The sequence below is a fragment of the Ventosimonas gracilis genome (assembly GCF_001580025.1).
GTDB classification, from domain to species: Bacteria; Pseudomonadota; Gammaproteobacteria; order Pseudomonadales; family Pseudomonadaceae; genus Ventosimonas; species Ventosimonas gracilis.
Window position 1 is genome coordinate 1 of sequence record NZ_LSZO01000217.1, and the last position, 57,671, is coordinate 57,671.

52 protein-coding genes (1 of these 52 running past the window's edge) are annotated in these 57,671 nt (G+C 55.2%); 25 read left to right on the plus strand and 27 right to left on the minus strand.

Annotation, left to right across the window (positions count from 1 at the left end; all coding sequences use genetic code 11):
* Positions 1-41: 41 nt before the first annotated feature.
* On the minus strand, positions 42-497 hold the full coding sequence (locus AXE65_RS12370) for a lysozyme inhibitor LprI family protein (RefSeq protein WP_068393037.1): 456 nt from the start codon (positions 495-497) through the stop codon (positions 42-44).
* Positions 498-783: 286 nt separating this feature from the next.
* On the opposite strand from AXE65_RS12370, the gene dsbD reads away from it, so the two are divergent.
* The 6 genes from dsbD to gltB all read left to right on the plus strand — a co-directional run bounded on the left by dsbD (position 784) and on the right by gltB (position 11,018).
* Positions 784-2,505 (plus strand): protein-disulfide reductase DsbD, encoded by a 1,722-nt coding sequence (dsbD, locus tag AXE65_RS12375; RefSeq protein WP_079214169.1) that lies wholly within the window; start codon positions 784-786, stop codon positions 2,503-2,505.
* Positions 2,506-2,617: 112 nt separating this feature from the next.
* Positions 2,618-3,097, plus strand: coding sequence for a type II 3-dehydroquinate dehydratase (aroQ, locus tag AXE65_RS12380; RefSeq protein ID WP_068393040.1), 480 nt, complete (start codon positions 2,618-2,620; stop codon positions 3,095-3,097).
* Positions 3,097-3,552 carry an acetyl-CoA carboxylase biotin carboxyl carrier protein gene (gene accB / locus AXE65_RS12385; protein ID WP_068393043.1) on the plus strand — a complete coding sequence of 152 codons (456 nt, stop codon included), beginning with the start codon at positions 3,097-3,099 and terminating at the stop codon, positions 3,550-3,552. Before aroQ ends, accB begins: the two co-directional genes overlap by 1 nt.
* A 13-nt stretch (positions 3,553-3,565) precedes the next feature.
* Positions 3,566-4,918 (plus strand): acetyl-CoA carboxylase biotin carboxylase subunit, encoded by a 1,353-nt coding sequence (accC, locus tag AXE65_RS12390; protein WP_068393046.1) that lies wholly within the window; start codon positions 3,566-3,568, stop codon positions 4,916-4,918.
* A 422-nt stretch (positions 4,919-5,340) separates the two neighbouring features.
* Positions 5,341-6,537, plus strand: a complete 1,197-nt coding sequence (locus tag AXE65_RS12395; RefSeq protein ID WP_068393049.1) for an ammonium transporter — start codon at positions 5,341-5,343, stop codon at positions 6,535-6,537.
* 17 nt (positions 6,538-6,554) lie between these two features.
* Entirely contained in the window at positions 6,555-11,018 is a 4,464-nt protein-coding gene (gene gltB / locus AXE65_RS12400) for a glutamate synthase large subunit (protein WP_068393052.1), read from the plus strand.
* A 23-nt stretch (positions 11,019-11,041) separates the two neighbouring features.
* Here the strand turns inward: gltB and AXE65_RS12405 are convergent, their stop codons facing one another.
* From AXE65_RS12405 to pilG, 8 genes are all read right to left on the minus strand, one after another.
* A complete protein-coding gene (locus AXE65_RS12405) occupies positions 11,042-11,503 on the minus strand; it encodes a chemotaxis protein CheW (protein WP_068393055.1) in 462 nt (153 codons plus the stop codon).
* A complete protein-coding gene (locus AXE65_RS12410) occupies positions 11,500-12,471 on the minus strand; it encodes a chemotaxis protein CheB (protein WP_068393058.1) in 972 nt (323 codons plus the stop codon). Before AXE65_RS12410 ends, AXE65_RS12405 begins: the two co-directional genes overlap by 4 nt.
* Positions 12,464-19,237: an Hpt domain-containing protein gene (locus tag AXE65_RS12415; protein WP_079214170.1), complete on the minus strand. Its 6,774-nt coding sequence runs from the start codon at positions 19,235-19,237 to the stop codon at positions 12,464-12,466. Before AXE65_RS12415 ends, AXE65_RS12410 begins: the two co-directional genes overlap by 8 nt.
* Before the next feature lie 17 nt (positions 19,238-19,254).
* Positions 19,255-20,130, minus strand: coding sequence for a CheR family methyltransferase (locus AXE65_RS12420; RefSeq protein WP_068393064.1), 876 nt, complete (start codon positions 20,128-20,130; stop codon positions 19,255-19,257).
* Between the two features lie 23 nt (positions 20,131-20,153).
* Complete coding sequence (locus AXE65_RS12425; RefSeq protein WP_068393067.1) at positions 20,154-22,196, minus strand: methyl-accepting chemotaxis protein; 2,043 nt, start codon at positions 22,194-22,196, stop codon at positions 20,154-20,156.
* A 116-nt stretch (positions 22,197-22,312) separates the two neighbouring features.
* Positions 22,313-22,858 carry a chemotaxis protein CheW gene (locus AXE65_RS12430; RefSeq protein WP_068393070.1) on the minus strand — a complete coding sequence of 182 codons (546 nt, stop codon included), beginning with the start codon at positions 22,856-22,858 and terminating at the stop codon, positions 22,313-22,315.
* A gap of 69 nt (positions 22,859-22,927) precedes the next feature.
* Positions 22,928-23,293: a twitching motility response regulator PilH gene (gene pilH / locus AXE65_RS12435; protein WP_068393074.1), complete on the minus strand. Its 366-nt coding sequence runs from the start codon at positions 23,291-23,293 to the stop codon at positions 22,928-22,930.
* Positions 23,294-23,350: 57 nt separating this feature from the next.
* Positions 23,351-23,755, minus strand: coding sequence for a twitching motility response regulator PilG (gene pilG / locus AXE65_RS12440; RefSeq protein ID WP_068393077.1), 405 nt, complete (start codon positions 23,753-23,755; stop codon positions 23,351-23,353).
* A 284-nt stretch (positions 23,756-24,039) separates the two neighbouring features.
* On the opposite strand from pilG, the gene gshB reads away from it, so the two are divergent.
* Entirely contained in the window at positions 24,040-25,008 is a 969-nt protein-coding gene (gene gshB, locus AXE65_RS12445; RefSeq protein WP_068393079.1) for a glutathione synthase, read from the plus strand.
* A 79-nt stretch (positions 25,009-25,087) separates the two neighbouring features.
* Entirely contained in the window at positions 25,088-25,966 is an 879-nt protein-coding gene (locus tag AXE65_RS12450; protein WP_068393230.1) for an energy transducer TonB, read from the plus strand.
* Between the two features lie 41 nt (positions 25,967-26,007).
* Here AXE65_RS12450 and cysB read toward each other — a convergent pair whose 3' ends face one another.
* The 7 genes from cysB to hemC form a co-directional block, all read right to left on the minus strand.
* Positions 26,008-26,979, minus strand: a complete 972-nt coding sequence (gene cysB, locus AXE65_RS12455; protein ID WP_068393082.1) for an HTH-type transcriptional regulator CysB — start codon at positions 26,977-26,979, stop codon at positions 26,008-26,010.
* A 273-nt stretch (positions 26,980-27,252) separates the two neighbouring features.
* Positions 27,253-27,948 carry a 2-C-methyl-D-erythritol 4-phosphate cytidylyltransferase gene (gene ispD, locus AXE65_RS12460; RefSeq protein WP_068393086.1) on the minus strand — a complete coding sequence of 232 codons (696 nt, stop codon included), beginning with the start codon at positions 27,946-27,948 and terminating at the stop codon, positions 27,253-27,255.
* A gap of 67 nt (positions 27,949-28,015) precedes the next feature.
* Entirely contained in the window at positions 28,016-28,312 is a 297-nt protein-coding gene (locus AXE65_RS12465; RefSeq protein WP_068393089.1) for a septum formation initiator family protein, read from the minus strand.
* 128 nt (positions 28,313-28,440) lie between these two features.
* On the minus strand, positions 28,441-29,667 hold the full coding sequence (locus tag AXE65_RS12470; RefSeq protein ID WP_068393092.1) for a heme biosynthesis HemY N-terminal domain-containing protein: 1,227 nt from the start codon (positions 29,665-29,667) through the stop codon (positions 28,441-28,443).
* Positions 29,664-30,812 (minus strand): uroporphyrinogen-III C-methyltransferase, encoded by a 1,149-nt coding sequence (locus AXE65_RS12475; protein WP_068393095.1) that lies wholly within the window; start codon positions 30,810-30,812, stop codon positions 29,664-29,666. The genes AXE65_RS12470 and AXE65_RS12475 overlap by 4 nt, the downstream gene beginning before the upstream one ends.
* Positions 30,805-31,608, minus strand: a complete 804-nt coding sequence (locus AXE65_RS12480) for a uroporphyrinogen-III synthase (RefSeq protein WP_068393098.1) — start codon at positions 31,606-31,608, stop codon at positions 30,805-30,807. The genes AXE65_RS12475 and AXE65_RS12480 overlap by 8 nt, the downstream gene beginning before the upstream one ends.
* A complete protein-coding gene (hemC, locus tag AXE65_RS12485; RefSeq protein WP_068393100.1) occupies positions 31,592-32,527 on the minus strand; it encodes a hydroxymethylbilane synthase in 936 nt (311 codons plus the stop codon). Before hemC ends, AXE65_RS12480 begins: the two co-directional genes overlap by 17 nt.
* 105 nt (positions 32,528-32,632) lie before the next feature.
* On the opposite strand from hemC, the gene AXE65_RS12490 reads away from it, so the two are divergent.
* The 7 genes from AXE65_RS12490 to murI all read left to right on the plus strand — a co-directional run bounded on the left by AXE65_RS12490 (position 32,633) and on the right by murI (position 38,281).
* Positions 32,633-32,911, plus strand: a complete 279-nt coding sequence (locus AXE65_RS12490) for a BrnT family toxin (protein WP_068393103.1) — start codon at positions 32,633-32,635, stop codon at positions 32,909-32,911.
* On the plus strand, positions 32,886-33,194 hold the full coding sequence (locus AXE65_RS12495; protein WP_068393106.1) for a BrnA antitoxin family protein: 309 nt from the start codon (positions 32,886-32,888) through the stop codon (positions 33,192-33,194). Before AXE65_RS12490 ends, AXE65_RS12495 begins: the two co-directional genes overlap by 26 nt.
* A 355-nt stretch (positions 33,195-33,549) precedes the next feature.
* Entirely contained in the window at positions 33,550-34,812 is a 1,263-nt protein-coding gene (gene hemA / locus AXE65_RS12500) for a glutamyl-tRNA reductase (protein ID WP_068393109.1), read from the plus strand.
* A complete protein-coding gene (prfA, locus tag AXE65_RS12505; RefSeq protein ID WP_068393112.1) occupies positions 34,809-35,894 on the plus strand; it encodes a peptide chain release factor 1 in 1,086 nt (361 codons plus the stop codon). Before hemA ends, prfA begins: the two co-directional genes overlap by 4 nt.
* A complete protein-coding gene (gene prmC / locus AXE65_RS12510) occupies positions 35,891-36,715 on the plus strand; it encodes a peptide chain release factor N(5)-glutamine methyltransferase (RefSeq protein WP_068393115.1) in 825 nt (274 codons plus the stop codon). The genes prfA and prmC overlap by 4 nt, the downstream gene beginning before the upstream one ends.
* Before the next feature lie 14 nt (positions 36,716-36,729).
* Complete coding sequence (locus tag AXE65_RS12515) at positions 36,730-37,488, plus strand: HesA/MoeB/ThiF family protein (RefSeq protein WP_068393118.1); 759 nt, start codon at positions 36,730-36,732, stop codon at positions 37,486-37,488.
* Positions 37,478-38,281, plus strand: a complete 804-nt coding sequence (gene murI, locus AXE65_RS12520) for a glutamate racemase (protein WP_068393121.1) — start codon at positions 37,478-37,480, stop codon at positions 38,279-38,281. Before AXE65_RS12515 ends, murI begins: the two co-directional genes overlap by 11 nt.
* Positions 38,282-38,316: 35 nt before the next feature.
* Here the strand turns inward: murI and AXE65_RS12525 are convergent, their stop codons facing one another.
* The 11 genes from AXE65_RS12525 to AXE65_RS12575 all read right to left on the minus strand — a co-directional run bounded on the left by AXE65_RS12525 (position 38,317) and on the right by AXE65_RS12575 (position 49,176).
* Positions 38,317-39,351 (minus strand): proline racemase family protein, encoded by a 1,035-nt coding sequence (locus AXE65_RS12525; protein WP_068393124.1) that lies wholly within the window; start codon positions 39,349-39,351, stop codon positions 38,317-38,319.
* Positions 39,352-39,393: 42 nt separating this feature from the next.
* Complete coding sequence (locus AXE65_RS12530; protein WP_068393127.1) at positions 39,394-40,422, minus strand: proline racemase family protein; 1,029 nt, start codon at positions 40,420-40,422, stop codon at positions 39,394-39,396.
* Positions 40,423-40,477: 55 nt separating this feature from the next.
* Entirely contained in the window at positions 40,478-41,956 is a 1,479-nt protein-coding gene (locus tag AXE65_RS12535) for an aldehyde dehydrogenase family protein (protein ID WP_068393130.1), read from the minus strand.
* Positions 41,957-41,975: 19 nt separating this feature from the next.
* On the minus strand, positions 41,976-43,226 hold the full coding sequence (locus AXE65_RS12540) for an NAD(P)/FAD-dependent oxidoreductase (protein WP_068393133.1): 1,251 nt from the start codon (positions 43,224-43,226) through the stop codon (positions 41,976-41,978).
* Positions 43,223-44,245, minus strand: a complete 1,023-nt coding sequence (locus tag AXE65_RS12545; protein ID WP_068393136.1) for a 4-hydroxyproline epimerase — start codon at positions 44,243-44,245, stop codon at positions 43,223-43,225. Before AXE65_RS12545 ends, AXE65_RS12540 begins: the two co-directional genes overlap by 4 nt.
* Before the next feature lie 68 nt (positions 44,246-44,313).
* Complete coding sequence (locus AXE65_RS12550) at positions 44,314-45,192, minus strand: dihydrodipicolinate synthase family protein (RefSeq protein ID WP_068393139.1); 879 nt, start codon at positions 45,190-45,192, stop codon at positions 44,314-44,316.
* Positions 45,193-45,212: 20 nt separating this feature from the next.
* Positions 45,213-45,881, minus strand: a complete 669-nt coding sequence (locus AXE65_RS12555; protein WP_239685101.1) for an amino acid ABC transporter permease — start codon at positions 45,879-45,881, stop codon at positions 45,213-45,215.
* 5 nt (positions 45,882-45,886) lie between these two features.
* Positions 45,887-46,561 carry an amino acid ABC transporter permease gene (locus AXE65_RS12560; protein ID WP_068393142.1) on the minus strand — a complete coding sequence of 225 codons (675 nt, stop codon included), beginning with the start codon at positions 46,559-46,561 and terminating at the stop codon, positions 45,887-45,889.
* 11 nt (positions 46,562-46,572) lie between these two features.
* On the minus strand, positions 46,573-47,271 hold the full coding sequence (locus tag AXE65_RS12565) for an amino acid ABC transporter ATP-binding protein (protein ID WP_239685102.1): 699 nt from the start codon (positions 47,269-47,271) through the stop codon (positions 46,573-46,575).
* A 195-nt stretch (positions 47,272-47,466) separates the two neighbouring features.
* The gene (locus AXE65_RS12570) at positions 47,467-48,303 is read right to left on the minus strand and encodes a transporter substrate-binding domain-containing protein (protein WP_068393145.1); all 837 of its coding nucleotides are present in this window, start codon (positions 48,301-48,303) and stop codon (positions 47,467-47,469) included.
* A 57-nt stretch (positions 48,304-48,360) separates the two neighbouring features.
* Entirely contained in the window at positions 48,361-49,176 is an 816-nt protein-coding gene (locus AXE65_RS12575; RefSeq protein ID WP_068393148.1) for a substrate-binding periplasmic protein, read from the minus strand.
* 527 nt (positions 49,177-49,703) lie between these two features.
* On the opposite strand from AXE65_RS12575, the gene mnmG reads away from it, so the two are divergent.
* From mnmG to atpA, 10 genes are all read left to right on the plus strand, one after another.
* Complete coding sequence (gene mnmG / locus AXE65_RS12580) at positions 49,704-51,572, plus strand: tRNA uridine-5-carboxymethylaminomethyl(34) synthesis enzyme MnmG (protein ID WP_068393239.1); 1,869 nt, start codon at positions 49,704-49,706, stop codon at positions 51,570-51,572.
* 16 nt (positions 51,573-51,588) lie between these two features.
* Positions 51,589-52,224 carry a 16S rRNA (guanine(527)-N(7))-methyltransferase RsmG gene (rsmG, locus tag AXE65_RS12585; RefSeq protein WP_068393151.1) on the plus strand — a complete coding sequence of 212 codons (636 nt, stop codon included), beginning with the start codon at positions 51,589-51,591 and terminating at the stop codon, positions 52,222-52,224.
* Between the two features lie 33 nt (positions 52,225-52,257).
* On the plus strand, positions 52,258-53,046 hold the full coding sequence (locus tag AXE65_RS12590; RefSeq protein WP_068393154.1) for a ParA family protein: 789 nt from the start codon (positions 52,258-52,260) through the stop codon (positions 53,044-53,046).
* Positions 53,047-53,055: 9 nt separating this feature from the next.
* On the plus strand, positions 53,056-53,922 hold the full coding sequence (locus tag AXE65_RS12595) for a ParB/RepB/Spo0J family partition protein (protein WP_068393157.1): 867 nt from the start codon (positions 53,056-53,058) through the stop codon (positions 53,920-53,922).
* Positions 53,923-54,062: 140 nt separating this feature from the next.
* Entirely contained in the window at positions 54,063-54,467 is a 405-nt protein-coding gene (locus AXE65_RS12600; RefSeq protein WP_068393159.1) for an ATP synthase subunit I, read from the plus strand.
* 37 nt (positions 54,468-54,504) lie between these two features.
* Entirely contained in the window at positions 54,505-55,374 is an 870-nt protein-coding gene (gene atpB, locus AXE65_RS12605; protein WP_068393162.1) for a F0F1 ATP synthase subunit A, read from the plus strand.
* A 75-nt stretch (positions 55,375-55,449) separates the two neighbouring features.
* Positions 55,450-55,707: a F0F1 ATP synthase subunit C gene (gene atpE, locus AXE65_RS12610; RefSeq protein ID WP_068393165.1), complete on the plus strand. Its 258-nt coding sequence runs from the start codon at positions 55,450-55,452 to the stop codon at positions 55,705-55,707.
* Between the two features lie 48 nt (positions 55,708-55,755).
* A complete protein-coding gene (locus AXE65_RS12615) occupies positions 55,756-56,226 on the plus strand; it encodes a F0F1 ATP synthase subunit B (protein WP_068393168.1) in 471 nt (156 codons plus the stop codon).
* Positions 56,227-56,235: 9 nt separating this feature from the next.
* Positions 56,236-56,772, plus strand: coding sequence for a F0F1 ATP synthase subunit delta (locus AXE65_RS12620; RefSeq protein ID WP_068393170.1), 537 nt, complete (start codon positions 56,236-56,238; stop codon positions 56,770-56,772).
* A 38-nt stretch (positions 56,773-56,810) separates the two neighbouring features.
* Positions 56,811-57,671, plus strand: partial view of a F0F1 ATP synthase subunit alpha gene (atpA, locus tag AXE65_RS12625; protein WP_068393172.1) — the 5' portion only. 684 nt of this gene lie beyond the right edge of the window; the window shows 861 of its 1,545 coding nt (coding positions 1-861); the start codon lies at positions 56,811-56,813; the stop codon falls past the right edge of the window.

Here is a 57,671-nt window from a genome sequence, read left to right on the forward strand (position 1 = left end):
TGATTTTCGAACGTTTGAAGTACCTATTTTTACCAGTCATATCAGGAAGTTATCATGCCATAAAAACATGTTTGCTTCCTAAGACCCTTACAAAGTTCATGCTCTGAATATCCTGGACAAAGTGCATACAGCAGCATTTCAATGCGCTGCTTTATGACCCGTTGGCCGCACTCGCCGGCATAAGTGGTATCACGTGATGTTTCCGCAAAGCGGCAGGCGATTTCTTCATACTCTTCCCATTTTTTTTGTGCTTCCTGAAGATCCTGAAAAGAGGATAAAAGTTCGTCTTTATACAGGCTATCTTCTTCATCCATTTCATTGACCGCATTGTTGTGCTCAGTGATTAATGCTTGCCATACCTTGTTGAGGTGGTTTTTTAAGTTGAGATAATGTTCTTCGGCGCATTCTCGCATGGCAAAATTGACTTCTGCCTTTTTAAGGCATTGGCCATATATAACCTCTGAATCAGTGCCATATATAACATGTGAATCAGCCATTACGGCTTGCGGTATTAAAAAAACAAGAGCGAAATAAATAGAGTGTGCAGGATGTTTTTCATCTGGGTTACCTGGAGGGTGAGGAGCTACTTATGACAGGACTTCCGTCATCATGGATAAATAGAAATCTACTTTACATCATCTGTGATGATTGGCTTATGGCGATACGCCTTTGTTTGATAAGCGGCCATCATAGCCGCACGGCGGGTCGTGCAGTATCATGCACGCCTGTTTTTTAAGCCTCTTGCTGATACGAAGAAAAGTGAAATCAAACTGTATTGCCCCGATGCGCCAGCTGCTGTGGTTCTTGCTGTTGCTGCTGGCCTTGCCCGCCCATGCCGATTTATTTGAACGCAAAGTCAGCCCGCAGTTGGGCGGGACTTGGGATAACAGCCAAGACTTTCTGCCAGTGGATGAAGCATTCCGTTTGTCGCTGGTGCGCCATACGCCAGAGCAAGTCACCTTAAGACTGGTCGCCGCCGAAGGCTATTACCTGTACCGCCACCGTTTGCAGGTGCAGATCGAGCCTCAAGAACTGGCAGCGGGCAAGCTTATTCTGGCGGATGGCGAGGCCAAAACGGATGAATACTTTGGTGATGTCGAGGTCTACTACGGCGTGCTGGATTTTACCTTGCCGCTCAATAATCCGGCTGAGCGCCCGTACCGTCTGCAAGTGGGCTACCAAGGCTGCGCCGACAAGGGACTTTGCTATCCACCGCAGACGCAAAGCCTTTCAATAGGTCAGTTAGAGGCCGCCAATGCGCCGCCGGTCACAGAACAAAGCGGCTGGAACTGGTCGTCGCTTGCGCTGTTTTTTCTCGCCGGCCTGGGGCTGGCCTTGACCCCTTGTGTGCTGCCGATGCTGCCGATTGTCGCCTCGATCGTATTGCGCGGCGAAGCGCGCGGTGTTCGTGCGCTTTCGCTTTCGCTGGCCTATGTCGTGCCGATGGCGCTGTGTTTTGCCTTGCTGGGCGTGCTTACCGGACTATTTGGCGCGAGTTTAAATCTACAGGCTCGGCTGCAATCGCCTTGGGTATTAGTGCCCTTTGCCGCGTTTTTTGTCCTGTTTGCGCTGGCCATGTTCGGCCTGTTTGAACTGCGCCTGCCGCAAGCCATCCTTGCTCCACTGCAACGACTGGCCGGGCGCAGGCAAGGCGGCTCGCTGCTCGGTGCGGCATGGCTTGGATTATTTTCCGCGCTCTTGGTCTCGCCTTGTGTGTCCGCGCCACTTGCCGGGGCACTGCTCTATATCAGTGCCAGCGGCGACGGCTTGGGCGGTGGATTAAAACTCTTTGCGCTGGGTCTTGGTATGGGCGTGCCTTTGTTGCTGCTCGCCGCTGGCGGTGGCGCGCTGCTGCCCAAATCCGGAAACTGGCTGCTGCTGGTACGGCAATTATTTGGCGTGCTACTGCTGGCCGTTGCGCTCTGGCTGTTGGAGCGCGTATTACCCGGCTCGCTCGCCCTGCTGCTCTGGGCATTGCTTGCGGCAGGCTGCGCGTTTTTTCTGCTGCGCCGCTGGCATGCGCAGGCCAAATGGTTTGCTCGCCCCGCCGCGTTATTGTTGATCAGTTACAGCGCCCTTGCGCTGATGGGTGCAGGGCGCGGCGGTGCAGACCCGCTTAAACCTTGGGCGGGGGCAGCTGAAACCGGCCAGTGGCAGACGTTTACCCACGCGCAGGATCTGGAACAGGCGCTTGCCGAAGCGCGCCGCGCCGGTCAACCGGTACTGCTTGACTGGTACGCCGACTGGTGCATCAGTTGCAAAATCATTGAACGCGAAGTCTTTGCCGATAGAGCCATCCAGTTACAGCTTGCCGACTGGCGGTTGTTACGTTTTGACATCACCGAGAGCAATCCACAGCAACGCGCCACGCTAGACCACTACCGCTTGTTCGGCCCGCCCGCTATTTTATTTTTTGATGCAGACGGCCAAGAGCGGCGCGATATGCGTATTGTCGGCGAAATCAGTGCGGACGAATTTGTCCGTAAACTGGAACAAGCGCAATAATTTGTATCGAATTGCGCTTATGTGGCGGTTATCGTGCTTGCTACTGCTGGAAACTGGACAATTTAGCCGGTATCCGGCATAGTCGCGCTTTTTCTTGCGAGAAGAGCCATTGATGGCGACCATCCTGCTGCTGCACGGGCCAAATCTCAACCTGATTGGCCGTAGAGAACCGGAAATTTACGGCAAGATTACCCTTGCTTCCATTAACCAAGAGCTGCAAAGCGCAGCACAAGCGGCGGGGCATCAGTTGCTGCACCTGCAAAGCAACTCTGAGCACGAGTTGATCGAGCGTATCCACCAAGCCGGCCATGAAGGCGTGGATTTTATCCTGTTTAATCCGGCGGCGTTTACCCATACCAGCATTGCCTTGCGTGATGCGTTGCTCGCAGTCGCGATTCCCTTTATTGAGCTGCATCTGTCCAACGTGCACCAGCGCGAGGCGTTTCGCCAGCAGTCGTTTTTTTCCGATATTGCCTTGGGCGTGATTTGTGGTTTTGGCGCGGGCAGCTATCGCCTGGCGCTGGCCGCTGCATTGGAAACGCTCGCATCAAGTCATCCTGTTAATCCTCAAAATCCTGGAGTGTCTGCCTGATGGATATTCGTAAAGTCAAAAAATTGATTGAGCTGCTGGAAGAATCCGGCATTGATGAGTTGGAAATCCACGAAGGCGAAGAATCCGTGCGCATCAGTCGCCACGGCAAAGCGCCTGCGCAGACGGTTTATGCACAGTTGCCTGCTGCCGCGCCCGCGCAACCGGCCGTTGCTGCCAGTGCCGCGGCGTCTGCCACGGCAGAAGCTGCGCCGAAACTTTCCGGTACAGTGATTCGTTCGCCGATGGTCGGCACCTTCTACCGCGCGGCTTCGCCGACTTCGGCCAACTTTGCCGAAATCGGCCAGACTGTGAAAAAAGGCGACATCCTGTGCATAGTCGAAGCGATGAAGATGATGAACCATATCGAAGCCGAAGCCAGCGGCGTGATTGAGTCCATCTTGGTCGAAAACGGCCAGCCGGTGGAATACGACCAGCCCCTGTTTACCATCGCCTAAGCGGGTGCTCCCTATGTCACTGGAAAAAGTGCTGATTGCCAATCGTGGGGAAATTGCCCTGCGGATTTTGCGTGCCTGCAAGGAAATGGGTATTAAAACTGTGGCGGTTTATTCCACAGCAGACCGCGACCTGATGCACCTGTCGCTCGCCGATGAAACCGTTTGCATAGGTCCTGGGCCTGCCATGCAGTCCTATTTGTCGGTTCCGGCGATTATTGCCGCAGCGGAACTGACCGGCGCCAGCGCCATTCACCCAGGCTACGGCTTTTTGGCAGAAAACGCCGATTTTGCCGAACAGGTGGAAAACTCAGGCTTTCGCTTTGTCGGCCCGAGCGCTTCGGTGATTCGCTTGATGGGCGATAAGGTTTGTGCCAAAGACGCGATGAAAAAAGCCGGTGTGCCGACCGTGCCAGGCTCAGACGGCCCATTGCCGCACGACCCGCAAGCGGCGCTCGCCATTGCCCGCGAAGTCGGCTATCCGGTGATTATCAAGGCCGCCGGCGGTGGCGGTGGACGCGGCATGCGCGTGGTTTATGAGGAAGAGGATTTAATTAAATCCGCAGAACTGACCCGTACCGAAGCGGGCGCTGCATTCGGCAACCCGATGGTTTATCTGGAAAAATTCCTCGGCAATCCTCGTCACGTGGAAGTGCAGGTATTGTCCGACGGGCAAGGCCACGCCGTGCATCTGGGCGACCGCGACTGCTCGTTGCAACGTCGTCATCAAAAAGTCATCGAAGAAGCGCCCGCCCCGCAAATCGACGAGCAAGCACGCGCCGAAGTGCAGGCTCGCTGCGTGCAGGCGTGCATTGAAATCGGCTATCGCGGCGCGGGTACGTTCGAGTTTCTCTACGAAGACGGGCGGTTTTACTTTATCGAGATGAATACCCGCGTGCAGGTCGAGCATCCGGTCACGGAAATGGTCACCGGCGTTGATATTGTTAAAGAAATGCTCAGCATTGCCGCCGGTAACAAGCTCTCGATCAAGCAGAGCGATATTGTGATTCGCGGCCATGCGCTGGAATGCCGCATTAACGCCGAGGATCCGGACAACTTTATGCCAAGTCCGGGCAAGGTGACGCACTTTCACGCCCCCGGCGGCAACGGCGTGCGCGTGGACTCGCACCTGTACAGCGGCTACGCGGTGCCGCCCAACTACGACTCGCTGATTGGCAAGCTGATTTGTTGGGGCGCTAGCCGTGATGAAGCGCTGGTGCGCATGCGTGGCGCACTGGATGAAATCGTTATCGACGGCATTAAAAGCAACGTCCCGCTGCACCGCGACCTGGTGCGCGACAAAGGCTTTGTGCGCGGCGCGGTGAATATCCATTACCTTGAAAAAAAATTGGGGATGGATAGGCACTAGCTTTTTTCAGCCCTCTCCCCATCCCTTGCGGGCGAGGGGATGGGGAGAGGGGCTGCGGCACAATAGCGCAAGGTACTGGTTGCTGATAGACGTGCAAAACCGTTTTGCCCTATAGTCGGTCAAGCCGTCGTGTTCTGCGGCGGTGCGCTCTAGCAGTCTATTAGAGCGCTTCGTTTGGTTTTCCCCATTGCTTTAACTTAAGACAAGCCATCGTCTGCTTAGACGACCTTGATTAACTGTGCCTGTTGGCTAGCCCCAAAGGTCTGCCGATAAACCAAGCGAGAACTGCCATGTCGATAGTGAATGTTTGGATGATTTGCGCGGCTGTATCCTTACCTTTAGCGCGCTCCAACGCGCCACCGCTTTAAATCCACATCCTTGACTGCTTTGCCCTTTCCCTTTTGATTTAAGTGAGAACGGTTATGCAAGCGACTTCGATTTGGATGATGGTCAGCACCGCGCTGGTGCTGTTAGTGACGCCCGGCCTTGCGCTGTTTTACGGCGGACTGGTTAGAGTGCGTTCGGTCGTCAATATGATGCTGTTTTCCATTAGCGCGATGGGCATTGTCGTTTGCTTATGGATTTTATTCGGCTACAGCATGAGTCATCTGGCCGAAGGTGAAACCGGCTGGTTTGTCGGCAGTCCCTTAAAAGACTTTGGACTGCTTGCGACCTCGCCGGATGGCTATATCGCGCTCGCCTTTGCCGCGACCTTTGCCATGATTGTCACCGCCTTGATTTCCGGCGCGATAGCTGACCGCGTAGGCTTGGGTTCGTGGATGCTATTTGCCGCACTCTGGGCAACGCTGGTGTATTTCCCCGTAGCCGCTTGGGCTTGGGGCGGTGGTTGGATTAGCCAGCTGGGCGACTGGCTGGGTACGCCGCAAGTGATTGACTTAGCCGGTGGCACCGCCATCCATATCAATGCCGGGGCGGGCGCACTGGCGCTGGCGCTGATGGCAGGCAAACGGCGTGATTTTGCCAGCGGTGCCGCCAAACCACACAGTCTGCCGCTGGTCACCATTGGTGCGGCGCTGCTCTGGTTTGGCTGGATAGGCTTTAACGCGGGCGGCGCGACTGAGGCGAGCGTAGCCGGCCTTATCGTGCTCAATACTATTGCCGCGCCCGCTGCCGGGATTTTGGGCTGGCTGCTTATCGATACACTGCGCGGTAAAAAACCCGGCGTAGTCGCAGTCGCCTCCGGTGCTGTGGCCGGACTGGTCGCCATTACCCCGGCAGCGGCCAATCTATCGCCACTTTGGGCGCTGGCACTAGGAGCAGTGGCTGGCGGCGCTTGCGCCTTGGCGATTGACTGGAAATACCGCCTGGGCTTTGACGACTCGCTCGATGTGGTCGGCCTGCATCTGGTCGCCGGAGTGATAGGCACGCTTTGGCTTGGGTTGTTTGCCTTTAACGATGGCTTGTTCATGGGTGGCCATGCGGGATTGCTGCTGGTACAGATGCTGTCGGTATTAGGCGTGGTGGTTTATTCCTTTGTCGTTTCGCTCGCCATTGCCGCCTTGGTAAAAGCCTTAACCGGCCTTCGTGTACCGGCGCAAGTCGAAGAAGCCGGTATCGACCATCATCTGCACGGCGAACAAGCCTATGCCCTTGATTAAATAAGAGACATAACCTGATGAAAACGGCTAGCCTGTTTCACCCCGACAGCTTCAAAGACAACTGCGGTTTCGGCCTGATTGCGCATCGCCACGGTCAGGCCAGTCATGAGCTTTTACAAACCGCGATTGCCGCGCTCACCAGGATGACCCATCGCGGCGGCATCAATGCCGATGGCAAGACCGGTGATGGTTGCGGGCTGCTGATGCAGAAACCAGGCCGCTTTTTGCGCGAAATCGCCCGTAACTGTTTCAATGCCGAACTGCCCGCGCAATACGCCGTCGGCATGATTTTCTTCAACCCCGACACGGCCAAAGCCCAAATCGCGCGCGCCAATATGCAGCGCGAAATCATCAACGCCGGTTTAACCCTCATCGGCTGGCGCAAAGTCCCCATCGATACCTCAGTGCTGGGCCCGCTCGCGCTCGCCGCTCTCCCGCACATCGAGCAGGTGTTTATTGGTGGTGACGGTTTAAGTGATGAAGCCTTCGCCATCAAACTGTTCAGCGCTCGCCGCCGCTCGTCCGAGGCCAATGCCGCCGATACGGAACATTACGTCGTCAGCTTCTCGCACAAGACCTTGATTTACAAAGGGTTGATGATGCCCAAGGATTTGGCCGCGTTCTATCCCGATTTAAGCCATCCAAACCTCGAAACCGCCATTTGCGTCTTTCACCAGCGGTTTTCCACCAACACCAGCCCGCGCTGGAAGCTCGCGCAGCCGTTCCGCCTGCTCGCGCACAATGGCGAAATCAATACCATCACCGGCAACCGCAACTGGGTGCTGGCGCGGCGCGGCAAGTTCGCCAATACGCGCATTCCAGACCTCGATGAACTTGGCCCGCTGGTCAACCGCACCGGTTCCGATTCGTCCAGCCTCGATAATATGCTGGAACTGATGACCACCGGCGGCATTGAGTTGCCGCGTAGTTTGCGCATGCTTATCCCGCCCGCGTGGCAGAACGCGCAGACGATGGACGCGGATTTGCGCGCGTTCTACGAATACAACGCCATGCACATGGAGCCTTGGGACGGCCCGGCGGGCATCGTGCTGTCCGATGGCCGCCACGCCGCCTGTGTGCTCGACCGCAACGGCCTGCGTCCGGCGCGTTGGGTAACGACCAAAAACGGCTGGATAACGCTCGCCTCGGAAATCGGCCTGTGGCCGTATCAACCAGAGGACGTGCTGGAAAAAGGCCGCGTCGGTCCGGGTGAAATCCTGCTGCTCGATACCCAAACCGGCGAGCTGCTCAGTAACGCCGACATCGACCAGCGCCTGAAATCACGCCAGCCGTACCGGCAGTGGCTGCAATCGAACCGCCTGCGCATCCATGCGCAACTAAACGAGGATGAAGACGCCGACCCCGATTTGACCCGCCCCGCGCCCGAGCGCCTGAAACACGCGATGAAGCTGTTCCAATGCAGCTTTGAGGAGCGAGCGCAGGTGCTGCGCCCGCTGGCCGCGCAGGGGCAAGAAGCGGTCGGCTCGATGGGCGATGATACGCCGATGGCGGTGCTCTCGCAGCAGGTACGCTCACCCTACGACTACTTCCGCCAGCAATTCGCCCAGGTCACCAACCCGCCGATTGACCCGCTGCGTGAAGCGGTGGTGATGTCGCTGGAAATTTGCCTTGGCGGCGAGCGCAATATCTTTGCCGAAACGCCCGAACACGCGCAGCGCATCATGCTGTCCAGTCCGGTGATTTCCCCGGCCAAATGGCGCGCGCTGAATGAATTGCAGCACCCGATGTTCCAGCGCCACATCATCGATATGCACTACGCGGCGGACATCGGCCTGCAAGCCGCCATCGAACAGATGGCCGACAACGCCGTCGCCGCCGTCCGTGCCGGTCAACGCCTGCTGGTGCTCAGCGACCGCCATCTGCGCGAAGGCGCCCTGCCCGCGCCCGCCGCGCTGGTCACTGGCGCGTTGCATCAGCGCCTGGTCGCCACTGGCCTGCGCTGCGACTGCAACCTCTTGGTCGAAACCGCAACCGCACGCGACGCGCACCAGTTCGCCGTGCTGATTGGCCTTGGCGCATCCGCGGTTTACCCCTGGCTCGCCTACGCCGTCCTCGCTGACCTGTGCCAGAGCGGCGAAGTTACCGGCCAGCCGCGCGAAATATTCAAGCACTACCGCAAAGGCATTGCCAAAGGGCTGCTCAAAATCCTCTCGAAAATGGGCATTTCGACCATTGCCTCCTATCGCGGCGCACAGTTGTTCGAGGCCGTGGGACTGGCGGATGAGGTCATCAAACTCTGCTGCCCGGGCGTTGCCAGCCGCATTCAGGGCGCGAGCTTTGCCGAGCTGCACGCGAGCCAGGCGCAACTCGCGCGTGACGCGGCGAGCACACGCAAACCCATTCCCGCCGGAGGGCTGCTCAAATACGTCCACGGCGGCGAATACCACGCCTGGAATCCAGATGTGGTGCAAACCCTGCAACACGCCGTCAATCACAGCGACTACGCCGCGTTCAAAGACTACTGCGGACTGGTCGATCAGCGCCCGCCGGCCATGCTGCGCGATTTACTGAGCGTACGCCCCGCCGCCGCGCCGTTGCCATTGGATGAAGTCGAACCCGTCGAAAGTATCCTGAGCCGCTTTGACGCTGCCGGAATTTCCCTGGGCGCACTCTCCCCCGAAGCCCACGAAGCTCTGGCCGAGGCCATGAACCGCCTTGGCGCACGCTCCAATTCCGGCGAAGGCGGCGAAGACCCGGCGCGCTACGGCACAGTACGCGGCTCCAAAATCAAACAGGTCGCCACCGGCCGCTTTGGCGTGACTGCGCATTACCTGGTCAACGCTGAAGTGCTGCAAATCAAAGTCGCCCAGGGCGCAAAACCCGGCGAAGGCGGCCAGCTCCCCGGCAACAAAGTCGGCGAACTCATCGCCAGCCTGCGCCACGCCGTCCCCGGCGTGACCCTGATTTCCCCACCGCCGCACCACGACATCTATTCCATCGAAGACCTCGCGCAACTGATTTATGACTTGAAACAGGTCAACCAGGGCGCGCTGGTTTCGGTGAAACTCGTGGCCGAAGCGGGCGTAGGCACCATTGCCGCAGGCGTTGCCAAAGCCTACGCCGATCTCATCACCATTTCCGGCTACGACGGCGGCACCGGCGCATCGCCCTTGACCTCGATCAAATACGCCGGCAGCCCGTGGGAATTGGGTCTGGCCGAAACCCACCAAACCCTGCGCGGCAACGATTTGCGCGGCAAAGTGCGCGTACAAACCGACGGCGGCCTGAAAACCGGCCTTGACGTGATCAAAGCCGCGATTTTGGGCGCAGAAAGTTTCGGCTTCGGCACCGCGCCGATGATTGCCTTGGGCTGCAAATACCTGCGCATCTGTCACCTCAATAACTGCGCGACCGGCGTAGCGACTCAACACGAGGGCCTTCGCCGCGCCCATTTTGTCGGCACCGCCGAACGGGTGATGAATTTCTTTACCTTTCTTGCCCAGGATACCCGCGAACACCTCGCCCGCTTGGGCGTTGCCCGCTTGCAGGATTTAATTGGCCGCACCGACTTACTTGAACAAATCGCAGGCGAAAACCCCCGTCAAAACAAACTCGACCTCGCCCCGCTGCTCGCGTTGGATCATCCCGCACTGGCAGGCAAAGCCCAGTATTGCCAGGTTGAGCGCAACCCCCCGTTTGATCCTGGGATACTGGCCGAGAAAATGCTGGAGTTATCGCGCGAAGCGATTGCCAACCAAACCGGTGGAAAATGGCATTTGGATATTCACAATTTTGACCGCTCCATCGGCGCACGCATTTCCGGCGAAATTGCCCGCACACACGGCAGCCGCGGCCTGCCTGATGCAGCACTCGCCTTTCACTTTACCGGCAGCGCCGGACAAAGCTTTGGCGTCTGGAACGTCACCGGACTGCATCTTTATTTATCCGGCGATGCCAACGACGGCGTCGGCAAAGGCATGAGCGGCGGAAAACTTGTCCTCACTCCTCCCGCAGGCAGCGCCTTTAAAAGCCAGCACGCCGTCATCGCCGGAAACGCCTGTTTATACGGAGCCACCGGCGGCAAGCTATTTATGGCAGGCAGCGCAGGCGAACGTTTCGCCGTGCGCAACTCCGGCGCGCATGCGGTTGTCGAAGGCGTGGGCGATCACGGCTGCGAATATATGACCGGCGGCCTCGTCTGCGTCCTTGGCAAAACCGGTCACAACTTCGGCTCGGGCATGACCGGCGGCGTCGCCTATGTACTGGATTTGGACAACGACTTTTTCGACCGCGTGAATCCAGAATTAGTGGCATTAGAGCGCATCACCGGCGAAGCCATGGAAGCCTGGCGTACGCATTTGCACAGCGTGCTGGATGAGTATGTGATTGAGACCGGCAGCCAATGGGGTAAAACCATCCGCGACAATTTGCCGGAATATTTACGCAGGTTTTGGCTGGTACGGCCAAAAGCGGCGAGTTTGGAGCAGCTTTTGGCAACGACCTTGGGTAATCCGCAGTAAAAACTACGGCGGCGGGCGCTCGTTTAGAGTACGCCTGCCGCCAGCAGTTGTTGTTCCAGTGCGGGCATATTGGGGATGATGGCGGTTTTTCCGTCTGCTAAAGAAACGGCGCAAAGTTCCAGCGCGGCAAGCGGCTCGTCGTTATTGCGCGGCAACTGTTCATCCGCTTGCAGCGGGCGCGGGAAGCCTTGTAGCAGCAGGGCGCAGAATTTAATCCTTGCTCGCTCATCGGTCAGGTTAAGCACGGCAATCCTCCCGCTTGGCGGCGGCAGCGAGCGACCTGCCAGCGCCTCAAAGGACAGCAGCGGCAGGCTAAGGCCGCGCCAGTCAATGTTCCCAAGCAGCCAGCCTTGGGCGTTACCCACTGGCGCGGGTTGGTCCGGGTAGCGGATGACTTCAGCAACAGCGGCGGAAGGAAGCATTAGGGTGCGGCCAGCGAGTGGCAGCAGCAGGGCGTTTAAATGAGTAGTGTGGACTGGTTTCATAACAACTCGGCAAGCAGTGGGGCGGTTTCGCGTTGAGATTGCAGGCGCTTTGCGAGCGCCCCGGCAAGTTCTGCCGGGGTGCCGCTTTTTTGGCTGTATCCGGCACAGGCAAGGGCGGCGGGCATGGCCGGGCAAGCGCAGCTTTCGGCACTTTGTGTCCAAATCGGCACGCCTTGACGGGTCACCTCTGCGGCGGCGGCGGTGCAGTCGTTATCCATGCCGCTAAAGACAATCACGCCGCAGCGTCCGGCAAAGTGGCGGGCGAGGTTTTGCATGATTTGGCTAAACGACGGTCGCCAGACGCCCGGCCAGCCGTGCGCTTGTATTTGCAGGCAGCCGCCTTCGGCAAAGCGCAGTTCGTGGGCGCTGGGGACGATGACGACTTCGCCCGCGCACAGCTTTTGATGTTGCCGCGCCACGCCTACCCGCCAGCGGTTGTGGCGGGCAACGACTTGCGGCAGGGTGTTTTCAAACTGCGTATCGATATGCTGCGCGTAGAGCAGCGAAAGTGGGAGATCCTGTGGCAGCGCGTCGAGGAAACTTTTTACCGCGCGTGGCCCGCCGGTGCTGGCGGCAAGCAGCCAGACTTGTTCGGCAGGCACCGCGCCCGCGGTGGTCTCAGCAGGCATGGCGGCGGCTTTTAGCGCAGGCGGGGTGGCTGCGGTGAGTGCGTTGAGTTTGCGCAGCAGGCGGCGCTCCCAGGCGAGGTACTGTGGTGACTGGCGTTCAGGCACCAGGCTTTCGCTAAACAGCAGCGGCACGGCGCTTTTATCTAAAAAAGCGGGCGGGTCACTGGCTTCCAGCGCGATCAGCCAAAGGTCAGCCGGGCAGGCAAGCAGCAGGGTTTCGTTGCACTGCGAAGGGTCAAGGTTAAACAGCACCTGCCAACCGTTGCCGGTTAGCAGTTGGTGCAGCAGCAGACGGCGCGCCGCGTTGTCGGCGAGTACGACAACGCGGCCATTACGCATGTTGGCGGCGTTGGGTCAGTTGCTCGATGCGCCCTAAAAGCTGCGCATCTTGATAGGGTTTGCCCAGATAGTCGTTGACCCCAAGCGAGAGGCCGCGCTCACGGTGTTTCGTGCCAGTGCGCGAGGTAATCATGATAATCGGCAGTTCCTTGAACGCTTCGCTGTGGCGCACCAAGGAGGCGACCTCAAAGCCATCCATGCGCGGCATTTCAATATCGAGCAGCATCAGGTCGGGCTTGTGCTCTTGCAGCAGGGCAATGGCTTCCACGCCGTCTTTGGCGGTCAGCACGTTCATGCCGTTACGTTCCAGCAGGCGCGAAGTGACTTTGCGCACGGTGATGGAATCGTCCACCACCATGATCAGCAGCGGGCGGTCGCTGCTGGTGGCAGCAGGCGTGATGTTCTGCGCGATAAGTAACTGCTGCTGGCGTTTTCGCAGCAGTGTGGGCAAGTCGAGGATGACCACTACTTTACCGTCACCCAAAATGGTCGCGCCGGAAACCCCCGGAATGCTGCCAAACGGATGGCTTAAGCCTTTGACCACAATTTCACGCGCACCGGCCAAGCTATCGACCTGTACGGCCAGATAGTGTTCGGCGCTTTTTACCAAAATCACCGGCAGCGGCAAGCTGTGGCCGACCAGCTTGGGTTTTTGCCCGTTGCCCAGCAAATCGCCCACATAATACAGCGTCCAGTTTTGCCCAGCGTAGCGAATGGCGGGCGTGGGCTGCGCGTATTGGTTCGCCAGTTCATCGGCAGACAGGCGCACCACGCCTTCCACCGTAGCCAGCGGCAGTGCGTACAGGTCATCGCCGGTGCGCACCATCAGCGCACGGCTGACCGAAACGGTAAACGGCAGGCGGATGGTAAAGCGCGTGCCGCCACCTTGGCTGGAGTGGATGGAAAGCGAGCCTCCGGCACGGCGGATTTCTGCTTGCACCACGTCCATGCCAATGCCTCGGCCGGAGGTTTCGCTCACTTTCGTGGCGGTGGAAAAGCCCGCTTGCAGTACAAATTGGCGGATTTCCTGCTCGCTTAGCCGGTCATCTTCTTGCGCAAGGCCGCGCTCAATGGCTTTGCGGCGCACCTTTTCAAGGTCAATGCCGCGTCCGTCGTCTTCCAAGGTCAACAGGATGTCGCCGCCGTCACGGGTAAGCGACAGACGGATATGCCCGGCCGCGGGTTTACCGGCTTTGAGGCGCTCGGCGCTGCTTTCGATGCCGTGGTCAATGGCATTGCGCAGCATGTGCTCCAGCGGCGCGTTGAGGTGTTCCAGCAGGATGCGGTCCAGTTCGCTCTGCGCGTTATCTACGGAGAGCTCGACTTTTTTATCGAGTTCACGCGAGAGCTGGCGCACTATCCGCGAAAGCCTGGGCACGACCCGTTCAAAGCGCACCAAGCGGGTTTGCATCAGGCTTTCCTGCAATTCGCTGCTGACCCTGGCTTGTTGCAGTAGCAAGGTTTGCGCATCGCGGCTTTGCGCGGTCAAATCTTGCTTTAAGTCGAGCAAGTCGGTTGCCGACTCAAACAACGCACGCGCCAGTTGCTGTAACTGCGAGTGGCGATCCATTTCCAGCGGGTCGAAGTCTTCCCCGCTTTGTCCGGCGGCGACCTCTACGCTGCTTAAGGTTTTTGCCTGGGTTTCGATATCGAGCTGGCGCAGTTGGCGGCGCACGCGCTCAATGGTCGTTTCCATCTCATTTAGGGTGAGGGCAAAATCGCCGACCTGCTGCTCAATACGCGCACGGAAGATGGATATTTCCCCAGCCAGATTGCTAAAGCTATCGAGCTTGTTTGCGGCAATGCGCACCTGCTCTTGATTGTCCGGTGCACTGGTTTTGGCGGGCGCGGCACGGCGGCTAAAGGGCAGTACTTTGCCGAGCTGATCGCTGGGTGCGCCACTGGTGGTAGCAGGCGTACTGGTAGCGGGTGGCTCGGTGGCTTGGGTAATTTTTCCCGGCGATAAAGACGGCTGCTCGCGGCTTGGAATGGGCGTTTCGACCGGCGCTGGTAGGGCAGGCTGCGGCTCTTCCTCTTCTTGCCCGCGAAAGCGGGCAATGGCGCGGATTACATCCTCGCCGTCCGGCGGTGTTTGACGGTCTTGCAGCGCTTCTAGCATCAGCGCCAGATGGTCATGACCTTGTTGCAGCAGTTCCAGCAACTCCTGGCTTTGCAGAAGCCGCCCTTCGGCGAGGTCTTCGTAGAGAAATTCCAGCGCGTGCGCCAGATGTCCCATGCCCAAAAAACCGGTCGCGCGGGCGCTGCCTTTGAGCGTGTGCAACTGGCGTTGCAACACCGGCAGCAGCGCCTTGCCCTCTTGCGGCTGCTCCATCCAGCGCTGTAACTGGCTGGCGGCTTGGTGAAGGATTTCGCTGCCTTCTTCCAAAAAGATGTCGAGCAGTTCTTCATCCAGTGCGTCGTCTTCACTTTCGGGACGAGCACTTGTTTCGATAGCAGGCGGGGGCGTTACTTCGAAGGCAGGCTCAGGCGGCGTCTGCTCTACTGCTACGGCTTGGTCGGTAATTTGGGTAATTTTTCCCAACGATAAAGACGGCGGCTCGCTGTCTGCGATGGGCGTTTCGACCGGCGCTGGTAGGGCGGGCTGCGGCTCTTCCTCTTCTTGGCCGCGAAAGCGGGCAATGGCGCGGATTACATCCTCGCCGCCCGGCGGTGTTTGACGGTCTTGCAGCGCTTCTAGCATCAGCGCCAGATGGTCATGACCTTGTTGCAGTAGTTCCAGCAACTCCTGGCTTTGCGCAAGTCGCCCTTCGGCGAGGTCTTCGTAGAGAAATTCCAGCGCGTGCGCCAGATGCCCCATGCCTAAAAAACCGGTCGCGCGGGCGCTGCCTTTGAGCGTGTGCAGCTGGCGTTGCAATACCGGCAGCAGCGCCTTGCCCTCTTGCGGCTGCTCGATCCAGCGCTGTAACTGGCTGGCGGCTTGGTCAAGAATTTCGCTGCCTTCTTCCAAAAAAATATCGAGCAGTTCTTCATCCAGTGCGTCGTCTTCGCTTTCGGCACTGATGCTTGTTTCGATAACAGGCGGGGGCGTCACTTCGAAGGCAGGCTCAGGCGGCGTCTGCTCTACTGCTGCGACTTGGTCGATAATTTCGGCAGCAGGCGGCTCCTCACTTTGTTCGGACGAAAGTGGCAAGTCTTCTGCTGGCTCGCTTGAAAGCAGTGCTTGCAAGGCGGCGATTTGTTCGGGTTCGGCGGCCACTTCCATCAGCAGCGCGACGTTATCGAGCATGGACAGCAGCAGCTCGTGGGTTTTTTGCGTCTGCTCAAAGAAGGCGGCCCCGGCGGGCAACTCGCCCGCTGCCACGGCGCGGTACAGTGCAAGCTGTGCGCGGCATAGCGCTTCAAACGGTGGCGAGATGGTTTTGGCGGTATCGGCCAACTCGGCCCATTGCGCCAGCATGGCTTTAAGGTCGGCAGGGACGCTTTGACTGTCTTTCCACTGTTCCAGTAAAAGCCCGGCTTCAAGCAGCAAGTCCATGCCTTCGGCCAGCAGTTTGCTGCGCTGCGTATCCGGCGATGCTTCTTCGCTGCTGTCTGCCTCGCGCAGATGCAGGGCGCTCAGGCGCTGTTCTTGCAGCCGCTGTTCTTGCAATTGGGCAATATCGCGCAGCAGCTCGTCGCTGCCGGGGATTTCGCGCAGCGCAGCGGTTTGTAGTTGCAGCAGTCCTTGACGCAGCAGTGAACCGGCACGTCCGAACAGACTGGCTTCGGTCAGTTCGGCGGCCAGCCGGTTGATCTTAAGGGTTTCGGTGAATTTTTCCAGCGCGCTGGCGATTTGCGCTATCGACAGAATGCCCGCTATGTTGGCGCTGCCTTTGAGGGTATGCAGCGCACTTTGCAGGCTGTCAGGAATCGGCTGCGGCAGTTGCTGCACACAGTCTGCCACGAAATCGGCCAAGACCGCCAGATGCTGTTCGGCTTCCTGCTTGAATATTTCCAGCAGTTCAGCGTCCAACGCAGGTGGCTCGCTGCTGGTGAGTGCTTCTTCGCTCTGGATTGGGCGGGCCTTCTCGATCCGTTCGGCAGAAGGCTCTTCTGGCTCTGCGGGTGGTTCAAAGGCGGCCCAGGTGTTTTCTTCTTGCGCTGGCTCGTCCGCCGCTTTCTGCTGCGACGGTGCAAAATCGGTAAGCTGCATTTCAAGCCAAGCATCCAGTTGCTGATCTTTTGCGATTTGTTCGGGTTGTTCAATAAATACGCAAGCAGGGTCAGGGGGACTGGCTTGATCGATTGCAAGCGGCGCAAGCTGTTCGGCCGGAGCGCTGTCTATGCGGGCTTCATCAATTAGCGCCGCGGCGGGCGGCTCGTTTTTGGCAAGTTTGTGGGCGCGGATGGCAAGCCTGTCTACGTCATCACGCTGGCGCTGCGCGCTGGAGGCAAATTCATCACGCAGTTCGGGCAGCAGCTTGCTCACTTCGAGCACCAGCGACAGTACATCCTCGCTGGCCTCGCGGCTGCCGTCCAGTACGCGGTTGAGCAGATTTTCCACCGACCAGGCCAGTTCACCAATAATCAGCGCTCGCACCATGCGCCCGCTGCCTTTGAGGGTGTGGAAGGCGCGGCGGATTTCACTTTGCAGGGTGCGATCCTCTGTGGCGTTTTGCCAAGCAGGCAGCAGCTTATGCAGCGCGTCTAGGACTTCGTCTAGCTCTTCGACGAAGACTTCCAGCAGTTCTTCGTCCAGCGGTTCTTCGTCTGCTGGCGGTGGCAGCAGGGACAGCGGCACCTCTGCTGCCGGTGGATTGATCGGCGAAGTCGGTGCGGCCAGTACCTCGCCAATCGACAGCGGCGGTGGTTCGCTACTGGTTACAGGTTCGCTATCCAGGGTGAATTCGTCTGTTTCGGGCAGTGCAATAAGCGCTGGTTCGTCGCTCGCCAGGGACAGCGGCACCTCTGCTGCCGGTGGATTGATCGGCGAAGCCGGTGCGGCCAGCACCTCGCCAATCGACAGCGGCGGCGGTTCGCTACTGGTTACAGGTTCGCTATCCAGGGTTAATTCGTCTGTTTCCGGCAGTGCAATAAGCGGTGGTTCGTCGCTCGGTAGTGCCAAGGGCGCGTCGTCTGCCGCTGTCTCGCTTGCCAGCACTTGCAGGCTTTGCTCGGCGAGCGTAAGCAGCGCCTCGCCTTGCTCGGGCGGGTTAAGGCGCAACCGTTCTAGGCAATACTCGACCGCGCTAATGGCATCGGCCAGACGGTCGAGGCTTTGCCAGTCCGGCGGCATTTGTCCGTAGGCGAGCAGGCGCTGTTCTACATAGCCTTTGCAAAAGGCAAGGATTTTTCCGGCACGTTCAAAGGAGGCCAGATGCAGTGCACCGCTGACCTCGCTTAAGAGTTCCGGTACGACTTCCAACGGTTCGCGTTTCCAGTCGGCGTTGATAAATGCGATAAAAGCGTCTTTCACCTCGGCAAGGCGCGACAAGCTTTCTTGCAGCACCAGTTGCTGGCAGTGCGGCAGATTGATGGCTTCGGGCAAGGGCTGCAGGCCCCCAGCGCCATCGTGCATGACCATGCCAATCAGGCTGGACTCCACATAAAGCAAGGCACCGGCCATATCCAGCAGCAGTTCATGCGCCAAAGTTTTTTGCCCGCTGGTTAGCGCGTGCAGGGTGTCGATTTGTGTTTGGATGGTTTTTTGCGCTTGCGCAAAACCCAATAGCGATAAAGTGCTTTCGACCTGTTTAAGCGGCACCAGCAGGCTGTTCAACAAGGCGACGTTATCGCCCCGACTGCGCGCAAACAAATCCAGTTCGTCCTTAACCCACCGCAGGTCTTCGCACAGCGCCGAGACCACGGCGCGCAGGGCATCCGGGCTGGAATGGTCGAGCCCTGCGGCGTTACTGGTAAGTGTCTGCGCATCTTGTGGAGCATCGAGACCGTATTCGGCCTTAAGTGCGTCAAGACGTGGCGAACCGTTAGCGGCAGAGGCGACTTGCAGCAGCAGGGCGCTTAACAGGTCTTCGGGCGGGTTTTGGTTGATACCGGCAACGCCGCGTTCGATCAGTAGTTTCAGTTCATGGTCGAGCTTGCGCAGCAGGATGTGCAGCGTAGGTGTGGTGCTGATGACGCCGTTTTTCAGGCCTTCGGCGAGCGCACTGGCGACTTGCCACAGCGGGTAGAGCGGCGCTTGTTGGCAGAGCCGTGACAGTGCAGAAAAAACCCGCGACAGGTAATCCAGATGGGTCTGTATATCCTGCTCCTGCCCGCGCACAATGCCAGACAGGCCTTTTTGCAGCGCCAAGCGCATGCGGTGCAGTCGTCCATCGAGACCTGCGCTATCGCGTTCCAGCAAGTCGCCTGCGGGAAGGGGCGGGCGCGGCGCTGGCAGCTTTAACACAGGCGGCTTGCCATCGGTAAGCGGCGCTTGTCCACAGGCGGCGCGCAGCTGATTGCACAGCGGCAAGGTGTTTAAGGTTAAATCACTCTGTCCGCAGCTTAATTGCTCCAGCCAGAGCGGCAGTTGCAGTATGGCTTGCATCAGCACTTGCAAGGCTTCAATGCTATCGCTGATGCGGTTTTCTTCGAGCGCCAGGATCAGCGCTTCCATATCGGCGGCAAGCTGCACCAAGGCGTGCACCTCGACCATTTGCAGGCTGCCTTTGATTTGGTGCACATGCGCCAGGCAAAAGCGCAGGGTTGTGCGGTCTTTGGGCTTTTCGGCAAAGGCTTCGAGTGATTGCTGCGCCTGTTTTAGGGTTTGCCCGATTTCACCCTTGACCCATTCCAAGGCAACGTAATCTTGCTGCTGTGCCATTTGCGCCATATAAAAAGCTACTCCGCGCCGCCTGGTTGCTTACGAATAAATGCTTGCACTGCGCCCGCGCCTGCCGGAGCAAGCGCTGGGTGCTGCCAACCGGTGGCCTCGCTGGTGCCAATCAGTAAAACGCCGCCCAGACTTAAGCGCCGCGCTAACTGATCCAGGATTTCAAAACGGCGTTCGCGGCGAAAATAAATCAGCAGGTTTTGGCAGACAATCACGTCCAGATTAAAAAAGGGCTCATCGGCCAGCGCCAAGACATTAAGGCGGGTAAAGCAGACCTTGGCGGCAAGCTCTGCGTTTACCACGAAACCGCCGTGCTCGGCAGAGGGCGAAAAATAGCGCTGGCGAAACTCGCCCGGCAGATGCGCGATACGCTTGGCGCTGTAGCAAGCGGCGCGTGCTTTGGCCAGCGCACTTTCATTGATATCGCTGCCGAGTACGCCAAAGGCGGCACCTTTGCCCAGTGCTTCACTGGCGGTGATGGCGAGTGAATACGCCTCCTCGCCGCTGGCGCAACCCACGCTCCACAGCATCAGTGCGCGTTCGTCTTGCTGTGGGTGCTGTTTTAGGTAGTGGCTTAAAAAGTCAAAGCCCGCCGGGTCACGAAAAAAAGCGGTTTCTTGCACAGTAAGACCGGCGAGCAGCTTTGACCATTCAAATGCACTACCTTGTCCTTGGATAAGCCTTTGGTAATAGTGCGACGGGTCAAAAATGCCCAGCTCGCGCATGCGCTCTTCCAGCGCAAGCTGCAAAAAGCCTTGGCTTTGCGCGCTGATCACCACACCGGTTTGTTGCTCAATCAGCGCTTGCCAACGGGCAAAATCCGCCGCCGGCAGCGGTGGGTGGGCGGCGCGGGCAGTAGTGCTGCACGGCTGTTTGACTGGCATCACTCAAGTTCCGCGAGCGGTGACTACGCTGATGCCGGCAGCTTAAAGCCGGATACCGAACGACGCATTTCTGCGGCCATTTCGGCGAGGCCGCCGATGCTTTGTGCGGTGGTGGCGGTGCCGGTTGAGGTTTGCGAGGTGATGTCTTGAATCACGCGCATGGTGCTGGAAATATGCGTTGCCGAAGAAGCCTGCTGGCGGGCGGCGCTGTAGATGTCCTCAATCAAGGCGGCGAGATTTTGCGAGACCTGCTCGATTTCCTTCAGCGCAACCCCAGCGTTTTGCGCAAGATTGGCTCCTTGCACCACTTCGGTGGTGGTTTGCTCCATCGAGATCACCGCCTCGTGGGTATCGGTCTGAATGGTGTGCACCAAACCTTCAATCTGCTTGGTGGCGGCTTGCGAACGTTCAGCGAGGCGCTGCACTTCGTCGGCCACCACGGCAAAGCCGCGTCCGGCTTCACCGGCCATCGCCGCCTGAATGGCCGCGTTCAAGGCGAGGATGTTGGTTTGGTCGGCAATGTCGTCAATCAGGCTGATAATGTCGCCGATTTCCTGTGACGATTCGCCCAGGCGCTTGAGCCGTTTGGAGGTGTCTTGAATCTGCTCGCGGATGTTACCCATGCCGGTGATGGTGCTTTGCACTACTTCGCTGCCACGGCTGGCGATGGCTACCGAACGTTCGGCTACCGCTGCTGATTCGGAGGCGTTGGTCGATACCTGGTTGATGGACTGGGTCATCTGGTTAATGGCCGCCGAAACCCCGGCGATTTCTTGCGCCTGATGGTCGGAGGCTTCGGCCAGGTTGTCTGCGGTCGCTTGGGTTTCCTGTGCGGCGGAGGCGACTTCCAAACTGATTTGGTTAATCGCCGCCACCACGCCACGAAGCTGATCAATGGATTGGTTGATGGAGTCGGCAATGGTGCCGGTAAAGTCCTCGGTTACCGTGGTCATTACCGTTAAGTCCCCTTCGGAGAGCGGCTCCATTTCTTCCAGGAGGCGCCAGATGGCCGTTTGGTTGCGCTTGTCGCGCGCTTTGATTTCATCAAGGTTTTTGCGGCTGGTACGCAGCGAGACATAGCCTATCAGTACCAGCGAAAGGATGATAAGCGCAGACAATCCCGCACCCGCCCAAGTGTGAATTTGGCGGGTTTCTGCCAGTGCGGCAAAGGCGGACGAAAGCTCTGTGGTATCGTCCAGCAGTTTTTGCGAGTCGCCGTACAGGTTGTCCACTGCTTCACGGCCCTGGATTAACTCGGGCACACCGGAGATCACCTGTTCGACCGAGTCGGAGATGGTTTGAAATTCATCAACAATGCGCTGCAAGTGTTCGCGTGCTTCTGTGTCGGTGATGCGCGGGATTTCCAGTGCGCTGTCGCCATCGAGCATGCCGCGCAAAATCCTTGAGAACAGCAGCGTGTCACGGGCAAAGCGGTCAGAGGCTTGCGCGGAATCGGCTTCACCGGCCATCAAGCGGCTGACCGAAGTCAGGATTCGCTCAATCAGCAACAATTGCTGCTGCGCGGCGCTCACTTGTGCGAGCGGCGCGCGGTTGGTCAGCAGAATTTCGACCACTTCTTCGTAGTCCACCTGCAAATGCGGCAGGCTTTCCATTACATCGCTGCCGACCCGCCCCAAAAGGGTTGCGATTTTTTCACTGGCGAGGACGGTTTTGACGTGCTGTTCCAGACTGCCCCAGGTTTGTTCAACCTTGCTCATCGCCTCCTGCACGGCTTCAGGCGCAGGCGGCAGGTCATTTGGCTCATCACCCTGGTGCAGGGCGCTCCAGTGCAGGGCAAAGTTTTCGCGGGTTCTTTCCAGGTCGCCAAAACCCCATTCATTGCCGCTCATCGCTTCGTTGGCGTTGCGTGTAAAGCCTTGTGAGAGTACGCGCAACTCGCCGGTATGCGCGGCGTATTGGCTATCGTAGCCGGTTACAATATTGAGGTAGATAAAGTTGCCGAGCAGCAGCAAAACACTGAGAACCAGCACAGCAACGAGCAGGCCGATGACCTTGGCATTGCCCTTTGACCTGTGTGAAAAACCGGCGAAATTAAGTTTTTTCATTATTACTGGATCCTGTCTGGAACAATTTCGTTCAATACTTTGCATACCACTCGTCTTCCTTGTAGCGAAGGGCTACAAAAAACCCTGTGCAGTTTTTTAAGTTTCAAATTTAAATTTCAAGCAGCAACCTGCAAAAACCGGCTGTCCGCCAGCAAAGCCTGCGGGTCAAATAGCAACCAAGGCTGCGGATTGCGAAATATGCCTTCAATAAACGGGCTAATCTCGGCTTCCAGTGTGTTCAGCTCAGCCGCTTGCGACTCGAAGCTATCCAGCAAGAACTGCTGCATGCCAAACACTTCATCGACCAACAAGCCAACCAAGATTTCTCCCTGCTCGACCACCAAGACCCGGTGTTGCTTGCGTGGCGAGGAAGAAGGTTGAGCCAAAAAGCCACACAAATCGAGCACGGGCAGAAGCCTTCCGCGTAGATTAGCAACTCCATTGACCCAGCCCTTGACCCCGGGCAACGCCGTACAGGGCGGTTGATGGAGGATTTCCGTCACCTCGCCCATTGATACCACATACCGCCGCTGTCCCAAACGAAAACCAATGCCACTAAAGTGCTGCACGACTTCCTCTGGCGACGGCAGCGGTGCGGCTAATGTCAAATAGCGCTTTTCAAGCTGGCAAAGCAAGGCAAAAGGAGAGCTGTCGTCGGCCATCTTAAGGGTTCACTTATTGCTTATTTACGCTGTGTTTCGCAGCAAAAAGCACGCTACGCTTGGGCAGCGTCAATCAGGCAGTACGGTCTGCAACGCTCCCATCAGGGTTTTTTCGTCCACCGGCTTGACCAGATAGCCTTTGGCGCCTTGCTGCTGGCCCCAGCGTTTGTCGGTATCCTGGTCTTTGGTGCTGATGATAACCACCGGAATATGGCGGGTTTCATCATCGCGCGCCAGTTGGCGGGTCGCCTGAAAGCCGTTAAGTCCGGGCATCACCACGTCCATCAGTACGGCATCGGGTTTTTCCTTGCGCGCCATCGCTACGCCATCGGCACCGTTTTCCGCCTTGAGTACTTCATAGCCGTTTTTTTCCAGCAGACTGGTCAGCTTGAATACCTCGGTGGGCGAATCATCCACTATCAAGATTCGAGTCATTATTTTTCCTTACTGCTCATAAAAGACCTGGTGTCATTGAAACAATCCGCCTATCCCTTAGGCGGATTGCGCTGTGAAAGATGATGGCACGTGGGTCTTGATAGCCCCGAGCAGCTCTTCCTTACTGAATGGTTTGGTCAAGTATTGGTCTGAGCCAACAATGCGTCCGCGCGCTTTATCGAACAATCCATCCTTGGACGACAGCATGATAACCGGCGTAGATTTGAAAGTGCTGTTGTTCTTGATTAACGCGCAGGTTTGATAGCCGTCCAAGCGCGGCATCATGATGTCCACAAAAATAATGTTGGGATGGGTTTCGGCAATTTTTGCCAGTGCATCAAAGCCATCCACAGCCGTAGTGACATCACAGCCGACTTTTTTCAGCAGTGTTTCTGCGGTGCGACGAATCGTTTTCGAGTCGTCAATGACCATAACCTTTAGGCCGTCAAATGATGGTTCCATGCTCCCCTTATCCCCCATTTTTACAAGCCCAGCAATTATTGAGCGCTTTTATCCCAATCGCAAGGGGCGCACTGCCTCATCCGCTGGGTGTTGTCTTGTCGATAAAACGCTTGGCTGTGCTCGAAATGCGGGTACATCGCCCGTAAACTACAGCAAGATTTCTTGCAAGACTTCTGCCGGTCGCTTATCTGCTGTGTCTTATATCGGTATCAGCACCCATTTGGCAAGCTGTCTGCGTCAATTAACCGAAAAACTCGGCCTTTATCACAAAAAAGGAGCTTTTTATGACGGTTCGTCTTGGCATAGTGATGGATCCCATCTCGCAGATTGCCTTTAAAAAAGACAGCTCGCTTGCGCTGCTGCTCGCCGCCAAAGCCCGTGGATGGCTGCTGTATTACTTGGAAATGGCGGATTTATATCAGCAGGGTGGCGAGGTGTTTGGGCGCTGCAAGCCTTTGCATGTCTTCGAAGATGCGCAGCATTGGTTTGAGTTGGGTGACGAGCAGGACCAGCCGCTTGCGCAGCTCGATGTCATCTTGATGCGCAAAGACCCACCCTTTGATATGGAATTTGTCTACGCCAGCTACCTACTGGAGCGCGCCGAACAGGCCGGGGTGCTGGTGGTCAACCGCCCGCAAAGCCTGCGCGATTGCAACGAAAAGCTCTTTGCCACGCAATTTGCCCCTTTAATGCCGCCGACTTTGGTCAGCCGCCGCGCCGATTTGCTGCGCGAATTTGCCGCAACGCACAAGGATGTGATTTTTAAGCCGCTCGACGGTATGGGGGGCGCTTCGATTTTCCGTCACCGCCAGGGCGACCCTAATCTTTCGGTCATTTTGGAGACACTAACAGGCTTTGGCACCCGGCAAGCGATGGCGCAGGCTTACCTGCCCGCCATTAAAGACGGGGATAAACGCATTCTGCTGGTGGACGGTGAAGCGGTGCCTTGGTGTTTGGCGCGTATTCCGATGGCCGGTGAAAGCCGTGGTAATCTGGCCGCCGGTGGGCGCGGCGAGGTTAGGGCGCTGTCTGAGCGCGACCGGCAGATTGCCGGGCAAATCGGCCCGCTGTTGCGCGAAAAAGGTCTGTTGCTGGTAGGGCTGGACGTGATTGGTGAGCATTTAACCGAAATCAATGTCACCAGCCCCACTTGCTTGCGGGAAATCGATGCGGCCTGTGGTATTTCCATCGGCGCATTAGTCATGGATGCTATCGAACGCAAGCTGTCTGTTAAAAAATCGGTTAACGATTGAAGAGGAATTTTGTTTGGCCAGCAAAAAACTAAAAGCCAAAGGGCGCGAAGCAAGCCAAGAAGGCCAAGCGCCGGACGACGTGGCACTGTTTGAAGGCGGCCACGTTTATGCGGCGTATCCATCGGCACGCCTTGGCTTTACCCTGTTTATCGCGGCGACGCTGCACGCGGCCTTAGTGCTGGGTTTGGGTTTTACCCTGCCGCAAATGGCACCGCTGCGCGATTCGCTGGAAATCACCCTGGCCGCTTTCAATGACGAAAAAGCCCCCGATCAGGCGGATTTTCTGGCGCAGCACAACCAGCAGGGCAGCGGCACGCAAGAAGAAAAAGCCGCGCCGACCACGACTGATACCACGCCGTTTCAAAGTGATGAAGTTAATACTGTGAAGATGCCCAAAGGTCAGCAGCAAACCGAAGAGCAAAGCGAGCAGCCAGTCTTGACCACGAGCAGCGGTCGTACCAAGAGCGCGCGTAATCTGCCAACGCCCGAGCAAAAGCCGCCAACGACCCCCGATTTTGATAGCAGCGAATTGTCCGCACAAATCGCCAGCCTTACCGCTGAACTTGCCGATGCGCAGCAAGCTTATGCAAAAAGGCCGCGTAGGCATCAGGTCACTTCTGCTTCTACGCGCAGCGATAAAGCGGCTTGGTATATGTACGACTGGGTGAAAAAGGTTGAGCGCATTGGCAATCTCAATTACCCGGAAGAAGCCCGCCGTCTGCGCATTTATGGGCAGCTTCGCTTGCTGGTGGTGGTCAAGCGCGACGGCAGCTTGCTGGCTGTGCAGATACTCCAATCATCCGGGCAAAAAGTCCTCGACGATGCCGCCAAACGCATTGTGCGACTGTCTGCACCCTTTCCACCCTTTAGCGGCGCACTGGCAGACAGCACGGATGAGCTGGAAATCATCCGCACCTGGCGCTTTGAACGCAGCGATAAGCTGTCATCCAGCCAGTAAAAACGCCCCTCGCCCGCTTGCGGGGGCGGGGGAGAGGGCAACTACAAGGTCGGCAGTTCGATATGGGCGAACAGTGCGTTTTGTTCGTCCTTGCTACGGCAGTTCATCAGTTGTGTTTGGATACGGCGGGTTAGGTGCGGGGCAAAGCGCTCGATAAAGTCGCACATAAACCCGCGCAAAAACGTACCGCGGCGAAAGCCGATTTTGGTCACCGAAGGTTCAAACAGTGCGCTGGCATCAAGGCTGACCAAATCGCTATCTTGTATCGGGTCAAAGGCCATCTGCGCCACGATGCCAACGCCAAGCCCCAGGCGCACATAGGTTTTGATGACATCGGCATCGGCGGCGGTAAAGACCACCTTGGGCAGCAAGCCTTCGCGGTCAAAGGCTTCATCCAGCCTTGAACGACCGGTAAAGCCAAACACGTAAGTGACCAGTGGATGTTCGGCGAGCGCCTGCAAGGTCAGCGGTTTTTGCGTCAGCGGATGCCCTTTGGGGACGACCACGCAGCGATTCCAGCGGTAGCAGGGCATCATCAACAGATCATCGAAAAGCTCTAAGCCTTCGGTGGCAATGGCAAAGTCCACCGTGCCGTCTGCCGCCATCTCGGCAATCTGCACCGGCGAGCCTTGGTGCATGTGCAGCGCCACTTCCGGGTACTGGCGGATAAATCCCTTAATCACCGAAGGCAGGGCATAACGCGCTTGGGTGTGGGTGGTGGCAATCGATAGCGTGCCTTTTTTCTGGTTGGAAAATTCTTGGCCGATGCGCTTGATGGTTTCCACCTTGCGCAAAATCTCGCCCGCCGTTTGCAAAATCTGCTCGCCAGCGGCGGTGACGCGGGGTAAGTGCTTGCCGCTGCGGGCGAAAATCTCAACGCCTAATTCATCTTCAAGCAGGCGGATTTGCTTGCTGATACCGGGTTGGGAGGTATACAGGCTTTGCGCCGTCGCCGAGACATTGAGTTCATGATGAGCGACTTCCCAGATGTAGCGCAGTTGCTGGAGTTTCATGGCGTTCTCTCAAGGCACACAAGTTTTTAGTGGAGGGATGTTGTGACCGAGCGACAGCAATCTGCCCTTTCTTGGTGTTTTGACATTTGTCCTCGCTTCATTGCAATCCGCTTTGAAACGGGGACAGACGCTAATAACGCTAAACCCGATGGCTGAAAAATAAAGTGGATGCGTTTTTTATTCTGTTGTAGCTCGTGGCATCCAAACGCTTTGCGGGGGACGGCGGTCATCATAGGGGTATCCATTCCGATATTTTGTGATGGCTCTTGCACTTTAGTCGATACCAAGCAAGTTTAAGTCTTCCCTTTGCGTAATTTTTAAGTTGTCAAAGCGCCCTGCTACCAAGCGCGGCTTTGCGCCAGTCCATTCCATTGCGCTGGCTTCATCGGTAATCGGTGCGCCTGCGGCAAGCGCTTGTTTGAGCGCTTGTTTAAGTGGCGTAAAGCGAAACATCTGCGGGGTTAGCGCATGCCAGATGAGTTCACGCGGCAGCGTTTGCTTGACCCGTCCGTCGAGGCCTGCTTGTTTTAAGGTATCGCGCACGCGCACGGCGAGCAGGCCACCTATAGGGTCATCTTTAAGACTTTGCAGCAGCTCGTCAAGGTCACTGGTTTTAAGGTTGGGTCTGGCGGCATCGTGTACCAGTACCCAGTCCATCGATTGCGCGCCCAAGCGTTCAAGATACTGCAAGGCGGCAAGTACCGAATCCGCCCGCTCGGCACCGCCGGTTACGCGCTTAATCCGTTGATCTTGGGCACAAGGCAGGGTTTGCCAGTGTCGATCGTCTTCGGCCAGCGCAATCACCAGCTGCTTTAGCTGTGGATGGGCGAGAAAGCAGCTTAGGCTGTGCTCCAGAACGGTGCGCCCGTCGTTAAGTTGCAAATACTGTTTGGGAGTGGACAAAGCCATGCGCAGCCCACGCCCGGCGGCGGGGATAACGACCCAGAATGTCGGCAAGACGCTAGTCATGACAAGGCTTTAGACCCCTCCAAAAGCCCTCTTTTATTCAGTGAGTTACAAAAAAACATAGGGCTTATTACTGGGGGAAGTAGTAGAGGATTTCGTCCTCCTTGACCATGCCAAGGTCATAACGGGCGCGTTCTTCGGTCGCCTCAAGGCCTTGCTTAAGGTCCTTAATATCCCATTCGATCAGCTGATTGCGCGCAAGCAAGCGCTGGTTTTCCTGTTTTTGCACGATGATTTTCTGCTCATAGTCTTCGATTTGCTGCCACTGCTGCCACAGCCGGTATTGCAGGCTGGCGAGCAATGCCAGCAGCACGGCGCACAGCGGCCAAACACTGTGGCGCTGGATAAAAACTTGCAGGCTACCCATTGGATACTCCTTGTTGTTTGGTTTTTTGTTTGATTTTTGTCGCTAAATCATCCATGTAATAACGCCTCCATTTAACCTAAAAGTTTCCCCGATGAATACTGCAAAACAGTTTTGCTTTTTCACTAGGCTTAGTGCTTGTTCAGTCTAAGTCTTGTGCTGTTGTTGTTGATATTCAGCAGACCTTGCGCCTGCATAAAAAGTTCCGCGCTGCGTTTGCTTTCACCCATTTCCAATAAAAGCTGCGCCAGTTCTGTGCAGCTTTCGCGGCGAGGTTCTCGCGCAAGGCTGGCTTCATAGTAGCGGCGGGCTTTATCGAATTGTCCGCTGGCGCGACCAAGGCGAGCCAGTGCCAGCAGCAGTTCTAAGTCTTCGGGCTGGTTTTTCAGCCAGCTTTCTGCGGTTTTTAGCTGGTATTCGGGGTCACTGGTGAGCAGCTTGCCGTAGCAGGCGGCCAAGCGGCTGTCGTACTGGCGTTTGATGGCTTTGTGCAGTAGCTGTTCGGCTTGATCCGCTTCGTCCAGGCGGGCGAGTTGTTCGGCGTAGACGGCAAGCACCCGGGATTGCCCGCGCAGGGATTTGGGCAGCGCGCGCCAGAGGCTTTCGAGCGCTTGCGCCCCCGCGGCTTGTTTGAGCTGCTGGCAGGCGGCGCGTTGCTCCAGTTCAAGCCGTGTCTGTTCAGACAGCAGTCCGTGCTTTTGCAGTTTGGGCAGCAAAGGTTGCAGGGCGAGCCAGTCTTCTTGCTGCTCCAGCAGTTTTTGCAGCTTGCGCAGTATGTGCAGGTGATGGGGATACTGCGCGTGCAGGCTTTGCAGGGTCTCGCGAGCGGCGGGCAGTTCGCCCTGCTTAAGCTGCAATTCGGCTTGCATCAGGGCGGTCGCAAGGCTTTGCGCGGGGCATTGCTGCTTGGCCTGCGCAAGCAGCGCGGCGCTTTGTCCGTCATCACCCAGTTGCTGCGCGGCGTGAGCGGCGGCGAGCAAGGCAAGCAGCGGTTGCTCGCTACCCGTTGCGGCCTTTTTTAAGTACGGTAGCGCACGCTCAAAGCGTCCTTCAGCCAAAGCGAGCAGGCCGCGCTGTTCGGCGCGCCGTGAGCGGCGGCTGCGCGCGCGTTTTGACCAAGGATTAAGCCAGCCGCTTGCAAGCAGCAGGCTGCGCACGAGCAGGCCAAGCAGCCCGATGGCAAACCACAGCCCGCCCAACAAGGCGAGAAAAAACCATAGGCTTGATTCGTAGCGAAAGCCTTTAAAGGCGATCAGCACATAGCCGGGCTGCTGATAAAACAGCATGCTAAGACCCGCGCCGATAACGGCGAGCAGCAACAGGCTAAGCAGCAGACGCAAACGGGTGCCAAGGCTCATGGCGCAGCCTCCGAGGCGGCTTCCGGGACGGTGTCGGGCGTTTCGGGCGTCGCTTCGGCGTTTTGTGCTTGCTGGCGCTTTTGCATATAGCTTTGCATGGCGGTGAGCAGCGGGGCGAGATCGGGCATGCTGGGGGCGACGATTTGGCTTTGCAGTGTGCTGATGGCGCTTTGCAGGCTCTGCGTGGCGCTATCTTGCGGATTAAAGGCGAGTGTCAGCAGCTCATCGGCCTGTTTAAGTGCTTGATTGTAGACCGCCTGCTGTCCGTGCAATACCGCCCACTGTGCTTGTTCAAGGTTAAGGGTAAGTGCAAGCCTTGCCTCATTGAGGCTTTGTCCGGCGAGCAGCGGACGGATGTCTTGTCCGCCTGCCTCAAAGTCAATCCGCACATAGTGCGACAGCGCCTCGCGCCATTGTTGCCACCAGCTCTGCTCTTCGGCGCCTCGCTCGGCCACTTCAGCCGCAGCAAAGCGGGGCAGCGAGCGGCTAAGGGTGCTCGCTTGGCTGCGCAGCGCGGCGAGTTTGAGATACAGGGCGTCTCGGTCGAGGCGCGCTGCGGCTTCAAGTTGCTGCAACACTTCAGCCAGCGCCTTGCGTGTGGCAAGGCTCGCCGGGTCTTGCTGCGCGATAAGCAGTTCATCGGCGTTTTTTAGCAGCGAGCGGGCGCTGCCGACATCCTGCATCACGCTAAGGCGCAACGAAGCCAGTTGCATTTGATAGAGCGCTTCATTGAGTTGCCATGAGTGCGACCCGCTGATGTCTGAAAGACTGGCTTTAAGCTGCTGTTGCTCGTCTTGCAGCGCTGTTTGGCTTTGCTTAAGTTGCTCAAGCAGGCTTTGCTGTTGAGCGTGCTGCTCGCGCGCATCCGGCAACGCCGCCAGAGCATTTTGCAGTGTGGCAAGTTCCAGGCGACTGCCTTCAAGCTGGGTTTGCAGCGCGCTTAGAGCCGTTTTTTGCTGGCTCTCGCGCTCGATGAGCGCCCGATATTGCTGCCAAAGTTGCCAGCCGAAAAAGCCGCCCAAGGCGAGCAGCAGTAAAAATACGCCCTGCACCAGCAGCAAGGACGGTAGCGCAAGCGAGCGTGATTGGGGGGCTGGTGCAGGTTCTGCGTCTTGCGCTTTTGCAGCAGCGGTGGGTTCACTCATAACGATAATCCTTGTGATCAATACGGATTAAATACTGATTAAGCACGCCAAGCAGTGCGTCGCTGCTGGCACCTTGGCAATCGATAACCTTGGCAAATCCGGCGGCGTGCGCCTGCTGCGCAACCCGTGCACTGGGCACAAACAGTGCCAGTTTTGCGAGTTTTGGCCAATCATCTGCCGCCAGTTGAATAAGATGCTGCAAGCCTTGGGCACTGCTGACATAGAGCGCGTTCAGCCGCTGCTCTTTTATCCGCTGTACAAGAATACCGGCGGGGTAGCCTGGCAATACGCGGCGGTAGAGCGCGAGCCGATCGACCGTTACACCTTGTGCACTTAAGGTGTCGGCGAGCACAGTGCGACCGCCAACGCCTGCAAATATTAGCGCTTTGGCATTTTGCCTATCCAGTGCTGCTTGCAATTCGGGCAGCGCCAGCATGGCTTCGCTGGTATCGCCTTGCGGCGGCCAATAAGTCTTTAATCCGTAATCGTGCAGGATTTGCCCGCTGCCCGCGCCAGGGGTAAACCAAGATGGTCCCAGCGGCGGCTGCGGCCAGTAGCGGTCAAGCAAAGCAAGCCCCAGCTTGGCGGCGGGTTTGCTAAGGACTAAAACCGCTTGGTATTGATCCAGAGCCAGTATGCGCAAGCGTTGCTCGGTGGTTTCCGGCAAGGGGAGGCTCGCCAGCAGCGGCAGGCAATTGGAATAAACGCCGTGCTTGGCGAGTGTTTGCGAAAGCCTCGAACAGTCCTCTGCCGGACGGGTCAGCAGCAAGCGCAAGGCATTAGGCGGCGTTGCCATAGACCGCCTGCAAAATGTCGTCTGCGCCTTGGCTTAATAAGTCTTCGGCGATACGAATGCCAAGGGCTTCGGCTTGAGCTGTGTCACCTGTGCCTTCGGCGTGCAGCAGCAATCGCCCATCCGGTTGGCCGACCAAGCCACGCAGATGCAGTCTGCCGTCGATCAGTTCGGCGTAGCAGGCAATCGGCACTTGGCAGCCGCCCGCCAATCGTCGGTTTAATGCCCGTTCGGCGCGTACACAAAGCGCCGTTTGCTCATCCTGCAAAGGTGCCAACAGTGCGTGCAGGGTTTTATCTTCGCTACGGCATTCAATACCGACTGCGCCTTGCCCACCGGCCGGCAGGCAAATCTCGGCAGGCAACCGTTCGCGGATACGTGACTGATAGCCCAAGCGAACAAGACCGGCAGCGGCCAAGATAATCGCGTCATAGTCACCGGCATCGAGCTTGCCAAGGCGCGTATCCAAATTACCGCGCAAAAAGCGCACGGATAAATCCGGCCTGAGCGCCAACAACTGCGCTTGTCGGCGCAGGCTGGAGGTGCCAAGGACGCTGCCTTCGGGCAGCTCGGCAAGGCTTTTATGGTGATTGGAGACAAACGCATCGCGCGGGTCTTCGCGCTCGCAGATGCAAAAAAGCCCAAGGCCAGCCGGAAACTCCATCGGCACATCCTTCATCGAGTGCACCGCAATATCGGCCTCGCCTGCCAGCAGGGCGTTTTCCAGCTCTTTAACAAACAAGCCTTTACCACCAATTTTGGCAAGCGGTGAATCCAATAATTGGTCGCCCCGGCTTTGCATCGGCACGAGCTCAACCACAAGCGAAGGATGCGCCTGCTGAAGTTTTTGCCGCACATATTCGGCTTGCCACAAAGCCAGGGCACTTTTGCGCGTTGCAATACGAATGTAGGAGCAGGGCATGAGCGTCGCTTAAAACGATCGAAAGAGATGATGATAGCAGGCTGGCACCCTCCCCCGAAGCTCTCTCCTGCAACAATCGTTAAAAATTGCCGGTACAATATCGCTATGAAAATCGAATTTGACCCCACCAAAGATGCGATTAACCGCGACAAGCACGGGATTTCGCTAGGCGAAGCTACCCGCATCGATTGGGATAACGCCGTGACTTGGCCGGACCTTCGTTTCGATTACGGCGAAGACCGTATGCGTGGTTTGGGCTACATCGGGGAGCGTCTGTACCATGTCGCGTTCGTTGACCGCGGACAGGTACGGCGCGTGATCAGTTTTCGCAAAGCCAACACGAGGGAGCTCAACGACTATGTACGTTACTTTGAAAAACGGTAAACGCTTGCGTATGCCAACGCCAGAAGAAGACGCCGCCATTACGGCGGCTGCCATGAGTGATCCAGACGCGCGCCCGCTAACCGACGAAGAATGGGAAGCGGCCAGACCATTTATGCGTATCGGCGCGCGCCCGGTCGGCAGGCCAAAGGTGGAAACACCGAAACCCAAAGTGACGATGCGTCTTTCGCCCGATGTGCTGGCGGCGCTACGCGCCACGGGGCGAGGCTGGCAAACACGTATTGACGCGTTGCTACGTGAGGCGATCGAGCAGGGGCGGATTTGAGCGGTCATGCGCCGTGATACAGCCACTTTTTGAGCCTTTATCATCACCAGCGGATAGCGTAGATAAAGGACGAGGCGGCCAGTAAGACCATGCTGATGCCGATGCAATACCTTTAAAAACGGCGAAAACCTGCCTTTTAATTCCACGCCTTCTTCTCTTTGCATGTGGCTCCCCTTTTCTTTAAAGCCCCGCCTGCCAGTAGCAAGCGAGGCTTTTTCACGGGCAGCATGCCGCTCACTCGCTTAGGTGATGTAAAAAGCAGGCTCTGTGCTGCGACAACGCAAAACTTGTTATACCGCGACTGTTCGTAGGACAATTGCTTTTTTCTACGCCTTGACTTTATCGCCTGCTCGCAATGGCTCTGCTCGCCCTTGGTATCAACCACCAGACCGCGCCGCTGGAAATCCGCGAACGCGCGTCCTTTGCGCCTGATCAATTAACCACTGCGTTGCAGGCGCTGTGCCAGCAAACGCAAAGCCGCGAGGCGGCGATTTTGTCCACCTGCAACCGCAGCGAACTCTATCTGGAGCAGGAGCATCCCGCCGCCGAGCGCGTTTTGGCTTGGCTTGCCCGCTGGCACAAGCTCAATCTGGAACGGCTGCGCGCCTGCACCTACGTGCACGCGGAAGACTCGGCCGTGCGCCATATGATGCGCGTGGCGGCGGGGTTAGATTCAATGGTGCTGGGCGAGCCGCAGATTTTGGGGCAGATGAAAACCGCCTTTAGCGTGGCGCGTGAAGCCGGCACCGTCGGCCCGCTGCTGAACCGCCTGTTTCAGGCCACTTTTAGCACGGCTAAGCAAGTGCGCACCGATACCGCTATTGGTGAAAACCCGGTTTCCGTCGCCTTTGCGGCAGTCAGCTTGGCGCGGCAGATTTTTAGCGATTTAAGCCGCTCGCAAGCGCTGCTGATCGGCGCGGGGGAAACCATCTCGCTGGTCGCCCGCCACTTGCGCGATTTGGGCATTGCTAAATTGGTGGTCGCCAACCGCACGGCAGAGCGCGCCAATGCGCTGGCCGAACAGTTTGCCGCTAAAGCCGTGCTGCTTTCGGATATTCCGGCAGAACTGGTGCACAGCGATATTGTGATCAGCTCCACCGCCAGCCCGTTGCCGATTTTGGGCAAAGGTGCGGTGGAAGCGGCGCTGAAAAAGCGCAAACACAAGCCGATTTTTATGGTCGATATTGCCGTCCCACGGGATATTGAGCCGCAAATCGGCGAACTGGCCGACGTTTATCTGTACACGGTGGATGACTTGCAGCAAGTCATCCAAGACAACATTAAAAGCCGCCAATCCGCCGCGCTCGCTGCGGAAGAGTTGGTGCTGTGCGGCACCAGCGCCTTTATGCAGCAATTGCGCGAACGCGCCGCCGCCAGCGCGCTGCGCGACTACCGGGCGCAGGCCGAACGCTTGCGTGATGAAGAACTTGGCAAAGCCAGCCGCCTGCTGGCCGCCGGACAATCGCCGGATGCCGTGCTGGCGCAGCTTGCGCGAACGCTTACCAATAAATTGCTGCACGCGCCAACCGTGCAATTGAAGCGTTTTTCTGCCGAAGGACGCGCTGACGCGCTGGCGATCGCCCAAGAAATGTTAATGATAAAAGAGACCTCGCAATGAAGCCTTCGCTACTGGCCCGATTGGAAGGCTTGACCGAGCGTTTTGAAGAACTCACGGCATTATTGGGTGATGCGGATATTATCCAGGACCAGCCACGTTTTCGCGCCTTTTCCAAGGAATACGCCGATATTGAGCCGATTATCGCCGCATTTTCTGCGCTTAACCAGGCCAAAACACAGCTTGAAGAAGCCAAAGCGCTGCAACATGACAGCGACCCTTCCATGCGCGAACTGGCCGAAGAAGAAGCGCAGGCCGCGCAAATCGCTATCGGCGAACATCAAGCCCATCTGGAACGCCTGCTGCTGCCCAAAGACCCGTCCGACGCGCGCAATGTGTTTTTGGAAATCCGCGCCGGAACCGGTGGCGACGAGGCGGCGATTTTTTCCGGAGACCTGCTGCGCATGTACCTGCGCTACGCGGAAAAACAAGGCTGGCGCATGGAAATTTTATCCGCCAGTGAAGGTGAGCACGGCGGCTACAAAGAAGTCATCAGCCGTATCGAAGGCAGCGAGGTTTACGCCTTTTTAAAATTTGAATCCGGTGCCCACCGCGTGCAGCGCGTGCCGCAGACCGAATCGCAAGGGCGCATTCACACGTCCGCTTGCACGGTTGCCGTGCTGCCTGAACCGGACGAACAGCAGGCGATTGAAATCAATCCGGCGGATTTGCGTATCGATACCTTTCGTGCCTCCGGCGCGGGCGGGCAGCACATCAACAAGACCGATTCGGCCATCCGCATTACCCATCTGCCGACCGGCATGGTGGTTGAATGCCAAGAGGAGCGCTCGCAGCACAAAAACCGCGCCCGCGCCTTGGCCTGGCTGGCCGCGCGTTTGCAGGACGAACAAGACCGCGCCGCACAGCAAAAAATCGCAGAAACCCGCAAACTGTTAGTCGGCAGCGGCGACCGCTCGCAGCGCATCCGCACCTACAACTACCCGCAAGGGCGCGTTACCGACCATCGTATCAATCTCACCTTGTACAGCCTCGATGAAGTGCTCGCAGGCGGCGTAGACGCGCTGATCGAACCGCTGCGTCTGGAATATCAAGCAGAACTTCTGGCCGCGCTGGGGGACGATTGAACACAACGCCCGCAGCTCTGCTGAACTGCGCCGAGCTGCCGGATTCGCCCAGTGCCAGGCTTGATGCCGAGCTGCTTCTATGTGCCGCCTTGGGTAAGCCGCGCAGCTATCTATACGCTTGGCCGGACAAGCCGTTAAGTCCGCGGCAAATGGAAACCTTTGCGGGTTTTCTGGCAAGGCGCAGAGCGGGCGAGCCCATCGCCTATATCTTGGGCAAGCAGGGCTTTTACAGTCTGGATCTATCGGTCAATCAGCACTGTTTAATTCCCCGTGCCGACACCGAAACCTTGGTCGAAGCCGCGCTGCAACGCCTGCCCGATACGCCCGCCAGACTTTTGGATTTAGGCACAGGCAGCGGCGCGATTGCTTTGGCGCTCGCCCGCGCCCGGCCAAGCTGGCAACTGCTTGGCGTGGATAAACAAGCAGAAGCTGTAGACCTTGCCGAGCAGAACCGCAAGCAACTTCATCTCAGCAACGTGCAATTTGTGCAAAGCGACTGGTTTGCCGCCGTACGCGGCCTGCGTTTTACCGCCATCCTCAGCAACCCGCCCTATATCGCCGAAAACGACCAACACCTTGACGAGCTGCGCTTTGAACCGCGCAGCGCACTGGTTGCAGGCAAAGACGGATTTGACGATTTGCGTCATATCATCGGCCAGGCGCCGGGTTATCTGGAAGCTAATGGCCTGTTATTGCTCGAACACGGCTGGCAACAGGCCGAAGCCGTCAGAGCATTACTGGCGACGGCAGGCTTTAGCCAAATCGAAAGCCTGCGCGACTTAGGCGGCAATTGGCGCGTTAGCTTGGGCAGGTTGGAGTAGGAGAGGGCTGTCCCTTGCTAAGCGATAACGAACTGCTGCGCTACAGCAGGCAGCTTTTATTGCCCGAGCTGGATGCTGCCGGACAGCTCAAACTCAAACAAAGCCGCGTGCTGATAGCGGGGCTTGGCGGGCTGGGTTCACCGGTTGCGCTTTACCTCGCGGCGGCAGGCGTGGGTGAAATCCACCTGTGCGATTTTGACTGTATCGAGCTTTCCAACCTCGCGCGGCAGATTTTGTATGACAGCGCCGCCATTGGCCAACACAAAACCGAAGCTGCCGTGGCAAGGCTTGCGCGACTTAATCCCGGCATCAAACTGCATCCCCACAGGGTTCAGTTGGATAACGACAATCTAAAAGAGCGGATTCACGCGGTGGATCTGGTGCTGGACTGTACCGATAACTTCGCCGTGCGCGAGGCGATTAACAGCGCTTGTGTGGCCGCTCGCAAACCGCTGATTAGCGGCGCGGCGATCGGCCTTAACGGCCAGCTTGCGCTGTTTGATTTACGAAAAGCCGAAAGCCCCTGTTATCACTGCCTGTACGGCAGCGGCGAAGATGAGGCCATAGGCTGTAATGAAGCGGGCGTATTAGGGCCGCTGCTTGGCGTCATCGGTAGCCTGCAAGCGCTCGAAGCGCTTAAGTTATTGGCGGGATTGGGAGAGCCTTTCGCGGGGCGCTTGCTATTGTTCGATGCGCTCACCGGCCGCTTTCGTGAACTTAAGGTGGCGCGTGACGCGCTCTGCTTGGTTTGTGGCAGGCCGCATGCCCACTGATGCCCCCATTGGCGTGTTTGATTCCGGTATCGGCGGGCTTTCCGTGTTGCTGGAAATCCGTCGTCTGCTGCCTGCCGAACCGCTGTGCTATGTCGCCGACAGTGCGCATATCCCCTACGGCGAAAAATCTCAAGACTTTATCCGCGCCCGCAGCGAGCAGATCGCCGCCTTTTTGCTGGCACAAGGCGCAAAAGCGCTGGTGCTCGCCTGCAATACCGCCACCGCCGCCGCTGTTGGTGCGCTGCGTGAACGTTACCCCAGCATTCCCATCGTCGGCATGGAACCCGCGTTAAAGCCCGCCGCCGCCGTTACGCAAAGCGGTGTGATAGGGGTGCTTGCGACCAGCGGCACACTGGGAAGCGCCAAATTTGCCGCTTTGCGCGAGCGTTTTGCAGGCAATCTGCGCGTATTAACGCAGCCTTGCCCGGGGCTGGTTGAGCGCATCGAAGCGGGCGATTTGGCCAGCATTAAGCTACGCCAGCAACTGATTGACTGGACAGCGCCACTGCTTGCGGCCGGTTGCGACACGCTGATATTGGGCTGCACCCATTACCCGTTTATCAAGCCGCTGCTGGCCGAACTGCTGCCCGCCCAGGTGCGCCTGATCGACAGCGGCGCCGCCGTCGCCAAAAGGTTGCGCCAACTGCTCGATGAACGAAAGTGGCTCAGTCCCCACCATCAGCCGCCATCAGCCGCGTTTTACAGCAGCGCTGAACCTGCTCATCTGGCCACCCATCTGCCAAGACTGTGGGGGCAACCGGCAACCGTGCAGGCATTGCCGGAAAATCCGTAATGCGGATATAAATCCAGACGCAAACCGACCTGTACTTAGCAACTACGCTGCCAAACATCCGTTAAGGTAAAACCTTGTTGATAGGGGTCAGTCGGTTCCATGCCCATTTGATACAAGCCGGTAATCCAGGCCTGTCCAGCCACGGCGGGAATAACCGCCGGATATGGACCGACTTGGCTGACCTGTTCAATGGTTCCATAAAAGCGGTTGCTGATAATGGATTCATGGATTAGCGTTTCACCTACCTGCATTTCACCGCGTGCATGCAACAAGGCAAGACGCGCAGAAGTACCAGTGCCGCAAGGCGAACGGTCGCAGCGACCCGGGGAAACGACCACTGCATTTTTGGAAATAAGCTGCCCGCCTTCACGGCGCAACGGGCCTGTTAATGAATAGTTGGTAATACCGGGAATATCGGGATTGATCGGGTGTTTAACGGCAAGTTGCTCAGCCGCTGCCCGTTTAATTTTCTCGCCGGTTTCGCAAATTTCGCGTGCTTCAGAGGGATCAATGGCAAAACCCAAGTCTTTAGCTTCCACCATTACAAAAGTCATGCCGCCGTAAACAATATCTACCCGTACCGTACCGATACCTGCTACTTCAACCGGTTTATCGCGGTGATAAACAAAAGCCGGTTGATTGATAAAACGTACTTGGGTGACTTTGCCGTTTTTGCATTCGCAGCGCACGCGGATTAAACCAGCGGGGGATTCCAGTACCAAGTGGGTTAGCGGTTCGCTCATCGGTAATATACCGGTTTCCAATAATACCGTGGCGACACACATGGTATTGGAGCCAGACATAGCAGGATATTCGGTGCTTTCTAAAATCACATAGCCCATATCCGCTTCAGGATGGTTCGATGGCAGGATAATATTGGCGTTATGCCAAGGGGCACCGCGTGGTTCAAAGAGTAGCATTTTACGAATGTCGTCTTTATGGGTTTCCAAATAAACCCGTTTATCAAACATCGTCTCACCCGGTATATAGCCCACTCCGCCCGTTATTACCTGTCCGCTTTCACCTTCGGCGTGGCAATCGACTACGTTAAGTACTTTATTAAAGCGCATGGTTTTCTCCTTGTTGCTGTTGTGATTATTTTAAAAATCGGTTTAAACAGTAGCCCCTTCGCCCCAAGTGTCACTGAGGATATGTCCTGCTGCCAACGGGTCATTGGGATCTACCCCCAATTGCGAGAAGCCATAAACAAATCCGCGCCCACTAACACGCGGCAAGACGGCGGTTTGCCCAGCAAGTTCCGTTCGCCCACGCAGATAAACAGTAAATTCGCCGCCAATAATGGAGCGGGAGGTTAAACAGTCGCCAACTTCCACCAGCCCACGCGCGGCGAGTGCCGCCAAATGCGCGCTGCTGCCAGTACCGCAAGGGGAACGGTCACAGCGCCCGGGCGCAAGTGTTGTGCAGGTTTGCCAAGTCCTGTCATCCACTTGTTGGCGAAACATCACATAAGCCAGTTGATTAAGCGCTGGCTGTTCGGGGTGATTAAGGGTTATTTGATGGCTGATTTGTTCGCGTAATCTCACGCCCGCTTCGGCGAGTTTTCGCGCATTATGCGGTTCAATAGTCAGATTTAATTGATCGACATCCATTAACGCATACCAGCAGCCACCAAAAGCAATATCGGCTTTAATGCGGCCAAAGTCTTGCGTTTCTACTTCAAGATCCATCGCGCTTGCAAAAGAAGGCGGCATATCCAACGATACCTCAAGACAGCGCCCGTCCTGGCATTTGGCCACAGCCGTTACCAAACCGGCCGGGGTTTCTAAAACAACAGTGGTTTGCGGTTCAGTCATCGGCAAAATACCGAGCTCCAATAAAGCGGTAGTCACACAGATGGCATTGCTGCCAGACATGGGGTGTGCCCGGTCGGCTTGTAATATAATAAACGCCGCATCGGCTTCTTTCGTTGTTGGTGGCAATAATAGATTAACCGACATTTGTAGACAGCCGCGCGGTTCCAAACAAACAAAGCGACGCAAACTGTCATCGACCTGATTGATATGGTTCATTTTATCCAGCATGGTTTTACCGGGGATATTGAGCACTCCAGCGGTAATGACTTTGCCAATTTCACCTTCACAGTGCACATCGACCAATTGCAAGGTTTTCTTCCAGCGCATCGTTCATTTCCTTAAAATATTAACCCCGGCCTTCTTTTGCAAGCCGGGGTTTTAATTACTTGATATACCAACCCCAAGGTTCATCGCTGTTGTAGCGGGTAATTTGTTTCGTTTCCAGATAATTATTCAGTCCCCATTCGCCAAGTTCGCGGCCAATACCGGATTGTTTATAACCGCCCCAAGGTGCTTCGGTAAAGGTCGGCTGTGAACAGTTAATCCAGACAATACCGGCACGCAGTGCTCTGGCAACCCGCTCGCAGCGCATGCTGTCTTTGGACATGACCGCCGCGCCCAAACCAAAGCGTGAATGATTGGCCGACTGCACGGCTTCTTCTTCGCTATCAAAGGGACGAATAGCCACTACCGGGCCAAAGATTTCTTCATTCCAGATAAAGCTGTCTTCAGGGACATCGGCAAAAACCGTAGGTTCAACAAAATAACCTTTATCAAACCCTGCCGGACGTTTGCCGCCGCAAACCAAACGAGCATTTTGTTGTTTGCCTTTTTCAATGGCGGCGAGTACCTTGTCATATTGGCTTTTATTAACAATCGGGCCTAATAAAGTGTCTTCTTGTATGCCGTTGCCAATGGTAATTTTTGCCGCTTGCTGCGCAATACACGCCAACAGCTTTTCATAAAGCGGGCGCTCCACCAATACGCGGGAAGTCGCCGAACACACTTGACCCTGGTTAAAGAAAATACCAAACATGACCCACTCCACCGCCTGTTCAATATCGCTGTCAGCAAATACGATAAAGGGCGATTTTCCGCCTAACTCCAGACTGATATTTTTAATATCGCGGGCAGCCGCGGCCATAATGCGACTACCGGTAGGCACGCTGCCGGTAAAGGCGAGTTTATCTACATCTGGATGTTCAGCAAGCGGCGCACCGGCGTCTTTGCCAAGGCCCGTTAGCACATTTAAAACCCCCGCGGGCAGTCCTGCCATATCTGCAATTTCGGCCAGTTTTAATGCCGTTAATGGAGTTAGTTCAGAAGGCTTAAGCACCATGCAGCAACCCGCCGCCAGTGCCGGAGCGACTTTCCAGGCGGCCATTAACAGCGGGTAGTTCCACGGAATAATGGCACCGGCTACGCCTATGGGTTCTTTGCGGATTTTCGTTTTAAAACGCGTATCGCCAAGCGAAAGCGGATATTCTTGATTGCTGTCCAATTTTTCTGCAAGGTCTGCATAAAAATCAAAGCAACCGGCGCTGTCATCCATATCCGCCAAGGCTTCGGTTAATGGCTTGCCGTTATCTTTTACTTCCAGCTCGGCCAATGGTTTTCTTTGCGCCCTGATGCCGTCTGCAATCTTGCGAAGAAACACCGCACGCTCAGCGCCGCTGGTTTTCGGCCAATGACCTTTATCAAAAGCACTGCGCGCCGCTTTAACGGCGGTGTCAATATCTTCACTACTGGCGGCGGCTACTTGGCAGATCAGTGTTTCATCGGCCGGGTTAATCGTTTCAAAAGTACCGCCTTTAATAGGGGCGACCCATTGGCCGTTAATGTAGAGTTTGTTGCTATTCATTGGAGCGTCTCCTTACCGGTTAAAAGCGCGTTGCGCGAAATGGGGTTAAATCCTGTGAAGGGGTTTTAGCCAGGGCAAGTTCTGCAATCAATCGACCGGTGGTTGCACCTAGAGCGAGACCCAACTGGCCGTGACCAAAAGCCAAAAGCACATTATCAAGGCGCGGACTCTTATCAATAATGGGTTTGGTATCGGGTAGAAAAGGCCGCCAGCCCACGCCAAACTCTACCGGCTCGGTATTTAATTGCGGCAGCAGTTTTTTGGCTTTATCCAATATAATTTGTGCCCGGTTAAAGTTGGGCTGTGCATTATTGCCAGCAAATTCAATGGTGCCGCCAATTTGCAGGCCACGTGTCATCGGAGTAAAACAAAAACCACCGTCTGCATAAATGATGGAATGGCGAATTTCTACTTGTGGATCAGGCAAAACCGCCTGATAACCACCAATAGCGGCAAGGGGTACTTTATTGATGCCTAATTGGCGGAAAAACGCTTTTGAACCATTACCGGCCGCCAATACCAAAGTATCGGCAGGCAGTTGTTCGCCGCTGGCCAGTAAAACCGCGCTGGCTTTACCATTTTTTTCTTCCAATGCATTCACTTTGCCCAATATCCGTTTACCGCCCTTGGCGATAAAACTGGTCGTAAGCGCCGCAATAAATCCTTCAGTATCGGCAACCGCTCGCCATTCCGGCAGCAATACAGCGTATTTGAGTTTGCCGGCTAAAGCCGGTTCCAATTCGGCAATGGCCGTTTCATTTAATTCTTCTACTTTAAACCCCAACTCTTTACGAAGTGCAAAAAAAGCGCGCTCATGTATCAGGTCTTTTTCTTGACCAAACAATTCAATGACCGGACGTTCGCCGAGCAGCTTTTTATCTTCGCAAGCATCCAGCAAAGGCGCGTAATCGTCATAAATATGATGGGTAAGGCTCGCCAGTGCTTTGGCGATTTCACGGATGCGGTGTTGTCGTGCACAAGCAATAAAACGTAAAAACCAAGGCAATATCGCAGGTAATACTTTTGGCCGAAGTGCCAACGGTCCTGTTTGGTCAAGCAGCCAGCCGGGGATTTTCTTTAATATGCCGGGCTTTGAAAGCGGAATCACTTCACTGACGGCAATCTGCCCGCAGCTCCATTTGGCGGTGGAATCACCGGGTTCTGCCGGGTCAATCAAGGTGACTTGCCAATTTTCCCGCTGTAAATATAAAGCGCAGCAAATACCGACAATGCCGCCGCCAATCACAATAGCTTGTTGTGCGTCGCTCATATATTTTCCTTTTGTGCGGAAAAGTCATTCAGGCTAAAGCCATTCCAATAAGGCTCAGTTTTATTAACCCAAATGGTGTTTTCACCGGTAATAAAGGCTCGACCCTCTACACTGGGTAGAACCGCTTGCGTGCCGTCCGCTAAAACCGTTACTTCTTCTACCCTGCCAATAAAATAACTGCCGATCAGGCTTTCATGTTTAAACGGTTCGTGTTTTTTCAGTAACCCTTTAAAAAAACGTTGTGCTACCCGTGCCGAGGTTCCGGTACCACAGGGTGAACGGTCGATTAGCTCACTTCCAGCAATGACTACCGAGCGCCCATCAGCATCGCTGGGCTTGCCTGCCCACATGCAGTGTTTAACACCGGTAATACCGGGATTTTCTGGATGGACGATGGAAAATTCATGATTGACTTGTTGTTGTAACTGCCAGCCATAATCGAGCAATTGTGCCGGGGTAAAGTGCTCACAGCCTGGGTAATGGGCTTGTGGCTCAATAATCGGATAAAAATTACCGCCATAGGCAATATCAAAGATCAATTCGCCCAGCGGTTTAAAATCCATACGCAAACCCCTTGCCAATAAAAAACTGGGGACATTGGTAAAGCGTACCGAGTGAATTTTATGGCCTTGCTTTTGATAACTTGCCGTGACTTGTCCAGCCGGGACATCAACCGTTACTTGGCCTTCTTGTTTGGGTTTAATTAAGCCTTGTTCCAGCGCAAAGGTAATGGAGCCAATGGTGGCATGACCGCACATCGGCAAGCAGCCGGAGGTTTCGGCAAAAATAAGGGCAAAATCGGACGTTTCAGTTAATGGTGGATAAAACAAGGTGCCGGACATATGCGCATGGCCGCGCGGTTCGAGCATAAGTGCACGGCGAATCCAGTCGTATTCGGCGATAAAGTGCTCGCGCCGTTCACTCATGGTTTTGCCATAAAGTTCCGGTGCGCCTGCGATGACCATACGTACTGGCATGCCTTCGGTATGACCTTCGATAGTTTTAAATAGGTGTTGCATAGTTCACCTTTGCTCCCTCTCCCATAAAAGGGAGAGGGGAAAATATCGACCATTGGCGACAATATCGTTTATTGAGCGAGTTCAAATACCTTGCGGAACTCGGTCTTTTCTTCATCCGTTAATGGCAGAAGTGGTGCACGCGCAGGACCTGATTTAAAACCGGCCAGTTCTGTGCCGTATTTAACTTTTTGTACAAACTTGCCACTTTCAAGGTTTGCCATAACCGGGAAGAGTTTGCGCATTACCGCTTGTGCACCGCGAATATCGCCGCTACTGAACTTGTTATAAAGTTCATTGGCCTGCGGACCGAAAGCATTGGCCGGGCCGCAAATCCAACTGGTCGCACCCCAGAGTAAAAAGTCCAGCGCCTGGTCATCACTGCCGCAAGACAATTGAATTTTGCCTGAGTATTTTTCGCCAATTTCAATGGCACGCAACAGTTCGCCACTGCTTTCTTTAATGGCGATCACTTGCGGATGGTCTTTAAAGGCTTCAACAATCTCCATACCCACTGCGGTATTGGTGCGTACCGGATAGTTGTACAGGGTTAAGGTGATTTGCGGGAAGGCGGCAAGAATAGCCTTATAGTGAGAAAGTAATTCGGCCTGTGAAGGCAGGCAATAATAAGGCGCGGCAATCAGTAGATTGTTATAACCGCAATCAACGGCTTGCTGCACTTGTTCAATCACTTCACGGGTGCTCGAACCGTTCGCGCCTGCCATCAACATACCGCGCTCACCGACCACCTCTTTGGCGGTTTTCATCACCTGGCGGCGTTCTTCGTTGGACAGTGCGTAGTATTCGCCAGTTGAACCCAATACCACAAAACCGCTTGCGCCGATTTTAAGATGGTATTCGAGCAGGTCGGCAAAGACTTCATGGTTTACCGAGCCGTTATCGTGCATCGGGGTAATAATGGCCGGGATAATGCCTTTAAGTTGTAACATGCTAGTCTCCATTGACGGGGTTAATAGGCAAAGCGCCTAAGCAGGCGGGCTTCAATCAGCCCGACAAGACGGGTTAGCGGGAAAGCCACTAAAAAGTAAATCGCGGCAACGGCGGATAAAAACTCCACCGGCCTTGCGGTGCTGTTGGAAATGTTTTGCCCGACAAACATTAAATCGGCTATGCCTACCGAGGAAATCAAGGCGCTTTCCTTAAACAGGCTGACGATATTGGAAAGCAACGGCGGAATGGCGCGCAGCAGCGCTTGCGGAAAAATCACATATTGGGTTTGAATGCGCAGTCCCAAACCCAATGCGGTGCAGGCATCGTATTGTTCACTGTTGATGGATTTGAGCGCACCACGAAAAGTTTCGCAGGTAATGGCGGACATAAACAAGGTCAGTGAAATCACCACAGAAAGATAAGGCGGGATATTGATGCCAAATACCACCGGCAGGCAGAAAAATATCCAAAAGATCTGTATCAGTAATGGTGTACCACGAAAAAACTCGACAAATAAAGTGGTTGGCAAGCGCACAAAAAACCAGCGGGAATTACGCAATAATGAAAGCATAAAACCACACAGACTACCGATAAGCGCACAACTTGCAGTAAAGGCAAGCGTTACCCCAAGCCCTTTAAGCAATACCAGCCAAAAGGGCAATACGGCGGAAAAATCAAAACTGATCATGCTGATTAACTCCTGCCGGTGGCGGCATCCTGTTTGCGCTCGATGTATTGCACCAGTTGGGCAATAGGCAGTGACAGGGCGAAATAAATCAATGCGACCACGCTGTAAGTTTCCAGCGGGCGATAAGCATCGGTGGCGAGCATTTTGGCGACGTACATTAAATCGCCGACGGCGACAATGGCGACCAGTGCGGTTTGCTGCAAGCCGCCTATGGCATTGGTCATCAATACTGGCGTTGCGTTGCGCAGTGCTTGCGGCAGTATGACAAACAAGGTGCGCTGCCAAGCTTTTAAACCCAGCGCCGTACAGGCATCCAGGTGTTCGCGCGGTATGGCCTGAACACCGGCGCGATAAGCTTCGGAATTAAACGCGGTCATATTTAATCCGAGCGCTAAAAAGCCCATCATGATCGGATCAATAAAGACATTAAACAGCATCGGCACGCAGTAGAAAAACCAGACGACCTGCAATAACACCGGTGTGCAACGGAACAGTTCAATAAACATCTGCGCCGGAAAGCGGATAAAAAACCAGCGGCTTAACGTCATCAAACAAAGAACAAAACCGCAAACAAGACCAATCAGATTGGAAACCACGGCGAGCTTTAAGGTGACTTGCAATCCTTCCCACAGCATGGGCAGGCTGCCGCTTAAAAAATGAAAATCAAACTGATAATTCATGGTCGCGCCCGTTAATTAAAGTGGATGACCTTTTCCAGAAACTCGCGTGTGCGCGTTTCTTTGGGTTGTTTGAAAAGCTGTTCGGGCGGGCCTTGTTCAATAATTTTGCCGTCGGCGCAGAACACTACGCGAGTGGCAATGTGTTTGGCAAAATGCATATCGTGGGTGACGATAATCATCGCCATATGTTGTTCAGCCAGTTGCAGCATGACGTTTTGCACTTCAATGACCATTTCCGGGTCGAGTGCCGATGTGACTTCATCAAATAGCATTAAACGCGGTTCGAGCATTAAGGCACGGGCAATGGCGACACGCTGTTTTTGTCCACCGGAAAGTTGACTGGGATAGCTGTTGATTTTTTCTTCCATGCCTAAACGTGCTAAAAAGTGGCGGGCTTTTTCGGTCGCCTGTTGTTTGGACAGGCCATGCACTTTGCAGGGTGCCAAAATCATATTGCCGAGTACGGATAAATGCGGAAACAAGGTGTAGTGCTGAAAAACCATGCCGATTTGTTGTTGCAAATGGGCATCCAGCGGTTTGCCTTTATGTTCTGCGGCTCTTATATAGGTTTGTCCTTGAAAACAAATGGTGCCGCCTTGAATGCTTTCCAAGCCCATCAATACGCGCAGCAAGGAGCTTTTACCGCTGCCACTGGGCCCGATAATCACCAAGCGGTCATCGGCGCGCATATCCAAATCCATCTTATCCATCACCACCAATTGATTGCCGTAGGTTTTATAAACACCGCGCAAACTGATAAAGCTTTGTTCACCGGTGATTTCAGTGTCTGTTTGCTTTGCGGGTTGTACTTCGCTTTGCTTTTTAACCGATTTTATATTGGCGTTCATGGTGTTTTCCCTTGACTAAAGCCGCTTTTTCAAGCGGCTTTATGGATTGCGCAATGTTTACTTCGCAGCTTTTGCAACCTCGGCAAAAGCTTGATCCATCCAGCGCGCAATATCGCCATTGTCGATACGATGGGTGATATAAATATCCAGCACGGCCAAGTCAGCCGGAGAAATATTCCGTGGCAATCCGAAGCCAATGCCTTGTTTTGCAATCGCAGGGTTCGGGTAGATTTCCCTGACCCAATCATTGGCAAGGGCAAATAAATGATTGGTTGAGGCTTCATCGGACAATATATCCGCGCGTTTGGACATCAGCGCAAGCCGTGTTTCATCCATGCCGGGCAGGCGCATGATATTGGCCTTTTTCATAACCTCGGTGGTGGCTTTATCACCTACAGCGCCCGACATCACGGCAATATTAATGCCGGCTTTGTCATAATCGGCCACAGCGGTTGTGCTATCTTTAAACTTTGGATTATCTTTATGCACCAGGAAATTAACCTGATAATCCACCGCCGCTTTGGAAAAAGCCACCGCCAAGGCGCGTTCTGGAGTGGGATTAAGCGCCATCGCCATATCCCATTTATTGCCTTGCAATCCGGCAACAATGGCATCCCAGGTGGTATCGACAAATTCAACTTTAACTTTGAGTACCTTTTCACCAAAGTCACGGCATAGCTCAGAAAATATGCCGCTGTATTCATTGGTCAGCGGGTTTTTCATCACATAGGGTGCAGCCACTGCCGCTCCGCAACGTAATACGCCGGCTTTTTGTACGTTTTGCCAGACATTGGCATCGGCGGCCTGCGCCGTGCCTTGCAGCAGCAAGGCGACACTGGCAGTTATTATGGAAAAAGCATTTAGCTGTTTTTTCACTTGTTTAATCAGATGCATGGTATTTCTCCTTATATTTAAGCCAACATGGCCGGACTTGTTATTTAAATAGTTAGATTATTGGGTTGCCGCTACCGCCTGCTGCACGGATTCTTCCACCATCCGTTCAAAGTCTCCGGCATCTTTACGTCTGCGCAGATAAATATTGAGGGTAGCGAGATCAGCCGCAGACATCTCGCGGGAAAGCCCAAAAGCCACGTAGCCTTTTTCCAGTGCCGGATTTAAAGGTACTTGCTGGTACCCGGGATTAGTGGCCAGTGTGGTCAGTTGCTCAATGCTGTCACCCGCCCATATATCCACACGGCGGCTCATCAGGCCAAGACGCACCTCATCAATAGCGGGCAACAGTTGCACGGTCGCTTGTTTGATGATCGGTTTAAGCGCTGCGGCATGCGTGCTGCCCGCCTGTGTGCCGATGACCACGCCGACTTTGTCATAATCCATGATGGTATTGCCCGCAGTGGCAAACTTGGGATTGTTTTTGTACATGACAAAAGCCGTTTCCGAGGACACCACCGGATCAGAAAACGCCACCACCAAGGAGCGTGCAGGCGTTGGGTTAAGTGCCAGTGCCATATCCCATTTATTGCTTTGCAGGCCCGCCACCAAGTTATCCCAGGTGGCATCGACAAATTCGACTTTCACGTTAAGCACCTGCTCGCCGAAATCGCGGCATAGGTCTGCATGAATACCGCTGTACTGCCCACTTTTCGGGTCGCGCATCACATAAACCGGTGCAGGTGCCGCCCCGCAGCGCAATACGCCTTTCTTTTGAATGGTGCTCCATGAACTTTCTGCTTGAGCCGGGGCTTGCAGCAGCAGTGCGCTGGCGGCAGCGAAAGCGACAAGGGCGATTTTGGCTGGCTGGAACATATCAGACTCTCCTTGAGTTTTTGTTGGATTACTTGAGGACAAGCTTCAGCGTCATGCTTTATGTGTGCAATGCTGCATTCAGCAAACTCCACAATATAGACCTTGCAAATTCTTTGTCAATAGCCTGGTGAGGATTTTGCTGATTTTTAAAGAACAACCCGCCTGCGGCTCGCTTAAGCCCTGTGCAAAACCCCTCGCAAACCCTGCCGATAAGCCTGTGCAGAGCCTTCGGCAAAACCTGCCTGTGCATAACCTGCCTGGTTATACACAGTATTTTCTTCGCTTATCCTTAAGCTAAAGCCTTTCCATCCGCAGACTTATCCTGCTCGGCAAGGTCTGGCAGGTTCTGCCTTGGCAAGAGTTATCCACAGAAAAAAGCCTCACTAGTAAAAAAAACAACAAAGAGCTTTATATAAAGACTTTTCTATTATTTTGATGTGGCAAGGTTTAAGTTCTAAAGACTCAGCTTTCTGAAAAAGACCAGGCGCTCTATACTTTCAGGCTTATTTTTTAGCTTTGAGGTGCGCTTGGACTATCCACAGCGTTTTGATGTGATTGTGGTCGGCGGCGGCCATGCGGGAACGGAAGCGGCCCTTGCAGCCGCACGGATGGGTGCGAGGGCGCTGCTGCTGACGCACAATCTGGAAACCTTGGGGCAAATGAGCTGCAACCCATCCATCGGCGGCATCGGCAAAAGTCATCTGGTACGCGAGGTGGATGCCTTGGGCGGGGTGATGGCGTGCGCGACGGATGTCAGTGGCATTCAATTTCGTGTACTTAACAGTCGCAAAGGCCCTGCGGTTCGCGCCACTCGTGCGCAAGCAGACCGCCTGCTGTACAAAGCCGCCGTGCGGCAAACGCTGGAAAATCAACCCAACCTGTATTTATTCCAACAAAGCTGTGATGACCTGGTGCTCGAAGGCGATAAGGTCAAAGGCGTGGTCACGCAAATGGGCTTGCGTTTTTATGCACCCACTGTAGTGCTCACCAGCGGCACCTTTTTGGGCGGATTGCTGCATATTGGTCTACAAAAACAAGCCGGTGGCAGAGCGGGAGATGCGCCTTCCATTGCGCTGGCAGACAAACTGCGCGAATTGCCGCTACGTGTAGCAAGGCTTAAAACCGGAACGCCCCCACGGATTGACGGGCGCACGGTGGATTTTTCCAAAATGAAGGAACAATTCGGCGATACCCCGCTGCCGGTCATGTCCTTCTTGGGCAAGGCGGAACAACATCCCGCGCAACGCTGCTGCTGGATTACTCAAACCAACCCGCAAACCCACGAGATTATCGCCGCCAATCTTGACCGCTCGCCGATGTACTCTGGCGTGATTGAAGGTATCGGCCCGCGTTATTGCCCATCAATTGAAGATAAAATCCATCGTTTTGCCGGTAAAGACAGTCATCAGATTTTTATTGAGCCAGAAGGTTTAACCACACACGAGCTATATCCCAACGGTATTTCCACCTCACTGCCTTTTGATGTGCAATTAGCCGTTGTTCGCTCAATTGCCGGACTGGAACAAGCGCATATCTTGCGCCCGGGTTATGCCATTGAGTACGACTTTTTTGACCCGCGTGACTTAAAAAGTTCGCTGGAAACTAAACACATCGGCGGATTGTTCTTTGCCGGACAAATCAACGGCACCACCGGCTATGAAGAAGCCGCCGCGCAAGGCTTATTAGCCGGATGTAATGCCGCGCTGCAAGTGCAAGATAAAGAACCTTGGTGCCCAAGACGCGATCAAGCCTATTTAGGGGTATTGGTGGATGATTTATTAACTCAAGGCGCGCCCGAACCTTATCGCATGTTTACTTCACGCGCCGAATACCGTTTACAGTTGCGCGAAGATAATGCCGATTTACGGCTAACCGAAATAGGCCGTCACTTAGGTTTAGTGGATGATCAGCGCTGGGCGGCTTTTTGCAGAAAACGCGAGGCGATTGAACAAGAACAGCAGCGTTTAAAAGCCACCTGGGTTCAGCCCAACAGCACCGAGGCGCAGCGCTTTGCCAAGCAGTTTGGCAGCACACTGACCCATGAATATAATCTAAATGCTTTACTGGCAAGACCGGAAGTTACTTACTGCAAGCTGCTAGAGGCTTGTGAATTACTGCCAGCAGAAGCTGCAGTGGCGCAGCAAGTGGAAACACAAATTAAATACCAAGGTTATTTAACTCGCCAGCAAGAAGAGATTGAACGGCTTAAAAATGCTGAACAAATCAAGCTGCCGGATGCGTTGGATTATTCACAAATAGGTGGATTATCCAAAGAAATCCAGCTAAAACTCGCCGCCACTCGTCCACAAACCTTAGGACAAGCAGGGCGTATTGCAGGGGTTACGCCAGCCGCTTTGTCGCTTTTATTAATTTATCTAAAAAATACCAAGAGCTAGCTAAAGTGGTACAAGGATGAGCGGGTTATTGGCTGAACTTAAGCAAGGTTTAAATGCATTAAATCTTGAAATAAGCGCTTTGCAACAGCAAAAGTTGCTGGATTATCTGGCCTTGTTGGTTAAATGGAATAAGGCTTATAACTTAACAGCAGTACGTGATCCAAACGAAATGGTTTCCCGCCATTTGCTGGATAGTTTAAGTATTGCCCCTTGGATTAAACCCATCATCGGGCGCTTTTTGGACGTGGGCAGTGGCGGCGGATTGCCGGGCGTACCGCTGGCTATTGTCTTTCCTGAAAAAAACTGGACACTGGTCGATAGTATCGGCAAAAAGGTGCGCTTTCTAATCCAGGTTAAACTGCAATTAAACTTGGATAATCTGCAAGCCGTACAAACGCGGATTGAGCAGTTGCAGACCGATACACCCTTTAACGGTATTGTTTCAAGGGCCTTTAGTGAAGTGGCCGACTTTGCCGAAAAAACCCGCCATTTGGGCGACAGCCAAACCCATTGGCTGGCCATGAAAGGCGCGGCAATGGCTGAAGAATTACAGCAACTGCCGAAGGATTTTCACTGCGCGGCAAACCACTTAGTTAAAGTTCCCGGTTGCCAAGCACGGCGTCATCTGTTGATATTGCGCCGCACTGCTTAATTTTTAATCCATCTTCAATCAAGAGCCGCGCCTATGGCCAAAGTGTTTGCGATAGCCAATCAAAAAGGCGGAGTGGGTAAAACCACCACCTGCATCAATCTGGCCGCCTCGCTGGCCGAAACGCGCCGCCATGTGCTACTGATAGACCTCGACCCGCAAGGCAACGCCACCACCGGCAGCGGTATCGACAAACTGGCGCTTAGCCACTCCATCCACGAAGTCTTGACCGGCGAATGTGACCTGATCGAAGCCATGCAGTTTTGCGAACAGGGCGGCTATCAACTGCTGCCGGCTAATCGCAATTTAACCGCCGCCGAGGTTAGCCTGCTGCAAATGTCCGGCAAAGAGGCCAGGTTGCGCAAGGCGCTCGAACCGGTGCGCGAGAATTACGATTACATCCTGATTGACTGCCCGCCCTCGCTATCCATGCTCACCATTAACGCGCTGGTCGCCGCCGACGGGGTGATTATCCCGATGCAGTGCGAGTATTACGCACTCGAAGGCTTGACCGATTTAATGGCCTCGATTGAGCGAATCGGTGCGCGGTTTAATCCAGCGCTTAAAATTGAAGGATTACTGCGCACCATGGTTGACACGCGCATCAGCCTGACCCAAGACGTGAGTGAGCAGCTTAAACAACATTTTGCCGAGCGCCTTTACAACACCGTAATTCCGCGCAATGTGCGCCTTGCAGAAGCGCCGAGTTTTGGTCTTCCGGCGCTGGCTTACGACAAAACATCACGAGGCGCACAGGCTTATCTGGCGCTAGCCGGAGAAATCGCCCGTCGGCAGCGTAAAGCGCAGCAAAGCGGCACAAATTAAGAGGACGTTATGGCGGTAAAAAAAAGAGGACTGGGGCGCGGCTTGGATGCCCTGCTGGGCGGCGGCAGCGAGCTGTTGCAAGAGCAAGCCAGCAATGCCGGTCGCGACGAATTACAGCATCTGCCGCTGGACCTGATTTCGCGTGGCAAATACCAGCCGCGCCGTGATATGGACCCAGCAATGCTGGAAGAACTCGCCAATTCCATCAAAGCGCAAGGCGTTATGCAGCCTGTGGTGGTGCGTCCGATAGGTCAAGGTCGCTATGAACTGATAGCCGGTGAGAGGCGCTGGCGAGCCAGTAGCCAAGCAGGTCTAAGCAAAATCCCCGCCTTGATACGCGAAGTCCCCGATGAAACCGCCATCGCCCTGGCGCTGATTGAAAATATCCAGCGCGAAGACCTAAATCCGATCGAAGAAGCGCTCGCCCTGCAACGGCTGCAACAGGAATTTGAACTCACCCAACAGCAAGTCGCCGAAGCGGTCGGTAAATCACGCGCCAGCGTCGCCAACTTACTGCGACTGATCAGTCTGCCGGAAGAAGTGAAAACCCTGCTTGCGCATGGCGACCTGGAAATGGGGCACGCCCGCGCCTTATTGGGATTACCCGAAGAACGCCAAAGCGAAGGCGCACGCAGGGTAGTCGCCGATTCGCTTAATGTGCGGCAAACCGAAGCCTTGGTCAGACTTTGGCTGGCCGCTAAACCTCAAAGCAAGCCGCTACCAATAGACCCGGACATCAGCCGTCTGGAAAGACGCTTGGCCGAAAAACTAGGCGCTGCCGTGCATATCAAACACAGCGCCAAAGGCCGCGGGCAACTGGTTATCCGCTACGACTCGCTCGACGCGTTGCAAGGCGTGCTGGCACATATCCAATAAGCGCTTTTAGCGGTTGAACCGGCATTGCACAGCCTTTATACTCTGCCGCGCTTTTGTCCAAGAAAGCGGCAAACACAGCACATACAGCTACAACACATAAGTTTTTTACGAGATCAGGCAGGACGCAAGGACAAAAATAAATGCAAACACAAAGCCAAGGCATAGAAAGTTCAAGGCTTGCACGGGTTTTATTGACGACCCAGTGTTGCGTTTTTGTACTGGCCTGCTTGTTGCTGTGGCAGTTTTCGGGAGAGGTCGCGGGAAAATCAGCACTGCTGGGCGGGTTGATTGCGTTTTTACCGGCGCTTTATTTTTGTCTTAAAACGCTGCGCTTTAACCCCAATCATGAGGCGCGGCAAATTGTCCGCTCGTTTTACCGCGCCGAAGCAGGCAAACTTATTCTGGCTGCCGCGCTGTTTGCGCTGGTATTTGCCAAAGTAAAATCCGTGGATGCCGCCGTTTTGTTTGCGGTATTTTTTTGTACCCAGTTAAGCGGCAGCTTTGCGCCGATTTTTATAAAAACGGCAAAAGCATCCAAGGCATAAGCACTATTTAAACTTTAAGGCCAGTTTTGAGGCAAAAATGGCAGAACAAAGCGCATCAGGCTATATCCAGCACCATCTGTCCAATCTCACCTTTGGCAAGCATGCCGACGGTAGTTGGGGCTTTGCCCATACCGCCGAGCAGGCCAAAGAAATGGGTTTTTGGGCGTTTCATGTCGATACCATCGGCTGGTCGGTGGTATTGGGATTGGTCTTTATCCTGCTGTTTCGCGCAGCCGCCAAAAAAGCCACATCCGCTACGCCCGGCGGCTTGCAAAACTTTGTTGAAGTGCTGATCAGCTTTGTCGATACCAGCGTTAAAGACAGCTTTCACGGCAAAAGCCCGGTGATTGCCCCGCTTGCGCTCACCATTTTTGTCTGGGTTTTCTTGATGAACCTGATGGACTTGGTGCCGGTTGATTTTATTCCGGTGCTGGCCGCCAAAGTCGCCGGTGACGAGCATTTGTTCTTCCGCGTGGTATCCACTACCGACCCGAATGCCACCTTAGGCATGGCGCTTTCGGTATTTGGCTTGATTATTTTCTACAGCATTAAAGTCAAAGGCTTCGGCGGCTTTCTCGCAGAACTCACGCTGCATCCTTTTGGCAGCAAAAACAAACTGCTACAAGCGCTGTTAATACCGGTCAACTTCTTGCTCGAATTTGTTACGCTGATTGCCAAACCGGTATCGCTCGCGCTGCGACTGTTCGGCAATATGTATGCCGGCGAATTGATTTTTATCCTGATAGCGGTCATGTTCGGCAGCGGTATTTTCCTGTTGAGCGCTTTAGGTATTGTACTTAACTGGGCTTGGGCGGTATTTCATATCCTGATTATTACCCTGCAAGCCTTTATTTTTATGATGCTGACCATTGTTTATCTATCAATGGCGCATGAAGATAATCACTAAATCCCCGCTGTTTTTTATTGAAGTGCTTTAATAAAAAACAGTATTTGCAAATGATATAACCCCGTCGGAGGAAAGATGGAAACTGTAGTTGGAATGACCGCAATCGCCGTTGCCCTGTTAATTGGCTTGGGTGCCTTGGGTACTGCCATTGGCTTTGGTTTGCTCGGTGGCAAGTTTTTGGAAGGCGCCGCGCGCCAGCCGGAAATGGTGCCCATGCTGCAAGTGAAGATGTTTATCGTCGCCGGTCTGCTCGATGCCGTGACCATGATTGGTGTAGGTATTGCGCTGTTTTTCACCTTCGCCAACCCGTTTGTGGGTCAGGTTGCAGGCTAACCTCGCGCTGATTTTGGCAATAAACCAACCAACCCGCGAGGTGCTGCTGTGAACATAAACGCCACTTTGATTTTTCAAGGCATAGCGTTCTTTATCTTTGTCGTCTTTTGCATGAAATTTATCTGGCCGCCGGTTATCCGTGCACTGGAAGAAAGGCAAAAGAAGATCGCCGAAGGATTGGACGCCGCCAATCGCGCCGAGCGCGACTTGGATTTGGCGAAAGAAAAAATAACCGGCCAGTTGCGCGAGGCCAAAGAGCAGGCGGCTGAAATTATCGAGCAGGCGAAAAAGCGCGCCTCTGTCATGGTCGACGAAGCCCGCGAACAGGCCAAAGTTGAAGCCGAGCGCGTTAAAACGCAGGCCAGGGCGGAAATCGAGCAGGAAGTTGCCGCCATTAAAGAGGCGCTGCGTGTACAACTGGGTGCTTTAGCGGTCAGCGGGGCAGAAAAAATCCTCGGGAAGGCCGTTGATGCCAAGGCACACGACCAACTGCTGGGTCAGCTGGCGGCGCAGATTTAAGGAACGGTTATGGCAGAGCTTTCCACATTGGCGCGGCCTTATGCCAAAGCCGCTTTTGTGCATGCTAAAGCGGCGGCGCAACTTTCTGCTTGGTCTGCCATGTTGCAACTGGCGGCGCAACTTGCAAGCGATGCAAAAGTTAAGGCTTTGCTGAGTTCACCTGAGCGTAGCAGCGGCTTAAAAGCCGCGCAGTTTAATCAGGTGGCCGCCGAGGCTTTCGATCAAGCGCAGCAAAACTTTATTGGCGTACTGGCTGAAAACCGCCGCCTGTTACTGCTGCCACAAATTTATGAGCAGTTTGAACAGTACCGTGCTGAACAGGAAAAATCGCTCGATGTGCAAGTTATTAGTGCTTTTGCACTTGATGATGCACAACAAGAGCAGCTTAAAAGCGCACTCAGCAAACGCCTTGCGCGTGAAATACGCCTTGAGTTGGTCTTGGATAAAAGTCTGATTGGCGGCGTGTTAATTAAAGCCGGTGATACGGTTATCGATGGCTCAATACGTGGCAAGCTGGAAAAACTGGCCGAAGCATTAAAATCCTAACAGCCAATAGAAGGCTTTAGCGAAGGGGCAACTACACCATGCAGCAACTTAATCCCTCTGAAATTAGCGAAATTATTAAAGGTCGCATTGAAAATCTCGATGTGACCGCGCAGCCTCGTAATGAAGGCACCATTGTTTCCGTATCGGACGGAATCGTGCGTATTTATGGTCTGGCCGATGTGATGTATGGCGAGATGATTGAATTTCCTGGTGGCCTTTATGGCATGGCGCTTAACCTGGAACGCGATTCCGTTGGCGCGGTGGTGCTGGGTAATTATTTAAATCTGGCCGAAGGGCAAAGCGCCAAATGCACCGGCCGTATTCTGGAAGTTCCGGTGGGCCCTGAACTTTTGGGTCGCGTGGTGGATGCGCTGGGCAATCCGATTGACGGCAAAGGCGCGATTAATGCCAAACTGACCGACGCGGTAGAAAAAGTCGCCCCCGGGGTTATCTGGCGTAAATCGGTAGACCAGCCGGTGCAGACCGGTTACAAGTCGGTTGACTCGATGATTCCGATTGGCCGTGGTCAACGCGAGTTGATTATTGGCGACCGCCAAATTGGTAAAACCGCGCTCGCCGTTGATGCCATCATTAACCAGAAAAACAGTGGCATTAAATGCGTTTATGTAGCGATTGGTCAGAAACAATCCACCATTGCCAACGTGGTGCGCAAGTTGGAAGAACACGGTGCACTGGAAAACACCGTCGTGGTCGCAGCTTCCGCTTCTGAATCCGCCGCATTGCAATACCTTGCGCCTTATTCCGGTTGCACCATGGGCGAATACTTTCGCGATCGTGGCGAAGATGCGCTGATTATTTATGACGACCTCTCCAAACAAGCGGTGGCTTATCGGCAGATTTCCCTGCTGCTGCGCCGCCCGCCGGGTCGTGAAGCCTAT

Coding starts and splice junctions, on each gene's coding strand:
- AXE65_RS12425 (WP_068393067.1), bottom strand. CDS start 22,196: ATGAAAAAACTTAATTTCGCCGGTTTTTCACACAGGTCAAAGGGCAAT.
- murI (WP_068393121.1), top strand. CDS start 37,478: ATGCCCACTGATGCCCCCATTGGCGTGTTTGATTCCGGTATCGGCGGG.
- pilG (WP_068393077.1), bottom strand. CDS start 23,755: ATGGAACCATCATTTGACGGCCTAAAGGTTATGGTCATTGACGACTCG.
- hemC (WP_068393100.1), bottom strand. CDS start 32,527: ATGCCCTGCTCCTACATTCGTATTGCAACGCGCAAAAGTGCCCTGGCT.
- AXE65_RS12480 (WP_068393098.1), bottom strand. CDS start 31,608: ATGGCAACGCCGCCTAATGCCTTGCGCTTGCTGCTGACCCGTCCGGCA.
- AXE65_RS12415 (WP_079214170.1), bottom strand. CDS start 19,237: ATGGCACAGCAGCAAGATTACGTTGCCTTGGAATGGGTCAAGGGTGAA.
- AXE65_RS12370 (WP_068393037.1), bottom strand. CDS start 497: ATGGCTGATTCACATGTTATATATGGCACTGATTCAGAGGTTATATAT.
- AXE65_RS12535 (WP_068393130.1), bottom strand. CDS start 41,956: ATGAATAGCAACAAACTCTACATTAACGGCCAATGGGTCGCCCCTATT.
- prfA (WP_068393112.1), top strand. CDS start 34,809: ATGAAGCCTTCGCTACTGGCCCGATTGGAAGGCTTGACCGAGCGTTTT.
- AXE65_RS12475 (WP_068393095.1), bottom strand. CDS start 30,812: ATGAGTGAACCCACCGCTGCTGCAAAAGCGCAAGACGCAGAACCTGCA.
- AXE65_RS12600 (WP_068393159.1), top strand. CDS start 54,063: ATGCAAACACAAAGCCAAGGCATAGAAAGTTCAAGGCTTGCACGGGTT.
- hemA (WP_068393109.1), top strand. CDS start 33,550: ATGGCTCTGCTCGCCCTTGGTATCAACCACCAGACCGCGCCGCTGGAA.
- AXE65_RS12530 (WP_068393127.1), bottom strand. CDS start 40,422: ATGCGCTGGAAGAAAACCTTGCAATTGGTCGATGTGCACTGTGAAGGT.
- accB (WP_068393043.1), top strand. CDS start 3,097: ATGGATATTCGTAAAGTCAAAAAATTGATTGAGCTGCTGGAAGAATCC.
- dsbD (WP_079214169.1), top strand. CDS start 784: ATGCGCCAGCTGCTGTGGTTCTTGCTGTTGCTGCTGGCCTTGCCCGCC.
- AXE65_RS12590 (WP_068393154.1), top strand. CDS start 52,258: ATGGCCAAAGTGTTTGCGATAGCCAATCAAAAAGGCGGAGTGGGTAAA.
- atpB (WP_068393162.1), top strand. CDS start 54,505: ATGGCAGAACAAAGCGCATCAGGCTATATCCAGCACCATCTGTCCAAT.
- AXE65_RS12575 (WP_068393148.1), bottom strand. CDS start 49,176: ATGTTCCAGCCAGCCAAAATCGCCCTTGTCGCTTTCGCTGCCGCCAGC.
- AXE65_RS12395 (WP_068393049.1), top strand. CDS start 5,341: ATGCAAGCGACTTCGATTTGGATGATGGTCAGCACCGCGCTGGTGCTG.
- accC (WP_068393046.1), top strand. CDS start 3,566: ATGTCACTGGAAAAAGTGCTGATTGCCAATCGTGGGGAAATTGCCCTG.
- rsmG (WP_068393151.1), top strand. CDS start 51,589: ATGAGCGGGTTATTGGCTGAACTTAAGCAAGGTTTAAATGCATTAAAT.
- AXE65_RS12465 (WP_068393089.1), bottom strand. CDS start 28,312: ATGGGTAGCCTGCAAGTTTTTATCCAGCGCCACAGTGTTTGGCCGCTG.
- AXE65_RS12595 (WP_068393157.1), top strand. CDS start 53,056: ATGGCGGTAAAAAAAAGAGGACTGGGGCGCGGCTTGGATGCCCTGCTG.
- atpE (WP_068393165.1), top strand. CDS start 55,450: ATGGAAACTGTAGTTGGAATGACCGCAATCGCCGTTGCCCTGTTAATT.
- pilH (WP_068393074.1), bottom strand. CDS start 23,293: ATGACTCGAATCTTGATAGTGGATGATTCGCCCACCGAGGTATTCAAG.
- gshB (WP_068393079.1), top strand. CDS start 24,040: ATGACGGTTCGTCTTGGCATAGTGATGGATCCCATCTCGCAGATTGCC.
- AXE65_RS12565 (WP_239685102.1), bottom strand. CDS start 47,271: ATGGATAAGATGGATTTGGATATGCGCGCCGATGACCGCTTGGTGATT.
- AXE65_RS12420 (WP_068393064.1), bottom strand. CDS start 20,130: ATGCCAGTCAAACAGCCGTGCAGCACTACTGCCCGCGCCGCCCACCCA.
- AXE65_RS12555 (WP_239685101.1), bottom strand. CDS start 45,881: ATGATCAGTTTTGATTTTTCCGCCGTATTGCCCTTTTGGCTGGTATTG.
- AXE65_RS12430 (WP_068393070.1), bottom strand. CDS start 22,858: ATGGCCGACGACAGCTCTCCTTTTGCCTTGCTTTGCCAGCTTGAAAAG.
- AXE65_RS12525 (WP_068393124.1), bottom strand. CDS start 39,351: ATGCGCTTTAATAAAGTACTTAACGTAGTCGATTGCCACGCCGAAGGT.
- AXE65_RS12470 (WP_068393092.1), bottom strand. CDS start 29,667: ATGAGCCTTGGCACCCGTTTGCGTCTGCTGCTTAGCCTGTTGCTGCTC.
- cysB (WP_068393082.1), bottom strand. CDS start 26,979: ATGAAACTCCAGCAACTGCGCTACATCTGGGAAGTCGCTCATCATGAA.
- AXE65_RS12540 (WP_068393133.1), bottom strand. CDS start 43,226: ATGAGCGACGCACAACAAGCTATTGTGATTGGCGGCGGCATTGTCGGT.
- AXE65_RS12545 (WP_068393136.1), bottom strand. CDS start 44,245: ATGCAACACCTATTTAAAACTATCGAAGGTCATACCGAAGGCATGCCA.
- AXE65_RS12570 (WP_068393145.1), bottom strand. CDS start 48,303: ATGCATCTGATTAAACAAGTGAAAAAACAGCTAAATGCTTTTTCCATA.
- AXE65_RS12495 (WP_068393106.1), top strand. CDS start 32,886: ATGTACGTTACTTTGAAAAACGGTAAACGCTTGCGTATGCCAACGCCA.
- AXE65_RS12560 (WP_068393142.1), bottom strand. CDS start 46,561: ATGAATTATCAGTTTGATTTTCATTTTTTAAGCGGCAGCCTGCCCATG.
- aroQ (WP_068393040.1), top strand. CDS start 2,618: ATGGCGACCATCCTGCTGCTGCACGGGCCAAATCTCAACCTGATTGGC.
- ispD (WP_068393086.1), bottom strand. CDS start 27,948: ATGACTAGCGTCTTGCCGACATTCTGGGTCGTTATCCCCGCCGCCGGG.
- AXE65_RS12405 (WP_068393055.1), bottom strand. CDS start 11,503: ATGAAACCAGTCCACACTACTCATTTAAACGCCCTGCTGCTGCCACTC.
- AXE65_RS12410 (WP_068393058.1), bottom strand. CDS start 12,471: ATGCGTAATGGCCGCGTTGTCGTACTCGCCGACAACGCGGCGCGCCGT.
- AXE65_RS12490 (WP_068393103.1), top strand. CDS start 32,633: ATGAAAATCGAATTTGACCCCACCAAAGATGCGATTAACCGCGACAAG.
- AXE65_RS12620 (WP_068393170.1), top strand. CDS start 56,236: ATGGCAGAGCTTTCCACATTGGCGCGGCCTTATGCCAAAGCCGCTTTT.
- gltB (WP_068393052.1), top strand. CDS start 6,555: ATGAAAACGGCTAGCCTGTTTCACCCCGACAGCTTCAAAGACAACTGC.
- AXE65_RS12550 (WP_068393139.1), bottom strand. CDS start 45,192: ATGTTACAACTTAAAGGCATTATCCCGGCCATTATTACCCCGATGCAC.